Annotated in this window: 34 protein-coding genes, 1 tRNA gene and 4 rRNA genes (1 of these 39 running past the window's edge); 27 read left to right on the top strand and 12 right to left on the bottom strand. The window is 53.4% G+C overall.

Annotated elements, in window-relative coordinates; translation table 11 throughout:
* The 5 genes from B9P82_RS07385 to rrf (B9P82_RS07365) all read left to right on the top strand — a co-directional run.
* Positions 1-935: ribosomal RNA gene (locus B9P82_RS07385) — 16S ribosomal RNA — on the top strand; the annotation flags it as partial.
* Positions 936-1,228: 293 nt separating this feature from the next.
* A tRNA-Glu gene (locus B9P82_RS07380) sits at positions 1,229-1,304 on the top strand.
* Positions 1,305-1,707: 403 nt separating this feature from the next.
* Positions 1,708-7,144: ribosomal RNA gene (locus B9P82_RS28665) — 23S ribosomal RNA — on the top strand.
* Between the two features lie 321 nt (positions 7,145-7,465).
* Positions 7,466-7,581: ribosomal RNA gene (gene rrf, locus B9P82_RS07370) — 5S ribosomal RNA — on the top strand.
* A gap of 9 nt (positions 7,582-7,590) precedes the next feature.
* Positions 7,591-7,706, top strand: a 5S ribosomal RNA gene (rrf, locus tag B9P82_RS07365).
* Position 7,707: 1 nt separating this feature from the next.
* On the opposite strand, the gene B9P82_RS28440 is transcribed toward rrf (B9P82_RS07365), so the two are convergent.
* Positions 7,708-7,848: a hypothetical protein gene (locus B9P82_RS28440; RefSeq protein WP_168188435.1), complete on the bottom strand. Its 141-nt coding sequence runs from the start codon at positions 7,846-7,848 to the stop codon at positions 7,708-7,710.
* A gap of 141 nt (positions 7,849-7,989) precedes the next feature.
* Between B9P82_RS28440 and B9P82_RS07360 the strand changes: the two genes are divergently transcribed.
* Complete coding sequence (locus tag B9P82_RS07360; RefSeq protein WP_016154060.1) at positions 7,990-9,288, top strand: MFS transporter; 1,299 nt, start codon at positions 7,990-7,992, stop codon at positions 9,286-9,288.
* Here B9P82_RS07360 and B9P82_RS07355 read toward each other — a convergent pair.
* The 5 genes from B9P82_RS07355 to trxC form a co-directional block, all read right to left on the bottom strand.
* Positions 9,285-9,620, bottom strand: coding sequence for a YfiM family lipoprotein (locus B9P82_RS07355; RefSeq protein WP_019077413.1), 336 nt, complete (start codon positions 9,618-9,620; stop codon positions 9,285-9,287). The genes B9P82_RS07360 and B9P82_RS07355 overlap by 4 nt on opposite strands.
* A 32-nt stretch (positions 9,621-9,652) precedes the next feature.
* The gene (gene pssA, locus B9P82_RS07350; RefSeq protein WP_003835350.1) at positions 9,653-11,008 is read right to left on the bottom strand and encodes a CDP-diacylglycerol--serine O-phosphatidyltransferase; all 1,356 of its coding nucleotides are present in this window, start codon (positions 11,006-11,008) and stop codon (positions 9,653-9,655) included.
* A 114-nt stretch (positions 11,009-11,122) separates the two neighbouring features.
* Positions 11,123-13,783 carry a bifunctional acetate--CoA ligase family protein/GNAT family N-acetyltransferase gene (pat, locus tag B9P82_RS07345; RefSeq protein ID WP_101700140.1) on the bottom strand — a complete coding sequence of 887 codons (2,661 nt, stop codon included), beginning with the start codon at positions 13,781-13,783 and terminating at the stop codon, positions 11,123-11,125.
* 36 nt (positions 13,784-13,819) lie between these two features.
* The gene (gene tapT, locus B9P82_RS07340) at positions 13,820-14,518 is read right to left on the bottom strand and encodes a tRNA-uridine aminocarboxypropyltransferase (RefSeq protein WP_016154057.1); all 699 of its coding nucleotides are present in this window, start codon (positions 14,516-14,518) and stop codon (positions 13,820-13,822) included.
* 69 nt (positions 14,519-14,587) lie between these two features.
* Entirely contained in the window at positions 14,588-15,007 is a 420-nt protein-coding gene (trxC, locus tag B9P82_RS07335; RefSeq protein WP_003037559.1) for a thioredoxin TrxC, read from the bottom strand.
* A gap of 207 nt (positions 15,008-15,214) precedes the next feature.
* Here trxC and B9P82_RS07330 point away from each other — a divergent pair, with 207 nt between their 5' ends.
* The gene (locus tag B9P82_RS07330; protein ID WP_016157178.1) at positions 15,215-16,294 is read left to right on the top strand and encodes a tRNA/rRNA methyltransferase; all 1,080 of its coding nucleotides are present in this window, start codon (positions 15,215-15,217) and stop codon (positions 16,292-16,294) included.
* A 33-nt stretch (positions 16,295-16,327) separates the two neighbouring features.
* Here the strand turns inward: B9P82_RS07330 and ung are convergent, their stop codons facing one another.
* Positions 16,328-17,017 (bottom strand): uracil-DNA glycosylase, encoded by a 690-nt coding sequence (gene ung / locus B9P82_RS07325; protein WP_016154055.1) that lies wholly within the window; start codon positions 17,015-17,017, stop codon positions 16,328-16,330.
* 317 nt (positions 17,018-17,334) lie between these two features.
* On the opposite strand from ung, the gene grcA reads away from it, so the two are divergent.
* On the top strand, positions 17,335-17,718 hold the full coding sequence (grcA, locus tag B9P82_RS07320) for an autonomous glycyl radical cofactor GrcA (RefSeq protein ID WP_003037563.1): 384 nt from the start codon (positions 17,335-17,337) through the stop codon (positions 17,716-17,718).
* A gap of 112 nt (positions 17,719-17,830) precedes the next feature.
* Here grcA and srmB read toward each other — a convergent pair whose 3' ends face one another.
* Entirely contained in the window at positions 17,831-19,159 is a 1,329-nt protein-coding gene (gene srmB, locus B9P82_RS07315; RefSeq protein WP_016157176.1) for an ATP-dependent RNA helicase SrmB, read from the bottom strand.
* A gap of 130 nt (positions 19,160-19,289) precedes the next feature.
* Here srmB and trmN point away from each other — a divergent pair, with 130 nt between their 5' ends.
* Positions 19,290-20,027 (top strand): tRNA(1)(Val) (adenine(37)-N(6))-methyltransferase TrmN, encoded by a 738-nt coding sequence (gene trmN / locus B9P82_RS07310; protein WP_016154053.1) that lies wholly within the window; start codon positions 19,290-19,292, stop codon positions 20,025-20,027.
* On the opposite strand, the gene nadB is transcribed toward trmN, so the two are convergent.
* Positions 20,012-21,634 carry an L-aspartate oxidase gene (gene nadB / locus B9P82_RS07305; protein WP_047358259.1) on the bottom strand — a complete coding sequence of 541 codons (1,623 nt, stop codon included), beginning with the start codon at positions 21,632-21,634 and terminating at the stop codon, positions 20,012-20,014. The two genes, trmN and nadB, sit on opposite strands and share 16 nt — an antisense overlap.
* A gap of 264 nt (positions 21,635-21,898) precedes the next feature.
* Between nadB and rseD the strand changes: the two genes are divergently transcribed.
* From rseD to acpS, 12 genes are all read left to right on the top strand, one after another.
* Complete coding sequence (rseD, locus tag B9P82_RS28240) at positions 21,899-22,063, top strand: rpoE leader peptide RseD (RefSeq protein ID WP_049259737.1); 165 nt, start codon at positions 21,899-21,901, stop codon at positions 22,061-22,063.
* Positions 22,060-22,635, top strand: coding sequence for an RNA polymerase sigma factor RpoE (gene rpoE / locus B9P82_RS07295; protein WP_003037573.1), 576 nt, complete (start codon positions 22,060-22,062; stop codon positions 22,633-22,635). The genes rseD and rpoE overlap by 4 nt, the downstream gene beginning before the upstream one ends.
* A 31-nt stretch (positions 22,636-22,666) precedes the next feature.
* Entirely contained in the window at positions 22,667-23,317 is a 651-nt protein-coding gene (gene rseA / locus B9P82_RS07290; protein WP_019077408.1) for an anti-sigma-E factor RseA, read from the top strand.
* Complete coding sequence (gene rseB, locus B9P82_RS07285; protein ID WP_016154050.1) at positions 23,317-24,273, top strand: sigma-E factor regulatory protein RseB; 957 nt, start codon at positions 23,317-23,319, stop codon at positions 24,271-24,273. The genes rseA and rseB overlap by 1 nt, the downstream gene beginning before the upstream one ends.
* Positions 24,270-24,734: a SoxR-reducing system protein RseC gene (gene rseC / locus B9P82_RS07280; protein ID WP_094761041.1), complete on the top strand. Its 465-nt coding sequence runs from the start codon at positions 24,270-24,272 to the stop codon at positions 24,732-24,734. The genes rseB and rseC overlap by 4 nt, the downstream gene beginning before the upstream one ends.
* Before the next feature lie 215 nt (positions 24,735-24,949).
* Positions 24,950-26,749, top strand: coding sequence for a translation elongation factor 4 (lepA, locus tag B9P82_RS07275; protein ID WP_003037577.1), 1,800 nt, complete (start codon positions 24,950-24,952; stop codon positions 26,747-26,749).
* A 15-nt stretch (positions 26,750-26,764) separates the two neighbouring features.
* Positions 26,765-27,739: a signal peptidase I gene (gene lepB, locus B9P82_RS07270; RefSeq protein ID WP_016154048.1), complete on the top strand. Its 975-nt coding sequence runs from the start codon at positions 26,765-26,767 to the stop codon at positions 27,737-27,739.
* A 269-nt stretch (positions 27,740-28,008) separates the two neighbouring features.
* Entirely contained in the window at positions 28,009-28,689 is a 681-nt protein-coding gene (gene rnc, locus B9P82_RS07260) for a ribonuclease III (RefSeq protein WP_003037579.1), read from the top strand.
* Positions 28,686-29,591: a GTPase Era gene (gene era / locus B9P82_RS07255; protein WP_003037581.1), complete on the top strand. Its 906-nt coding sequence runs from the start codon at positions 28,686-28,688 to the stop codon at positions 29,589-29,591. The genes rnc and era overlap by 4 nt, the downstream gene beginning before the upstream one ends.
* A gap of 132 nt (positions 29,592-29,723) precedes the next feature.
* A complete protein-coding gene (recO, locus tag B9P82_RS07250) occupies positions 29,724-30,485 on the top strand; it encodes a DNA repair protein RecO (protein WP_101700147.1) in 762 nt (253 codons plus the stop codon).
* Positions 30,467-31,198: a pyridoxine 5'-phosphate synthase gene (pdxJ, locus tag B9P82_RS07245; RefSeq protein WP_016157172.1), complete on the top strand. Its 732-nt coding sequence runs from the start codon at positions 30,467-30,469 to the stop codon at positions 31,196-31,198. Before recO ends, pdxJ begins: the two co-directional genes overlap by 19 nt.
* Complete coding sequence (acpS, locus tag B9P82_RS07240) at positions 31,198-31,578, top strand: holo-ACP synthase (RefSeq protein ID WP_016157171.1); 381 nt, start codon at positions 31,198-31,200, stop codon at positions 31,576-31,578. Before pdxJ ends, acpS begins: the two co-directional genes overlap by 1 nt.
* 40 nt (positions 31,579-31,618) lie before the next feature.
* Here acpS and B9P82_RS07235 read toward each other — a convergent pair whose 3' ends face one another.
* Positions 31,619-31,879, bottom strand: a complete 261-nt coding sequence (locus B9P82_RS07235) for a YfhL family 4Fe-4S dicluster ferredoxin (protein ID WP_003037590.1) — start codon at positions 31,877-31,879, stop codon at positions 31,619-31,621.
* A 55-nt stretch (positions 31,880-31,934) separates the two neighbouring features.
* Positions 31,935-32,783, bottom strand: a complete 849-nt coding sequence (locus tag B9P82_RS07230; RefSeq protein ID WP_016154045.1) for a MurR/RpiR family transcriptional regulator — start codon at positions 32,781-32,783, stop codon at positions 31,935-31,937.
* Between the two features lie 117 nt (positions 32,784-32,900).
* Between B9P82_RS07230 and murQ the strand changes: the two genes are divergently transcribed.
* Genes murQ through tadA form a run of 4 tightly spaced genes read left to right on the top strand, consistent with a single transcriptional unit; the run spans position 32,901 to position 36,362 of the window.
* The gene (gene murQ / locus B9P82_RS07225; RefSeq protein ID WP_019077406.1) at positions 32,901-33,794 is read left to right on the top strand and encodes an N-acetylmuramic acid 6-phosphate etherase; all 894 of its coding nucleotides are present in this window, start codon (positions 32,901-32,903) and stop codon (positions 33,792-33,794) included.
* A 9-nt stretch (positions 33,795-33,803) separates the two neighbouring features.
* Positions 33,804-35,168 carry a PTS transporter subunit EIIC gene (locus B9P82_RS07220; protein WP_101700139.1) on the top strand — a complete coding sequence of 455 codons (1,365 nt, stop codon included), beginning with the start codon at positions 33,804-33,806 and terminating at the stop codon, positions 35,166-35,168.
* 3 nt (positions 35,169-35,171) lie between these two features.
* Positions 35,172-35,807: a phosphatidylglycerophosphatase C gene (yfhb, locus tag B9P82_RS07215; protein WP_016157167.1), complete on the top strand. Its 636-nt coding sequence runs from the start codon at positions 35,172-35,174 to the stop codon at positions 35,805-35,807.
* A 57-nt stretch (positions 35,808-35,864) separates the two neighbouring features.
* Positions 35,865-36,362, top strand: coding sequence for a tRNA adenosine(34) deaminase TadA (gene tadA / locus B9P82_RS07210; RefSeq protein ID WP_019077403.1), 498 nt, complete (start codon positions 35,865-35,867; stop codon positions 36,360-36,362).
* A gap of 48 nt (positions 36,363-36,410) precedes the next feature.
* Here tadA and mltF read toward each other — a convergent pair whose 3' ends face one another.
* Entirely contained in the window at positions 36,411-37,961 is a 1,551-nt protein-coding gene (mltF, locus tag B9P82_RS07205) for a membrane-bound lytic murein transglycosylase MltF (RefSeq protein ID WP_080860023.1), read from the bottom strand.
* A 257-nt stretch (positions 37,962-38,218) separates the two neighbouring features.
* Between mltF and purL the strand changes: the two genes are divergently transcribed.
* The gene (purL, locus tag B9P82_RS07200; protein ID WP_101700138.1) at positions 38,219-42,106 is read left to right on the top strand and encodes a phosphoribosylformylglycinamidine synthase; all 3,888 of its coding nucleotides are present in this window, start codon (positions 38,219-38,221) and stop codon (positions 42,104-42,106) included.
* Positions 42,107-42,667: 561 nt separating this feature from the next.
* A protein-coding gene (qseE, locus tag B9P82_RS07195; protein ID WP_049282310.1) for a two component system sensor histidine kinase QseE/GlrK crosses the window boundary here: on the top strand, positions 42,668-43,398 show its 5' portion. It continues 700 nt past the right edge of the window; only the first 731 of its 1,431 coding nucleotides appear in the window; the start codon lies at positions 42,668-42,670; its stop codon lies off the right edge, out of view.

Genomic DNA, 43,398 nt, shown 5'->3' with positions numbered 1-43,398 from the left:
CAGGTGCGAAAGCGTGGGGAGCAAACAGGATTAGATACCCTGGTAGTCCACGCCGTAAACGATGTCGACTTGGAGGTTGTGCCCTTGAGGCGTGGCTTCCGGAGCTAACGCGTTAAGTCGACCGCCTGGGGAGTACGGCCGCAAGGTTAAAACTCAAATGAATTGACGGGGGCCCGCACAAGCGGTGGAGCATGTGGTTTAATTCGATGCAACGCGAAGAACCTTACCTACTCTTGACATCCAGAGAACTTAGCAGAGATGCTTTGGTGCCTTCGGGAACTCTGAGACAGGTGCTGCATGGCTGTCGTCAGCTCGTGTTGTGAAATGTTGGGTTAAGTCCCGCAACGAGCGCAACCCTTATCCTTTGTTGCCAGCGGTCCGGCCGGGAACTCAAAGGAGACTGCCAGTGATAAACTGGAGGAAGGTGGGGATGACGTCAAGTCATCATGGCCCTTACGAGTAGGGCTACACACGTGCTACAATGGCATATACAAAGAGAAGCGACCTCGCGAGAGCAAGCGGACCTCANCGGCCGGGAACTCAAAGGAGACTGCCAGTGATAAACTGGAGGAAGGTGGGGATGACGTCAAGTCATCATGGCCCTTACGAGTAGGGCTACACACGTGCTACAATGGCATATACAAAGAGAAGCGACCTCGCGAGAGCAAGCGGACCTCATAAAGTATGTCGTAGTCCGGATTGGAGTCTGCAACTCGACTCCATGAAGTCGGAATCGCTAGTAATCGTGGATCAGAATGCCACGGTGAATACGTTCCCGGGCCTTGTACACACCGCCCGTCACACCATGGGAGTGGGTTGCAAAAGAAGTAGGTAGCTTAACCTTCGGGAGGGCGCTTACCACTTTGTGATTCATGACTGGGGTGAAGTCGTAACAAGGTAACCGTAGGGGAACCTGCGGTTGGATCACCTCCTTACCTTAAAGAANAGTAATCGTGGATCAGAATGCCACGGTGAATACGTTCCCGGGCCTTGTACACACCGCCCGTCACACCATGGGAGTGGGTTGCAAAAGAAGTAGGTAGCTTAACCTTCGGGAGGGCGCTTACCACTTTGTGATTCATGACTGGGGTGAAGTCGTAACAAGGTAACCGTAGGGGAACCTGCGGTTGGATCACCTCCTTACCTTAAAGAAACGTTCTTTGTAGTGCTCACACAGATTGTCTGATGAAAAGTAAATAGCAAGGCGTCTTGCGATTGAGACTTCAGTGTCCCCTTCGTCTAGAGGCCCAGGACACCGCCCTTTCACGGCGGTAACAGGGGTTCGAATCCCCTAGGGGACGCCACTTGCTGGTATGTGTGAGTGAAAGTCGCCGACCGAAGTATCTCAAAACAGACTTTCGAGTCTCGTTTGAGATATTTGCTCTTTAAAAATCTGGATCAAGCTGAAAATTGAAACGACACACTGTTTCATTTCTCCGTAAACAAGAAATGAAAAGCGGTGTGTCCGAGTCTCTCAAATTTTCGCAACACTGAAGTGTTTTACGAAACATCTTCGGGTTGTGAGGTTAAGCGACTAAGCGTACACGGTGGATGCCCTGGCAGTCAGAGGCGATGAAGGACGTGCTAATCTGCGATAAGCGTCGGTAAGGTGATATGAACCGTTATAACCGGCGATTTCCGAATGGGGAAACCCAGTGTGATTCGTCACACTATCATTNTGTTTTACGAAACATCTTCGGGTTGTGAGGTTAAGCGACTAAGCGTACACGGTGGATGCCCTGGCAGTCAGAGGCGATGAAGGACGTGCTAATCTGCGATAAGCGTCGGTAAGGTGATATGAACCGTTATAACCGGCGATTTCCGAATGGGGAAACCCAGTGTGATTCGTCACACTATCATTACGTGAATACATAGCGTAATGAAGCGAACCGGGGGAACTGAAACATCTAAGTACCCCGAGGAAAAGAAATCAACCGAGATTCCCCCAGTAGCGGCGAGCGAACGGGGAGCAGCCCAGAGTCTGAATCAGCATGTGTGGTAGTGGAACGGTCTGGAAAGTCCGNCGTGAATACATAGCGTAATGAAGCGAACCGGGGGAACTGAAACATCTAAGTACCCCGAGGAAAAGAAATCAACCGAGATTCCCCCAGTAGCGGCGAGCGAACGGGGAGCAGCCCAGAGTCTGAATCAGCATGTGTGGTAGTGGAACGGTCTGGAAAGTCCGACGGTACAGGGTGATAGTCCCGTACACAAAAGTGCATGTGTTGTGAACTCGAAGAGTAGGGCGGGACACGTGGTATCCTGTCTGAATATGGGGGGACCATCCTCCAAGGCTAAATACTCCTGACTGACCGATAGTGAACCAGTACCGTGAGGGAAAGGCGAAAAGAACCCCGGCGAGGGGAGNCCCGTACACAAAAGTGCATGTGTTGTGAACTCGAAGAGTAGGGCGGGACACGTGGTATCCTGTCTGAATATGGGGGGACCATCCTCCAAGGCTAAATACTCCTGACTGACCGATAGTGAACCAGTACCGTGAGGGAAAGGCGAAAAGAACCCCGGCGAGGGGAGTGAAAAAGAACCTGAAACCGTGTACGTACAAGCAGTGGGAGCCTCTTTATGGGGTGACTGCGTACCTTTTGTATAATGGGTCAGCGACTTATATTCTGTAGCAAGGTTAACCGNCCTCCAAGGCTAAATACTCCTGACTGACCGATAGTGAACCAGTACCGTGAGGGAAAGGCGAAAAGAACCCCGGCGAGGGGAGTGAAAAAGAACCTGAAACCGTGTACGTACAAGCAGTGGGAGCCTCTTTATGGGGTGACTGCGTACCTTTTGTATAATGGGTCAGCGACTTATATTCTGTAGCAAGGTTAACCGAATAGGGGAGCCGAAGGGAAACCGAGTCTTAACTGGGCGTTAAGTTGCAGGGTATAGACCCGAAACCCGGTGATCTAGCCATGGGCAGGTTGAAGGTTGGGTAACACTAACTGGAGGACCGAACCGACTAATGTTGAAAAATTAGCGGATGACTTGTGGCTGGGGGTGAAAGGCCAATCAAACCGGGAGATAGCTGGTTCTCCCCGAAAGCTATTTAGGTAGCGCCTCGTGAANATAGGGGAGCCGAAGGGAAACCGAGTCTTAACTGGGCGTTAAGTTGCAGGGTATAGACCCGAAACCCGGTGATCTAGCCATGGGCAGGTTGAAGGTTGGGTAACACTAACTGGAGGACCGAACCGACTAATGTTGAAAAATTAGCGGATGACTTGTGGCTGGGGGTGAAAGGCCAATCAAACCGGGAGATAGCTGGTTCTCCCCGAAAGCTATTTAGGTAGCGCCTCGTGAACTCATCTTCGGGGGTAGAGCACTGTTTCGGCTAGGGGGTCATCCCGACTTACCAACCCGATGCAAACTGCGAATACCGAAGAATGTTATCACGGGAGACACACGGCGGGTGCTAACGTCCGTCGTGAAGAGGGAAACAACCCAGACCGCCAGCTAAGGTCCCAAAGTCATGGNTCATCTTCGGGGGTAGAGCACTGTTTCGGCTAGGGGGTCATCCCGACTTACCAACCCGATGCAAACTGCGAATACCGAAGAATGTTATCACGGGAGACACACGGCGGGTGCTAACGTCCGTCGTGAAGAGGGAAACAACCCAGACCGCCAGCTAAGGTCCCAAAGTCATGGTTAAGTGGGAAACGATGTGGGAAGGCACAGACAGCCAGGATGTTGGCTTAGAAGCAGCCATCATTTAAAGAAAGCGTAATAGCTCACTGGTCGAGTCGGCCTGCGCGGAAGATGTAACGGGGCTAAACCATGCACCGAAGCTGCGGCAGCGACACTATGTGTTGTTGGGTAGGGGAGCGTTCTGTAAGCCGTTGAAGGTGNCCGCCAGCTAAGGTCCCAAAGTCATGGTTAAGTGGGAAACGATGTGGGAAGGCACAGACAGCCAGGATGTTGGCTTAGAAGCAGCCATCATTTAAAGAAAGCGTAATAGCTCACTGGTCGAGTCGGCCTGCGCGGAAGATGTAACGGGGCTAAACCATGCACCGAAGCTGCGGCAGCGACACTATGTGTTGTTGGGTAGGGGAGCGTTCTGTAAGCCGTTGAAGGTGTGCTGTGAGGCATGCTGGAGGTATCAGAAGTGCGAATGCTGACATAAGTAACGATAATGCGGGTGAAAAACCCGCACGCCGGAAGACCAAGGGTTCCTGTCCAACGTTAATCGGGGCAGGGTGAGTCGACCCCTAAGGCGAGGCCGAAAGGCGTAGTCGATGGGAAACAGGNTGCTGGAGGTATCAGAAGTGCGAATGCTGACATAAGTAACGATAATGCGGGTGAAAAACCCGCACGCCGGAAGACCAAGGGTTCCTGTCCAACGTTAATCGGGGCAGGGTGAGTCGACCCCTAAGGCGAGGCCGAAAGGCGTAGTCGATGGGAAACAGGTTAATATTCCTGTACTTGGTGTTACTGCGAAGGGGGGACGGAGAAGGCTATGTTAGCCGGGCGACGGTTGTCCCGGTTTAAGCATGTAGGCGGAGATTCCAGGTAAATCCGGAGTCTTGCTAACGCTGAGGTGTGATGACGAGGCACTACGGTGCTGAAGTAACAAATGCCCTGCTTCCAGGAAAAGCCTCTAAGCATCAGGTAACACAAAATCGTACCCCAAACCGACACAGGTGGTCAGGTAGAGAATACCAAGGCGCTTGAGAGAACTCGGGTGAAGGAACTAGGCAAAATGGTGCCGTAACTTCGGGAGAAGGCACGCTGATATGTAGGTGAAGTGATTTACTCATGGAGCTGAAATCAGTCNCCCCTAAGGCGAGGCCGAAAGGCGTAGTCGATGGGAAACAGGTTAATATTCCTGTACTTGGTGTTACTGCGAAGGGGGGACGGAGAAGGCTATGTTAGCCGGGCGACGGTTGTCCCGGTTTAAGCATGTAGGCGGAGATTCCAGGTAAATCCGGAGTCTTGTTAACGCTGAGGTGTGATGACGAGGCACTACGGTGCTGAAGTAACAAATGCCCTGCTTCCAGGAAAAGCCTCTAAGCATCAGGTAACACAAAATCGTACCCCAAACCGACACAGGTGGTCAGGTAGAGAATACCAAGGCGCTTGAGAGAACTCGGGTGAAGGAACTAGGCAAAATGGTGCCGTAACTTCGGGAGAAGGCACGCTGATATGTAGGTGAAGTGATTTACTCATGGAGCTGAAATCAGTCNTAACGCTGAGGTGTGATGACGAGGCACTACGGTGCTGAAGTAACAAATGCCCTGCTTCCAGGAAAAGCCTCTAAGCATCAGGTAACACAAAATCGTACCCCAAACCGACACAGGTGGTCAGGTAGAGAATACCAAGGCGCTTGAGAGAACTCGGGTGAAGGAACTAGGCAAAATGGTGCCGTAACTTCGGGAGAAGGCACGCTGATATGTAGGTGAAGTGATTTACTCATGGAGCTGAAATCAGTCGAAGATACCAGCTGGCTGCAACTGTTTATTAAAAACACAGCACTGTGCAAACACGAAAGTGGACGTATACGGTGTGACGCCTGCCCGGTGCCGGAAGGTTAATTGATGGGGTTATCCGTAAGGAGAAGCTCTTGATCGAAGCCCCGGTAAACGGCGGCCGTAACTATAACGGTCCTAAGGTAGCGAAATTCCTTGTCGGGTAAGTTCCGACCTGCACGAATGGCGTAATGATGGCCAGGCTGTCTCCACCCGAGACTCAGTGAAATTGAACTCGCTGTGAAGATGCAGTGTACCCGCGGCAAGACGGAAAGACCCCGTGAACCTTTACTATAGCTTGACACTGAACACTGGTCCTTGATGTGTAGGATAGGTGGGAGGCTTTGAAGTGTGGACGCCAGTCTGCATGGAGCCAACCTTGAAATACCACCCTTTAATGGCTGGTGTTCTAACGTAGACCCGTGATCCGGGTTGCGGACAGTGTCTGGTGGGTAGTTTGACTGGGGCGGTCTCCTCCTAAAGAGTAACGGAGGAGCACGAAGGTTAGCTAATCCTGGTCGGACATCAGGAGGTTAGTGCAAAGGCATAAGCTAGCTTGACTGCGAGAGTGACGGCTCGAGCAGGTGCGAAAGCAGGTCTTAGTGATCCGGTGGTTCTGAATGGAAGGGCCATCGCTCAACGGATAAAAGGTACTCCGGGGATAACAGGCTGATACCGCCCAAGAGTTCATATCGACGGCGGTGTTTGGCACCTCGATGTCGGCTCATCACATCCTGGGGCTGAAGTAGGTCCCAAGGGTATGGCTGTTNGGACGCCAGTCTGCATGGAGCCAACCTTGAAATACCACCCTTTAATGGCTGGTGTTCTAACGTAGACCCGTGATCCGGGTTGCGGACAGTGTCTGGTGGGTAGTTTGACTGGGGCGGTCTCCTCCTAAAGAGTAACGGAGGAGCACGAAGGTTAGCTAATCCTGGTCGGACATCAGGAGGTTAGTGCAAAGGTATAAGCTAGCTTGACTGCGAGAGTGACGGCTCGAGCAGGTGCGAAAGCAGGTCTTAGTGATCCGGTGGTTCTGAATGGAAGGGCCATCGCTCAACGGATAAAAGGTACTCCGGGGATAACAGGCTGATACCGCCCAAGAGNATAAGCTAGCTTGACTGCGAGAGTGACGGCTCGAGCAGGTGCGAAAGCAGGTCTTAGTGATCCGGTGGTTCTGAATGGAAGGGCCATCGCTCAACGGATAAAAGGTACTCCGGGGATAACAGGCTGATACCGCCCAAGAGTTCATATCGACGGCGGTGTTTGGCACCTCGATGTCGGCTCATCACATCCTGGGGCTGAAGTAGGTCCCAAGGGTATGGCTGTTCGCCATTTAAAGTGGTACGCGAGCTGGGTTTAGAACGTCGTGAGACAGTTCGGTCCCTATCTGCCGTGGGCGCTGGAGAATTGAGGGGGGCTGCTCCTAGTACGAGAGGACCGGAGTGGACGCATCACTGGTGTTCGGGTTGTCATGCCAATGGCATTGCCCGGTAGCTAAATGCGGAAGAGATAAGTGCTGAAAGCATCTAAGCACGAAACTTGCCCCGAGATGAGTTCTCCCTGACCCTTTAAGGGTCCTGAAGGAACGTTGAAGACGACGACGTTGATAGGTCGGGTGTGTAAGCGTAGCGATACGTTGAGCTAACCGATACTAATGAACCGTGAGGCTTAACCTTACAACGCCGAAGNGTTGTCATGCCAATGGCATTGCCCGGTAGCTAAATGCGGAAGAGATAAGTGCTGAAAGCATCTAAGCACGAAACTTGCCCCGAGATGAGTTCTCCCTGACCCTTTAAGGGTCCTGAAGGAACGTTGAAGACGACGACGTTGATAGGTCGGGTGTGTAAGCGTAGCGATACGTTGAGCTAACCGATACTAATGAACCGTGAGGCTTAACCTTACAACGCCGAAGGTGTTTTGGCGAAAGAGACACGAAATTCAGCTTGATTACAGATTACATCGACAGACCTGAGAGGTGTGTTGATAAACAGAATTTGCCTGGCGGCTGTAGCGCGGTGGTCCCACCTGACCCCATGCCGAACTCAGAAGTGAAACGCCGTAGCGCCGATGGTAGTGTGGGGTCTCCCCATGCGAGAGTAGGGAACTGCCAGNACAGAATTTGCCTGGCGGCTGTAGCGCGGTGGTCCCACCTGACCCCATGCCGAACTCAGAAGTGAAACGCCGTAGCGCCGATGGTAGTGTGGGGTCTCCCCATGCGAGAGTAGGGAACTGCCAGGCATCAAATAAGTGAAGAAGCCCATCCTGCCGGATGGGCTTTTTTGCGTCTGCAGAGAATGGAACTGCCGGATGCAGCGTACCATTTTATCCAGCCCATAAAAGCCCACTCTATTTCAAACCGATTTTTCTCTTTCTCGAACATATCTGAATCCTTTCTCTGCTAATGAAAACCGTGATCTTTCTCTCATAATAAATTATAACAATTATATAACATTTATTTCACCAAAAAATACACAACCACCATTGATAAATTAATGCAATCGTTGGCAGGGGTACAATTCTAATGGCTGATAGCAGTGTAACTGAGAACGGGGCGCTGGCAGACGGCGATACTCGGCGTCGTATATGGGCGATTGTCGGAGCATCATCAGGGAATCTGGTCGAATGGTTTGATTTCTATATCTATTCTTTCTGCTCTCTCTATTTTGCTCATATCTTTTTTCCATCAGGAAACACCACCACGCAACTCTTACAAACAGCCGGAGTTTTTGCTGCAGGCTTTCTGATGCGACCGATTGGCGGCTGGCTGTTTGGTCGCATCGCGGATAAGCACGGGCGTAAAAAGTCGATGCTGCTGTCAGTTTGTATGATGTGTATGGGATCGCTGGTGATCGCTTGTCTTCCGGGATATGAAACCATCGGTACCTGGGCTCCTGCTCTATTGCTGCTGGCTAGGTTATTTCAGGGGCTGTCTGTCGGTGGTGAATACGGGACCAGCGCTACCTATATGAGTGAAGTAGCAGTTGAAGGTAAGAAAGGTTTTTATGCTTCCTTCCAGTACGTGACGTTAATCGGCGGGCAGTTACTGGCACTGCTGGTTGTGGTCATATTACAGCAAACGTTAGAAGACTCAGCGCTAAGATCGTGGGGTTGGCGTATTCCATTTGCGTTGGGCGCCGTACTGGCTATTGTTGCGTTATGGCTGCGTCGACAGTTGGATGAAACCTCGAAACAGGACGTTCGCGCGCTGAAAGAAGCTGGTTCTCTGAAAGGTCTGTGGCGTAATCGCAAAGCCTTCATCATGGTGCTTGGCTTTACCGCTGCTGGCTCGCTCTGTTTTTACACGTTCACAACCTACATGCAGAAGTACCTGGTTAACACTGCCGGTATGCATGCCAACGTAGCCAGTGGGATTATGACGGCGGCACTGTGTGTGTTTATGCTAGTGCAACCGTTGTTCGGTGCCTTGTCAGATAAAATTGGCCGACGTACTTCAATGCTGTGTTTTGGCGCGTTGGCCGCGATTTTCACCGTCCCCATTCTGACAGCGTTGCAAAGCGTGACGTCCCCGTATATGGCGTTTGCTCTGGTGATGTGTGCCTTGCTGATTGTGAGTTTCTATACGTCAATCAGCGGTATTCTGAAGGCCGAGATGTTCCCGGCACAGGTGCGCGCTCTTGGGGTTGGATTATCTTATGCGGTGGCCAATGCTCTGTTTGGTGGCTCAGCCGAATATGTTGCGTTATCCCTGAAGTCTGTCGGTATGGAAACAACATTCTTCTGGTACGTTACAGCACTGGCAATAGTCGCATTTTTGGTATCGCTGATGCTGCATGGGAAGGGGAAAGGTCTGCGCCTCTAGTGATGTGCCAGTTGCCAGACCGCATAGCCGGTAGACGCGCCTGCAACATCCCAGGCGAAGTCTTTCCAGCTCCAGCCGCTCCCAGCGGGACGGCTGTCCCATAACTCTTTTGACGCGCCCAGGCTGACAGAGAACATCAGGCCGATAGCCGCGCTGCGATCGCGGCTGTTGCCCTGATGTTGAGCATATTCGTTTCCAGCTGCGGAGAGCATAGCGGAGGCGATAAAGTGTTGAGCCTTGTCTTGTCCGCTCCAGCGGTCGTTTGCCATGTGGCTGCAGCCAGAAATGGCCAGGATACTGAAAAGAATAAACAAGCGCACCGTTGCCTCCATAGGAAAAACCCCGTCACTGGACGGGGTCTTGGTTACAGAATACGGCTAATTAGTCTGTCGATACGGATACGGCGTAGTCGACGGATGAGCTTACGCACTTTGACTGGATAGTCGGCAATGCTTTGCAGGTCGCGATAGTGCTTAACGACGGTAGTATGCGTGCGAATAAGCTCCAGTTCTTTATCGCGCTGGGGAGTCAGCTCTTGCTTCGGATCGTGGATAAGGATGGCGTTTTCCAGATCCAGACGCCAGGCGCGAGGGTTAAGGTTGTTGCCGGTGAGCAGCATCCATTTATCATCAACCCACATGCCTTTCAGATGATAGGTGTTGTCATCATCTTTCCATAAGCGCACGACCAGTTGGTCGGTATTCACGTAATATTGCAGTCTGCTCAGGAAACGGCGCAGGTTAATTTCATACAGGTAGGGCAGCGCGCCGATGATTTTAAATGGCTCATCTTCTGGAATGAAAAAGTCGTTGGCGGTTTTATCACCGACAATGATCTCGACCTTTTTGCCTTCACGCAGCAGCTGAATGATATTGCGCACCAGTATAGCGGGCAGGTTGAAATAAGGGGTACAGATTGTGAGCTTGTGCTCCGCGCAGGGCATAAGGTGGAAAATGGTCTTATTTAACAGACTGGATTTTCCAAGGCCTACCAGAGGCGTTACCGAGAGCTGTTCATTATCCGCATCACCCTGAAAATGGAATGACGCATCGCGCAGTTCCTGACGGTAAAGGCGGATGTCGTTTTTAATTTCCGGGCTTTTAGGGCGATTAATATCATCAAGACGATTAACGCCGCGACCGTTCATCAGGTTCTGCGTGACCCAATCGAACATGATATCGGCCATTTGCGCGTTGCGAATCAACTGATAACGGTCATAGCGATATTTATCATGCTGATGCAGATAAACATCATTCAGGCTGGCCCCGCTGTACAGGACGCTGTCATCGATGATAAAGCCTTTAAAATGCAGGACGCCAAGCGCTTCTCGGGTGTTAATCGGAACACCGTAGACAGGAATATCAATACCTGGGTTTTCTTGTGCCATTCGGCAATACCAGTCAGCGTTGGTATTCGATGCCGCAGCACCAATACGTCCGCGCTGGGCTCGGTGCCAGTCGACAAGCACCCGGACATCCAGTTCAGGACGCTGCCGTTTTGCCGCATAGAGCGCGTCGAGTATGCCTTTGCCACCGTCATCCTGTTCCAGGTACAGCGCAATAATGCAGATCCGTCGCGTCGCGCTGGCTATTTTTTCCAGCAGAGTCTCCCTGAAATTAGCGGGAGCATAAAAGAAATCTACATCATCAACTGACTGAGAAATCTTGGGTAGTTGGGCAAGGTGTTGTTGATGTTTATTACGCTTAAATTTTGACAACATCACAGTGCATTTCTTCTCTGTTCATTGAAGGGTCCTCTGTGCTATGCAGACGACATAAGCGGGTAATGATACCACCAGTACCTATTAATGTGGTCAACATTTCCAGTACCTTACTCACGATTCCTCAAATTGGGCCAGATTAAGCGTTAGCCCAACAATTCCCTCTTCGAGTTGGACGTCAACAGCGAACCCGAGTTTCCGGGCCAGGGCGACCATCCCACGATTGTTTGGCATCGTAATACCATTCAAACGTCTAAGTCCGTGATCTCGGGTATATGCAATTAATTTTTCCATCAACCGGCGACCCAGTCCAAGCCCTTTGAGATCTGAACGAACCAGCACGGCGAACTCGGCGTCAATGTTATCAGGATCCGAGATTGCTCGCGTTACGCCGAGGATCTCTTGCTGATTGTTTTTACAGCGTACCGCAACAAAGGCCATTTCCCGATCGTAGTCGATCTGCGTCATATTGGCTAAATCTTCGTGGGTAAATTCGTTGATCTCACTGAAATAGCGATAATAAAGATCTTCTTTTGTTACCTGAGAAATGAACTGCTGCAGATGAGGTTCATCCTCGGGCAAAATAGGGCGGAACAAGCAACGCTCGCCGTTCTTCAACTCCACCCATTCTTCAAGCTGATGGGGGTAGGGACGTATAGCCAGTCTGCTTTCGTTATCGCCCGTGAAAAGGGCAATGTCCAGCGTGACATCCAGCGCGGTAAATTCACCGGCGGAGGCCAACAGCGGATGAATATCCAGACGCTGAATTTCCGGGCAATCGACGATCAGATTGGAGACCTGCACCAGAAGCTGACTTAACCCGTCGATATCCAATGGGCGTAATGCGCTGCGAGCGCGGATCTTTTTATTTTTGATCCCCTGGATCACCAGATAACGCGCCAGATTCATGTTCAATGGCGGCAACGCCACCACGGCCTGCTCTTCTGGTCGCCACTCAACTCCGCCTTCACCAAGCATAATCAACGGGCCAAATACCGGGTCATGTTCAACGACGACGCGCAGCTCCTGAGCGCCAGCGCGATTCGCCATACTTTGTACTAATAAACCGTGAATGCGCGCCTGCGGCCAGGCCATTTTTACCCGATCAAAAATCGCATTGGCTGCCTGCTGCACCTCTGTTGCTGTCCGCAGGTAGAGCATTACCCCCTGAACTTCTGATTTATGCGGGATATCAGGAGAACGCAGCTTTAGCGCCACCGGGTAACCGATTTGCTCCGCGATGTGTACGGCTTCAGCGCTGTCGCTGGCGATCCACGTCGGCAGCGTGTGTAAGCCATAGGCTTGTAAAATCGGCTGCACTTCATGGGTATCCAGCGACGTTGCTCCTTCAGCAATCGCCTGCTGTAACAGATTATGCGCCTCGGCGGTGTTGGTGGTCAGGTAGTCGGGCAGCGCAGGGGTTTCCCGCAGTTGCTTCTGGTTACGCCGGTACTCCACCATATGCATAAACGCGGTGATGGTGCCTTCTGGCGTGCGGTAGGTAGGTAATCCGGCTTCGCTAAACAGTCTACGGGCTTCCTGAGAGGAAAACTCTCCGCACCAGTTGGTCAGCAACGAGACAAACTTACCGCGGGGATGACGTTTTACCGCTTCGATTAACGCTTGTGCGCTTTCTGTTCCCGGGGCGGCTGCGCTGGGTGAGTGAATCACCATCAGTGCGTCGAAATCCTGGCTGGCGAGCAGGATATCCAGCGTCTTAACGTAGTGTTCGCTGCTGGCGTCGTCACGCAGATCCAGCGGGTTGGCGATATCAATATGTTCAGGTAACGCATCGCGTAATTTCTGGCAGGTATCTTCACTCAATGTCGCCAACTTACCATTTTTTGACCACAGCTCATCTAATGCCAGTGCGGCAGGCGCGGCCCCATTGCTGATGATCATCAGCCTGTCGCCGCGCAGTGGACGCATGTGGCTCAGGGTTTCTACCGCAGAGAACAGCTCGTGAGTGTCTTGTACGCGTAATAAACCGGCGCGCTGGATAGCCGCGTCCCACGCAGGGTCCATCCCTGCACTGGTATGCAGTAAACGCTGCGCCGCCGGACTACGACCACTCTTAATCACCAGAATGGGTTTATTGCGCGAGGCGCTACGGGCGGCGGAGACAAAGCGCCGGGCATCACTTAAATGTTCGAGATAAAGTAATATCGCGCTGGTTTTACTGTCGCGCGCCAGGTAATCCAGTAGTTCATCAACGTCGATATCCAGGCTGTCGCCCAGCGCGATAAACCAGGAAAAACCCATGTCGCGCTGCTGCGCCCAGTCCAGAATGGTGTTGGAAATCGCCGCTGACTGGGAAATAAATGCCAACTTACCGCGCTTGATGGGGACGGGGGAAAAGCTGGCGTTAAGCCCCTGCCAGGGCGCGAGAAGTCCCAGGCTGTTGGGGCCGAGGAGACGTATGTTGTAGCGTGCGGCGCAGGCCAACAATTCCAGGTGCTGCGATGCGGGAGCTGAAAGAATAATGCAGGTTTTACAGCCTTTCTCGCCAAGCGCTTCGAGTAATGCCAGGTTGCGGCTGGCATTGGTGCACAACACGGCAAGGTCTGGGCTAAAAGGCAGGCTGTTGATATTGGGCCAGGCCAGGACGCCCAACACCGCTTTCCATGCTGGCGTCACTGGTAAAACAGGTCCATTGAAACCGCCGGCAAGCAGGTTACGCATCATCAGGTAACCTGCGCGATTAGGCTTCATTGACGCCCCAATCACCGCAATGGATTTCGGTCGCAGTAGTGCTTCCAGACCACGCTGACTCATATCGGCTTCCTTAATGACACCAGTGACCGAATGATTTTAAACGCTTTCTGGCGAGTCTGCTGTGACGCTTCCCTGATGTTGAGTTTTTCCTGCCAGGTAGCGGGTTTTAAAGCGAGTGAAATGTTCGCTCAATCCCTCCGCGGCTTGCGTATCGCCCGCCAGATCCAACAACGCGATGGCCACTTCGGCAGTACAGTATTGCCCTTCGGCGTGAATGCCACGCAGGTGGTAAGCGGAAAGTCGCGATAAATCAACGGAGATCACCGGCAGGTTATCAAGGTACGGGCTTTTGCGGAACATTTTACGCGCTTCAGGCCAGGTACCATCAAGCATGATAAACAACGGCGGTTTACCGGCTGGTGGAGCGAAAATCACTTCACGCTCTTCGCCCGCATAGGATGCCGGGAATACAACCATCGGCTGGTAATCCGGATTTTTCACCAGTTCGAGCAACGCCTGCGGCGGTTCGGTGCGTGACCACTGAAAAGCTGTGGTATCGGGCAAAATATCGGCAATCAAACGTCCCGTGTTGCTGGGCTTCATCGGCTCGGTATCAAACATCACCAGACAAAAGCGGCTTTTGGCCTCAGACGGCACCAGCGTTGCACACAAGCAGAGCTTCAGCGGCAGCAGGCAGCGCTGACAGCGGCGAATGCGATTACCTCGGGCAAGGAAAGGGCGCGTGGCGCGCGCGAGGCGCTCAGCGCGTAACTGAAGAACAGCGTTATCGGTCATGGGAGAACACGTTGAAAAACGCTATTGTCGCAGAGGTGAAAACGGGGCACAAGATGCGCCCCGTAGAGATTATAATGATTCGTTAAGCCAGCTATCAAACGGGGCTTTAGGTACGGCGCCATTAAGCATGTCGACGATTTCACCTTTTCTGAAGATCATAATGGTCGGGATGCTGCGGATACCGAAACGGGCGCTGAGTTCACGCTCGGCTTCTGTATTCACTTTAACAAAACGCACTTTACCGCTACGCTCTTCCGCGACATCTTCAAAAATCGGGGCGAAGTTACGGCATGGACCACACCAGGGGGCCCAAAAATCAACCACCACCGGGAGATCGTCTTTTAACAGTTTATCCAGTGTTTCACCGGTCGCATTGATCACCTCCCCATCAAACAGGTCGTGACCACAGCGTCCGCATTTAGCCGCTTCCTGGACACGATCGTCGGGGATGCGGTTGATAGCCTGGCAGCTGGTACAAACGGTATTCATAACTAACCTCTGGATGAGTGGAGTGGACTTCACGGCAGTAACGCCAGTATGTTTCTATTATGTTACATATTATCGGGGAGTCTGTTCTAAACAACAATGCGTTTTATTCAATGAGTACAATAGTCCTTAGCTTTTAAATGAAATAATGGCTAACGACGTGCACATCGGGTAATCTTCGCGCTTCGCGCAGAGCAGGTGGAGAAAAACATGAGCGACGAACTGAAGAATAAAAACGGCAAGGTCAAAGTGATGTACGTCCGCAGTGACGATGACTCGGACAAACGCACCCAAAATCCACGTACTGGTAAAGGCGGCGGTCGCCCCGGTACTTCCCGAGCCGAAGGCGGTCGTCGCCCTGCCCGTGATGACAGAAAGGGTCCGAACAGCGAACGTGGTCGTGAACGTGGTCGTGGCCGCGATGTAGAACGCGACCGTGGACGTGAAGATTCACCATGGCGTACCGTGTCCCGCGCACCGAATGATGATGCAGCAGACAAAGCCGATCACGGTGGTATCAGCGGCAAAAGCTTTATCGATCCTGAAGTATTACGTCGTCAGCGCGCGGAAGAAACCCGCGTTTACGGTGAGAATGCCTGTCAGGCTCTGTTCCAGAGTCGTCCGGACGCTATTGTTCGCGCCTGGTTTGTTCAGAGCGTAACCCCGCGCTTTAAAGAAGCATTACGCTGGATGGCGGCGAACCGCAAAGCCTACCACGTGGTTGACGAAGCCGAGCTGGCGAAAGCCTCCGGCACTGAACACCATGGCGGCGTCTGTTTCCTGATCAAAAAACGTAACGGTACCACTGTTAAGCAGTGGGTTGGTCAGGCCGGGGCGCAGGATTGCGTGCTGGCCCTGGAAGACATTGCTAACCCGCACAATCTGGGCGGCATGATGCGTAGCTGCGCGCACTTCGGTGTGAAAGGCGTAGTGGTACAGGATGCGGCGCTGTTGGAATCAGGTGCGGCTATCCGCACTGCTGAAGGCGGAGCTGAGCACGTTCAGCCGATCACCGGTGACAGTATTGTCGATGTGCTGGACGACTTCCGTAAAGCGGGTTACACGGTAGTGATGACCTCAAGCGTGAAAGGCAAGCCGCTGTTTACTACCACGTTGCCGGAAAAAATGGTGCTGGTATTAGGGCGTGAGCGTGAGGCTCTGCCAGAAGCAGCATGCTCAGCCGACGACCTGTGCGTGGCGATAGACGGTACGGGCAACGTAGAAACGCTCAACGTTTCTGTCGCGACCGGCGTGCTGCTCGCGGAGTGGTGGCGTCAGAACAAAGCCTGATAATAAAAATGCCAGCGATTCGCTGGCATTTTTTTACTCGCTTTCTGCTGGTAATACCGGCGTCCAGTCAATCGGCTTTTCACCTCGCTGTTCCAGCCACTCATTAGCCAGTACAAAATGATTGCAGCCAAAGAAACCGCGATGCGCAGAGAGCGGTGATGGGTGCGGCGCTTTCAATACATGGTGACGCTGCGCATCAATAATCGCACCTTTCTTTTGTGCGTGTGAACCCCAGAGCAGGAATACCACGCCTTCCCGATGTTGGTTAATCAGGCTGATGACTTTATCGGTAAATGTTTCCCATCCCAGACTGGCGTGCGAATGTGCCTGCCCGGCACGGACGGTAAGCACGGTGTTGAGTAACAGCACACCCTGGCGTGCCCAGCTTTCCAGATATCCGTGCGTTGGGCGTGTGAAGCCAGGAATCGTTGCTTCCAGCTCTTTGTACATGTTCAGCAACGAGGGCGGGGTGGCAATACCGGGGCGGACAGAAAACGCGAGACCGTGTGCCTGGCCCGGACCGTGGTATGGATCCTGCCCCAGGATGACGACTTTCACGTCGCCAAGTTCGGTAAAGCGAAAAGCGTTGAATACATCTTTTTGTGGCGGATAAATTGTCATACCTGACTGACGCTCGCCCGCCACAGTATGCAGCGTGTTAACAAAATAAGGCTGCTGTTTCTCTTCTGCCAGCACATCGTGCCAGGTTAATTCGGTGGCCATCTCGCTCTCCTGCGAATTTTCAATCCCCCTAGCTTAACTGCTTCTTTCGACGTCGCAAAATTCTGTACGTTTCTCAAGGGTCTACCCCTTAAAGATAGTTGAAAATTTATGTAAAAAGTTTAGCTGCGCATGTGGCGTAAGTTGATGTAAAACAATAAAATCCACCTATCACCACTTTTCATGTGTGGTTTTTATTGATTTAAATCAAAGATTCAAGGGGGTGTGAGGGGTATATATACACTCAAGCAACAATGGTTTTACCAATTGGCCGGATGACGGCCAACCGAGATCAAATAATTTTGCCGGGGAGGCATCAAATGATTACAGGTATCCAGATTACTAAAGCTGCAAATGACGACCTGCTGAACTCTTTCTGGCTGCTGGACAGCGAAAAAGGCGAAGCACGCTGCATCGTTGCGAAAGCAGGTTTCAATGCTGATGAAGTCGTTGCTGTCAGCAAACTGGGTGAGATCGAATACCGTGAAGTACCGGTAGACGTACAGCCGGAAGTCCGTGTGGAAGGTGGTCAGCACCTGAACGTGAACGTTCTGCGTCGTGAAACGCTGGAAGATGCGGTTAAGCATCCGGAAAAATATCCGCAGCTGACCATCCGTGTTTCTGGTTATGCCGTGCGTTTCAACTCTCTGACGCCAGAACAGCAGCGCGACGTTATTGCTCGTACCTTTACTGAGAGCCTGTAAGGTTCACGGGGAATAACCCCGTCTGGCAGAGAATCTGAAAGCGGAAGATGCCAACGTATCTTCCGCTTTTTTGTGCACAAAAAATGCCGGGCTAAATGGCCCGGCATTCGGTTTACTCTTTGTCGGACTGCTGGGTAGCAGCTCCGCTCGGCTTACGGCGTTTGCCGACATTTTTGGCGTCGCGGTGACGTTTTTTCACCCGCGGTTTCTCTTTCTCTTTCGCTTTTTGCTCGGCGCGCTTCGCCAGCACTTTCTTGGATGGCTTACCGTTAGATTTCTCACTTGGCGCGCGCGTGGTTGGACGCAGTTCGTCGATGACGCGTGCTTTCAGTGGCTCGTCAATGTAGCGGCTCGCTTTGCCGAGCAGCAGATGGTCGTGGGCTTCAACCAAAGAGATCGCAGTACCTTTACGGCCTGCACGACCGGTACGGCCAATGCGGTGCAGATAGGCATCGCCACTGCGCGGCATGTCGAAGTTAAACACGTGGCTGACGTCAGGAATATCGATCCCACGAGCGGCAACGTCGGTTGCTACCAGCACGTTCACACGACCATCGGTCAGGCGTTTGATCGCTTCATTACGTTTGTTCTGCACCATCTCGCCTTCGAGATAGCAGTTATTAATGCCCGCCTGGCGCAACCAGCCTGCCAGCTCGTGCACACGCTCGCGTTTACGTACAAAAACAATCGAGCGGGTCGCTTCCGGCTGTTTTAACAAATGGATCAGCAGGGCCGTTTTGTGCTCGATGTCATCGGCACGGTAGTAAAACTGATGAATCTTCTTGCGTTCGCGGGTAGACGGATCCGCCGAAACTTCAACCGGATCCTCCAGCAGACGCTCAGCAAAATCTTTAATCGCATCGCCTTCCAGCGTGGCGGAGAACAGCATAGTTTGCTTACGCCAGCGGGTTTCTCCAGCGATATGCTCGATGTCCTGGGCAAAGCCCATGTCCAACATGCGGTCTGCTTCATCGAGGATTAGTGTCTCAACCGCATGGCAGTCAAAGTTTTCTTCTTTAATGTACTGCAGCAGACGACCGGTAGTGGCGACCACGATGTCCTGGTTTTCGCTAAAGACTTCCATGTGGTTCATGTAAGCCACGCCGCCGGTAATCGTGGCGATATCCAGATGCGTATTCTTCGCCAGTTCACGGGCGTGTTCGGCAACCTGCATCGCCAGTTCGCGCGTCGGTGTCAAAATCAAAATGCGCGGCGGGCCAGATTTCTTGCGCGGGAAGTCGAGCAGGTGCTGCAACGCTGGCAGCAAATATGCCGCCGTTTTACCGGTGCCTGTCGGCGCAGAACCGAGTACATCACGGCCATCGAGCGCAGGCGGAATGGCGGCAGCCTGAATGGCGGTCGGGCGAGTGAAACCTTTTTCCTGGAGGGCATCCAGAAGGCTTTCATCGAGTTCAAGTTCGGAAAAAGTCGTTACAGTCATGTTCTACCTCTGAGTGGGGCGCTGATTATAGACGTTACGGCTGCAATCTTCATCTGTTTGTATGGATATACCTTCTCAGGTATTGTTTTTATCCTATGTTATCGTTTTTTTTCCAGGAAGGTTGTTCTTCATGCCCCAGTCTACATCCGTACTTAGACGTAATGGATTTACTTTTAAGCAGTTTTTTGTGGCACACGATCGTTGTGCAATGAAAGTCGGAACGGACGGCATTTTATTGGGGGCCTGGGCCCCTGTTGCTGGCGTAAAGCGGATCCTGGATATTGGTACCGGGAGCGGCCTGTTGGCGCTGATGCTGGCCCAGCGCACAGATGAAAACGTCATCATTGACGCTGTGGAGCTTGATGTTGATGCCGCGCAGCAGGCGCAGGAGAACATCGCGCAATCCCCGTGGATGCATCGCGTGAACGTTCATACGGAAGATGTGCAGCAGTGGGTACCGCGCCAGACCGTGCGCTTTGATTTGATCATCAGCAACCCTCCCTATTATGAACAGGGAGTGGAATGTGCCACGCCGCAGCGCGAGCAGGCTCGCTACACCACCACGCTCGATCATCAAGTATTGCTGACGCTGGCGGCAGACAGCATTACGGAAGAAGGTTTTTTCTGTGTGGTGCTGCCCGAACAGATTGGTAACGCCTTTTCCCAGCAGGCACTGGGCATGGGCTGGCATCTGCGATTGCGCACGGATGTAGCAGAAACTGAGGCCCGACTACCGAATCGGGTACTGCTGGCATTCTCCCCGCAGGCCGGGGAGTGCTTTAGTGACAGGCTGGTGATCCGTGGGCCAGACCAACGTTACTCTGAAGGTTACACGGCGCTGACCCAGGCGTTTTATCTGTTCATGTGATGACTTAGCGGTGAGAGAATGGACGGGCCCGCCTCTGGAAGCTGTTCTGGATAATCCAGCGTATAGTGCAGGCCCCGACTCTCTTTACGCATCATCGCGCAGCGGACAATCAGCTCAGCAACCTGCACCAGATTGCGCAGTTCCAGCAAGTTGTTCGACACGCGGAAATGAGCGTAATACTCGTCGATTTCCTGTTGCAACATGGTGATACGGCGTAGGGCGCGCTCCAGACGTTTAGTTGTGCGCACGATACCGACGTAATCCCACATAAATAGCCGCAGCTCATGCCAGTTATGCTGAATCACAACCAGTTCATCCGGGTTTTCTACCCGGCTTTCATCCCAATCCGGGAGGGTGCTGACGCTGCGAGCATAAGGCATTCGCCTGTCGATATCTTCAGCCGCGGACCAGCCGTAAACCAGGCACTCCAGTAATGAGTTTGACGCCATCCGGTTGGCTCCATGCAGGCCGGTGTAACTCACTTCGCCGATCGCATACAGCCCGTCGACATCCGTACGGCCAAAGTCATCCACCATCACGCCGCCGCAGGTATAGTGCGCGGCAGGAACGATGGGAACCGGCTCTTTGGTCAAATCGATGCCCAGTCCCAGCAATTTTTCATAAATCATCGGGAAATGCTGACGAACAAATTCTTCCGGTTTATGGCTGATGTCGAGAAACATGCAGTCAGCGCCCAGGCGCTTCATTTCGTGGTCAATGGCGCGGGCAACAATATCGCGGGGAGCCAGTTCGCCACGCTCGTCAAAATCGGGCATAAAGCGCGAACCGTCCGGGCGCTTCAGATGTGCGCCTTCGCCACGCAGCGCCTCGGTTAGCAGAAAGTTGCGCGCCTGCGGATGATACAGCGCCGTCGGGTGAAACTGGTTAAATTCCAGGTTGGCGACACGGCATCCCGCGCGCCAGGCCATCGCAATCCCATCACCCGAGGAAATATCTGGATTGGTGGTGTATTGGTACACCTTTGACGCGCCGCCGGTGGCCAACACTACTGACTTGGCATGGCAGGTTTCTACGGCTTCTTTATTACGGTTCCAGATCCAGGCTCCGACAACCCGACGCGTTCCCGGCAGACCGATTTTATCGGAGACAATCAGATCGACGGCATTACTGCGCTCAAGAACCCGTATGTTGGGGTGATTTTGTGCCTGGCTGACGAGGGTGGTTTCGACTTCTTTACCGGTGGCATCCGCAGAGTGCAGAATGCGTCGATGGCTATGACCACCTTCACGGGTCAGGTGATAGCTCTCTTCACCGTTGGGCTGAACCTGCGTATCAAATAAGACGCCCTGATCGATAAGCCACTGAACGCAGGTGCGGGCATTGCTGGCGACAAATTCAACCGCATGGCGATCGCACAGGCCGGCCCCGGCAATCAGGGTATCTTCAACGTGGGAATCGATGCTGTCGGTTTCATCAAACACCGCGGCAATACCGCCCTGGGCATAAAATGTCGAGCCTTCGCTGACCGGACCTTTGCTCAGGACAATAACCTGATGTTTTTCGGCCAGGCGCAGCGCCAGTGAGAGTCCGGCAGCCCCGCTGCCAATGATCAGCACGTCACAGGATAATTCAGGAGTCGTATTCATGATTTTTGTTTAATTTACTAAACAGTGTTTGGTCACCATAGCACCACATTGCGCGATACTGCACGTTTTATTTTTAAATGTGTTGCAGTGACTAAACATGAAAAAAAAAGCATGACGAGGACGAAATGAGCAAAAATATTTTGTGAAGCAGGCCGTTAGCACCAGATTATGTGATGAAATAAAGTGGCCGTTGGGTTACTCTGCAAGCGGTGAAATGGGCATTTCTAAACAGATAGTGCGTCGATCGGATTATGTAGACTTATAATGAGAGATAAGACCTGTCTACAACATGACAAACAAAAAACAATGCGTAACGGAACTTTACGAAACTTGAGCACTCTAAGCATTTGCTTGCTCATAGTGAAGCTGATGGAGTGGCGTTTCGAAGGCGCGTGGAAATTTGGTTTGGGGAGACTTTACCTCGGATGAGCGAGCAGTTAACGGACCAGGTCCTGGTAGAACGGGTCCAGAAGGGAGATCAGAAAGCCTTTAACCTACTGGTAGTGCGCTATCAGCATAAGGTGGCGAGTCTGGTTTCTCGCTATGTACCGTCGGGCGATGTACCCGATGTAGTACAAGAAGCATTTATCAAGGCCTATCGTGCGCTGGACTCGTTCCGGGGAGATAGTGCTTTTTATACCTGGCTGTATCGTATTGCAGTCAATACAGCGAAGAATTACCTGGTCGCTCAGGGGCGTCGTCCACCTTCCAGTGATATTGATGCGATTGAAGCAGAAAATTACGAAAGTGGCGGTGCGCTGAAAGAAATTTCGAACCCTGAGAACTTAATGTTGTCAGAAGAACTGAGACAGATAGTTTTCCGGACTATTGAGTCCCTCCCGGAAGATTTACGCATGGCAATAACCTTGCGGGAGCTGGATGGCCTGAGCTATGAAGAGATAGCCGCTATCATGGATTGTCCGGTAGGTACGGTGCGTTCACGTATCTTCCGAGCGAGGGAAGCTATTGATAATAAAGTTCAACCGCTTATCAGGCGTTGACGATAGCGGGATACTGGAAAAGGTATTAGGCATGCAGAAAGAAAAACTTTCCGCTTTAATGGATGGCGAAACGCTGGATACTGAGTTACTCAAAGAGCTGACTCAGGACCCGGAAATGCAAAAAACCTGGGAGAGTTATCACCTGATTCGCGATTCCATGCGAGGTGATACCGCCGACGTTCTCCATTTCGATATTTCCGCCCGCGTAATGGCTGCCATCCAGGATGAGCCAGTACGTCAGACGGTGCCATTGATTCCTGAGGCCCAGCCAGCACCGCACCAGTGGCAGAAAATGCCATTCTGGAAAAAAATGCGTCCATGGGCCGCGCAGCTTACCCAAATGGGTGTGGCCGCGTGTGTATCACTTGCAGTTATTGTTGGCGTCCAGCACTATAATGGGCAATCTGAAACGTCCCAGCAGCCCGAAACGCCGGTATTTAATACATTACCGATGATGGGTAAAGCCAGTCCGGTAAGCCTGGGTGTACCCTCTGACGCGACGGCCAGCGGCGGTCAGCAACAGCAGGTACAGGAGCAGCGTCGTCGTATTAATGCCATGTTGCAGGACTACGAACTGCAACGTCGACTGCACTCTGAACAGCTTCAGTTTGAGCAGGCCCAAACACAGCAAGCCGCTGTGCAGGTGCCAGGAATTCAAACTTTAGGAACGCAATCGCAGTAATGAAGCAACTTTGGTTTGCCATGTCACTTGTGGCTGGTAGCCTGTTTTTCTCTGTAAACGCCTCGGCCAATCCTGCGTCCGGGGCGTTGTTGCAGCAGATGAATCTGGCCAGCCAGTCGCTAACCTATGAGCTGTCATTTGTCAGCATCAATAAGCAGGGTGTTGAATCCCTACGTTATCGCCATGCCCGCTTGGATAACCGTCCGCTAGCGCAACTGTTGCAAATGGATGGACCGCGCCGGGAAGTGGTGCAGCGTGGCAATGAAATTAGCTATTTTGAGCCTGGTCTCGAACCGTTCACGCTGAACGGCGACTATATCGTTGACTCTCTGCCCTCTCTGATTTACACCGACTTCAAACGTCTTGCTCCCTACTATGACTTTATCTCAGTAGGTCGCACCCGCATTGCCGATCGGCTCTGTGAAGTGATCCGCGTAGTCGCCCGTGACGGTACGCGTTACAGCTATATCGTCTGGATGGACACGGAGACTAAGCTGCCGATGCGCGTCGATCTTCTCGACCGTGATGGTGAGACGCTGGAACAGTTCCGTGTTATCGCGTTTACCGTAAACAACGGCGTTAGCGATAGCATGCAGGCGCTGGCGAAAGCCAATCTACCGCCGTTGCTGTCAGTTCCTGCGGGTGAGAAAACCAACTTCAACTGGAGTCCGTCGTGGTTGCCGCAAGGCTTCAGCGAAGTTTCCAGCAGTCGACGTCCGCTGCCGACGATGGATAACATGCCGATCGAATCGCGCCTATATTCTGATGGCCTGTTCAGTTTCTCCGTGAACGTAAACCGTGCGATGCAAAACAGCGCCGATCAGCTGTTGCGAACCGGGCGTAGAACGGTTAGTACCAGCGTGCGTGATAACGCAGAAATTACGATTGTGGGCGAGCTTCCACCGCAAACGGCGAAGCGTATCGCGGACAATATTAAGTTCAGGGCTGCACAATGATTAAAGAGTGGGCGACAGTCGTCTCCTGGCAAAATGGTCTGGCGACGGTCAGCTGTGATGTTAAAGCATCATGTAGCAGCTGTGCTTCGCGGGCCGGATGCGGGAGCCGCGTGCTGAACAAACTTGGGCCGCAGACCACGCATACCATCGTGGTGCCCAGCGACGAACCCTTAGCGCCCGGTCAAAAAGTTGAACTGGGTATCGCCGAGGGTAGCCTGCTGGGTTCAGCGATGTTGGTCTACATGTCTCCGTTGGCGGGGCTCTTTCTCTTCGCGGCGCTATTCCAGGTGCTGTTTGGTTCCGACCTTGCGGCATTAAGCGGTGCCGTGCTGGGGGGCGTGGGCGGATTCCTGATTGCCCGTGGATACTCTCGTAAGCTTGCTGAGCGCGAAGCCTGGCAGCCGGTCATTCTGAACGTTGCTCTTCCACCCGATCTCATTCGAGTCGAAACCCATCAGTGATAGCTTTGCCTGATGGCGCTTGTGTCGCCATCCGGCAAAAGTTTCACCGACTTTGCAAAGTTGTTTCCAGTTCCCGCTATCCTTGCTCTATGAACATTTCCTCGCCTCAGCGTTGTAGTGTAGAATGCGGCGTTTCACTTAAACAGACGTTAAGCTCAGATCAGCGACTTCTCAGAGCCTGCTCAGGCGGGCGTAAGGCACAATAATTACACTATATGAAGAACATACGTAACTTTTCAATCATAGCTCACATCGACCACGGTAAATCGACGCTGTCTGACCGTATTATCCAGATCTGCGGTGGCCTGTCTGACCGTGAAATGGAAGCGCAGGTTCTCGACTCGATGGATCTTGAGCGTGAGCGCGGTATTACTATCAAAGCGCAGAGCGTGACGCTCGATTTCAAAGCATCTGATGGTGAAACCTATCAGCTTAACTTTATCGACACCCCGGGCCACGTTGACTTCTCGTATGAAGTTTCCCGCTCGCTTGCCGCCTGTGAAGGCGCACTGCTGGTGGTTGATGCCGGACAGGGCGTCGAAGCACAGACCCTGGCTAACTGCTATACCGCCATGGAAATGGATCTGGAAGTGGTGCCGGTACTGAACAAAATTGACCTGCCAGCCGCCGATCCTGAGCGTGTGGCGGAAGAGATCGAAGATATCGTCGGTATCGATGCGACGGATGCCGTTCGCTGTTCGGCGAAAACCGGCGTTGGCGTCACTGACGTTCTTGAACGTCTGGTGCGCGACATCCCGCCGCCGGAAGGCGACCCGGAAGGTCCGTTACAGGCGCTAATCATCGACTCCTGGTTCGATAACTACCTGGGCGTCGTGTCACTGGTGCGTATTAAAAACGGCACCATGCGTAAAGGCGACAAAATTAAAGTGATGAGCACCGGTCAGGTCTATAACGCTGACCGTCTGGGCATCTTCACGCCAAAACAGGTTGACCGTACCGAGCTGAAATGCGGCGAGGTGGGTTGGTTGGTTTGTGCGATTAAAGACATCCTGGGCGCACCGGTTGGCGATACCCTGACGCAGGCGCGTAACCCGGCGGACAAGCCGCTGCCAGGCTTTAAAAAAGTGAAGCCGCAGGTTTACGCCGGTCTGTTCCCGGTGAGCTCTGACGACTACGAAAACTTCCGTGACGCGCTCGGCAAGCTGAGCCTCAACGACGCCTCCCTGTTCTATGAACCGGAAAGCTCAACCGCGCTGGGCTTCGGCTTCCGCTGTGGCTTCCTCGGTCTGCTGCACATGGAGATCATTCAGGAACGTCTGGAACGTGAATACGATCTGGATCTGATCACTACCGCGCCGACCGTAGTCTACGAAGTCGAAACCACGGCGAAAGAGACGATCTACGTCGATAGCCCGTCCAAGCTGCCGCCGTTGAACAACATTTACGAACTGCGTGAGCCGATTGCTGAGTGTCATATGCTGCTGCCGCAGGCTTACCTCGGTAACGTCATCACGCTGTGTATCGAGAAGCGCGGCGTACAGACCAACATGGTTTACCACGGTAACCAGGTGGCGCTGACCTATGAAATTCCGATGGCGGAAGTGGTACTCGACTTCTTCGACCGTCTGAAGTCAACTTCTCGCGGCTATGCGTCGCTGGACTATAACTTCAAACGTTTCCAGGCGTCTGACATGGTGCGCGTTGATGTTCTCATCAACAACGAACGTGTCGATGCGCTGGCGCTGATTACCCACCGCGACAACTCCCAGAGCCGTGGTCGTGAACTGGTCGAGAAGATGAAAGATCTGATCCCTCGCCAGCAGTTTGATATCGCGATCCAGGCGGCCATTGGTACGCACATCATCGCGCGTTCAACGGTTAAGCAGCTGCGTAAAAACGTTCTGGCGAAATGCTACGGTGGCGATATCAGCCGTAAGAAAAAGCTGCTGCAAAAACAGAAAGAGGGTAAAAAGCGCATGAAGCAGATCGGTAACGTCGAACTGCCACAGGAAGCCTTCCTCGCCATTCTGCATGTCGGTAAAGACAGCAAATAATCTTAAGGAGTTGGCATGGCGAACATGTTTGCCCTGATTCTGGTGATTGCCACATTGGTGACGGGCATTTTATGGTGCGTAGATAAATTCATCTTCGCGCCTAAACGCCGGGAGCGTCAGGCAGCAGCGCAAGCTGCTGCAGGTGATTCACTGGATAAAGCAACGCTGAAAAAAGTGGCCCCTAAGCCAGGCTGGCTGGAAACCGGGGCATCCGTTTTCCCGGTTTTAGCTATTGTGCTGGTGGTGCGTTCATTTATTTATGAGCCGTTCCAGATCCCGTCTGGTTCGATGATGCCGACACTGCTTATCGGTGACTTTATCCTGGTGGAGAAATTCGCCTACGGGATTAAAGATCCGATTTACCAGAAAACGCTGATCGAAACCGGCCATCCGAAACGTGGTGATATCGTGGTGTTTAAATACCCGGAAGATCCGCGTCTGGACTACATCAAACGTGCTGTCGGTTTACCGGGAGACAAAGTGACGTACGATCCGGTGGCGAAAGAGGTAACTATTCAGCCAGGATGCAGTTCTGGTCAGGCGTGTGAAAACGCGCTGCCGGTAACGTACTCTGATGTTCAGCCAAGTGATTTTGTGCAGACTTTTGCGCGTCGTAACGGCGGTGAAGCGACCAGCGGCTTCTTTGAGGTTCCGCTGAATGAAACGAAAGATAACGGTATTCGCCTCTCCGAGCGTAAAGAAACGCTGGGTGAGGTAACGCACCGCATTCTGACCGTGCCAATCGCGCAGGATCAGGTGGGGATGTATTACCGCCAGCCAGGCCAGCAGTTGGCAACCTGGATCGTCCCGCCGGGACACTACTTCATGATGGGTGATAACCGTGACAACAGCGCGGACAGCCGTTACTGGGGATTTGTGCCGGAAGCGAATCTGGTTGGTAAAGCAACCGCTATCTGGATGAGTTTCGATAAGCAAGAAGGCGAATGGCCGACCGGTGTGCGCTTAAGCCGTATTGGTGGCATTCACTAATCGCTGATAATCGTTCACGTTGTCGTCATTATGGCGACAGCGTGAATTATTTCTCGGATAAATTCCCGCAGACTAACGACATCCCTTGTCGTTGTGTATAGAATATTCCCCCGAAGTTTGAGGTTGGCACCGACAGGTTGCCACGGCACACGAAACAGCGTTGGTTTGTGTATAAATGCATTCAGCCGAAGCGGGATGGCTAAGCGAAATGCGTATATCAGGTCTGTTTCGTGTGCTGAATTGTTGACGCATTCATTTATTGGTATCGCATGAACCCCATCGTAATTAATCGGCTTCAACGGAAGCTGGGCTACACTTTTAATCATCAGGAGCTGTTGCAGCAGGCATTAACTCACCGTAGCGCCAGCAGCAAACATAACGAGCGTTTAGAATTTTTAGGCGACTCTATTCTGAGCTTTGTTATCGCTAATGCGCTGTATCACCGTTTTCCGCGTGTGGATGAAGGTGATATGAGTCGCATGCGCGCGACGCTGGTTCGCGGCAATACGCTGGCTGAATTAGCCCGTGAGTTTGACCTCGGTGAATGTTTACGTTTGGGGCCAGGCGAGCTGAAAAGCGGCGGTTTCCGTCGTGAATCGATCCTGGCAGATACCGTTGAAGCTTTGATCGGCGGCGTCTTCCTCGACAGCGATATTCAAACCGTTGAACAACTGATCCTGAACTGGTATCAGACTCGTCTGGATGAAATTAGCCCAGGCGATAAACAAAAAGATCCGAAAACGCGCCTGCAGGAATATTTGCAGGGTCGCCACCTGCCGCTACCGTCCTATCTGGTGGTGCAGGTTCGTGGTGAAGCACACGATCAAGAATTTACTATCCACTGCCAGGTCAGCGGCCTGAGTGAACCGGTGGTTGGCACAGGTTCGAGCCGTCGTAAGGCTGAGCAGGCTGCCGCCGAACAGGCGTTGAAAAAACTGGAGCTGGAATGAGCGAAGAGAAAACTTACTGCGGATTTATTGCCATCGTCGGTCGCCCGAACGTCGGCAAATCCACCCTGTTGAATAATCTGCTTGGGCAGAAGATTTCCATAACCTCACGTAAGGCTCAGACAACACGTCACCGTATTGTTGGCATCCATACCGAAGGTGCGTATCAGGCAATTTATGTTGATACCCCGGGCCTTCATATGGAAGAAAAACGGGCGATTAACCGCCTGATGAACAAAGCGGCAAGCAGCTCGATTGGTGATGTTGAACTGGTTATTTTCGTTGTGGAAGGCACCCGCTGGACGCCGGACGACGAAATGGTGCTCAACAAGCTGCGCGACGGTAAAGCCCCGGTTATTCTGGCTGTGAACAAAGTTGACAACGTTCAGGAAAAAGCCGATTTACTGCCGCACCTGCAGTTTCTGGCAAGCCAGATGAACTTCCTTGATATTGTCCCGATTTCTGCCGAAACCGGCCTGAATGTTGATACCGTTGCGGGCATCGTGCGTAAGCACCTGCCGGAAGCCATTCATCACTTCCCGGAAGATTACATCACCGACCGTTCTCAGCGCTTTATGGCGTCTGAAATCATCCGTGAAAAGCTGATGCGTTTTCTGGGGGCTGAACTGCCGTACTCCGTTACCGTGGAGATTGAGCGCTTTATATCTAACGAGCGCGGTGGTTACGATATTAACGGTCTGATCCTCGTTGAACGTGAAGGGCAGAAGAAGATGGTTATTGGCAACAAAGGGGCCAAAATTAAAACCATCGGCATCGAAGCGCGTAAAGACATGCAGGAGATGTTCGAAGCGCCCGTTCACCTTGAGCTGTGGGTGAAAGTGAAATCCGGCTGGGCCGATGACGAGCGCGCGCTGCGTAGCCTCGGTTACGGCGACGACGTCTAATTTTTCATAGGTTATGGCTTTCGAGGTGCAGGAAGGCGGCAAGACCGCAGATCCTCGGGAGTTTACTCAAGTGAGTGACTGGGGTGAGTGGGCGCAGCCAACACACCTGCAGCTTGAAAGACGGCGGGTATGATGGAAGGATGGCAACGCGCTTTTGTCCTGCATAGCCGCCCGTGGAGCGAAACCAGTCTCGTGCTGGACGTCTTCACGGAAGAATCGGGTCGTGTGCGCCTGGTGGCTAAAGGCGCGCGCTCCAAACGTTCTAATCTCAAAGGCGCGCTCCAGCCTTTTACTCCGTTGTTGCTTCGCTTTGGTGGACGTGGTGAGGTCAAAACCTTACGCAGTGCCGAAGCCGTTTCTCTGGCTCTCCCCCTTAGCGGTATCACACTGTACAGTGGCTTGTATATCAACGAGCTTATCTCTCGCGTACTTGAGTATGAGACCCGCTTTTCTGAACTCTTTTTCGACTACCTGAACTGTATTCAGGCGCTGGCTGGCGCGACGGGTTCGCCAGAGCCTGCGCTGCGTCGCTTTGAGCTGGCCTTACTTGGACATCTGGGGTACGGCGTCGATTTTACCCACTGTGCGGGTAGTGGCGAGCCGGTGGACGACACCATGACCTATCGTTACCGGGAAGAAAAAGGGTTTATCGCAAGCGTAGTGATTGATAACGCCACCTTTACCGGACGCCATCTGAAAGCACTCGAATCGCGGGAATTTCCGGATGCTGATACGCTTCGCGCCGCGAAACGCTTTACCCGCATGGCGTTAAAGCCGTATCTTGGTGGTAAGCCGTTAAAAAGCCGGGAACTGTTCCGGCAATTTATGCCAAAACGCGCAGTAAAAACAAAAAATGATTACGAGGATGGATTGCCATGGCCGAATTACTGTTAGGCGTCAACATTGACCACATTGCCACTTTACGTAATGCACGCGGCACCGCATACCCTGACCCGGTTCAGGCGGCGTTTATCGTTGAGCAGGCGGGCGCAGACGGCATTACCGTGCACTTGCGTGAAGACCGTCGCCATATTACCGATCGCGACGTGCGCATTTTGCGCCAGACGCTGGATACGCGTATGAATCTGGAAATGGCGGTAACCGAAGAGATGCTGGCGATTGCCGTTGAGACTAAGCCGCATTTTTGCTGCCTGGTGCCGGAAAAACGTCAGGAAGTGACGACTGAAGGTGGCCTGGATGTCGCGGGTCAGCGTGACAAGATGCGTGATGCCTGCAAACGCCTGGCGGACGCAGGCATTCTGGTTTCGCTGTTTATCGATGCTGATGACGAACAGATTAAGGCCGCTGCTGAAGTCGGCGCGCCGTACATCGAAATTCACACCGGCTGTTACGCCGATGCGAAAACCGACGCTGAACAGGCCAGCGAATTGGCGCGTATCGCCAAAGCGGCGACCTTTGCCGCCAGCCTTGGTCTGAAGGTGAATGCGGGGCACGGCCTGACGTACCACAACGTTAAAGCCATCGCCCGGATCCCGGAAATGCACGAGTTGAACATTGGCCATGCCATTATCGGCCGCGCGGTGATGAGCGGTCTGAAAGATGCAGTAGTCGAAATGAAGCGCCTGATGCTGGAAGCGCGTGGCTAATGGCTATTCTGGGATTAGGTACGGATATCGTGGAGATTGCCCGCATCGAAGCGGTGATCTCCCGTTCCGGCGACCGTCTGGCAAGACGCGTGCTCAGCGACAACGAATGGGCAATCTGGGAGACGCATCAGCAACCGGTGCGCTTTCTGGCGAAGCGTTTTGCGGTCAAAGAGGCGGCAGCAAAAGCCTTGGGTACCGGTATTCGCAACGGTCTGGCGTTTAATCAGTTTGAAGTCTTTAACGACGAACTCGGTAAGCCGCGTCTGCGGTTATGGGGGGAGGCGTTAAAACTGGCGGAAAAACTCGGCGTCGCACATATGCATGTGACGCTGGCCGATGAGCGTCACTACGCCTGCGCCACGGTGATTATCGAGAGCTAACGTTTTGTCGGCCTGATAAGCATAGCGTCATCAGGCAACGTTACAGCTTATCGGCGTGGTGCATCAGTACAAACTTATCCCACAGCTGCTCTTCCGTTTCGACATGTGCCGGATCTTTCAAAATAGTATTGGGGATCGGGCACACCTTCTGGCAGGTTGGCGTGTCGTAATGGCCTACGCATTCCGTACACTTGTCGCTGTTAATCTCGTAAATGCTGTCACCCATCGAAATCGCCTCATTCGGGCATTCGGGCTCGCACATATCGCAATTGATACACTTTTTAGTGATTAACAGGGCCATCAGGAAACTCTCAAAACATCACAAATCGGGCGGGCATTATACGCGCATTCTTTGCTCAGACCAGTTTTTTTACCAGTGCTTCGCTGTGGCGAATGCGTTCCGGGGCATGCTCCAGATCTTGCTGCACCAGCGCCATAAACAGTAAATCAGTGAGCATCATTTGCGCATGGGTAGAGGAAATCGCTGCGCTGCGCGTGGCCTGTTCTTCAGCAATCGTGTACAGACAATGAGTTGCGCGCTGTTGCAGGGCGTTAGGTGTAAATCCGGTGATGGCGAGAATTTTGGCTCCGGCGCGCAACGTTTCATCCGCAGCCAGGTTGAGTTCGCGGCGTTCTCCGGTATACGAAATGGCCAGCAGCAGATCGTTGGGTGAAAGCGCCTGCACCGCCGCCAGCAGGGCGTGCATATCGCGTTCAACCACCGCGTTAAACCCAATCTTTAGCAGTTTCCAGGCAAAATTCTGCGCTACCAGACCCGATGCGCCAATCCCGGTCAGGATAATGCGCCGGGCTGAGCGCAGCATCGTGACGCTCTCTATCAGTTTCTCTTCGCTGTTGACGTCCAGCGTCGCATGCATCGCCGCCACGTTCTCTTTAATCAGTTTTTCGCCCACCATACGCATGGGGTCGTCACCGCGAATCTGATTATGCACCGGAATGGAATGAGGGTTGGGATTGCTGGCCAACGCTTCGCTAATCGCCAGTTTCAGCGCCGGAAACCCTTTAAAGCCCATCTTTTGCGCGAACTTCACCACGCTGGACTGGCTGACGCCTGCTTCAAAGGCCAGCTGCTGTGAGCTGAGATGACGCGCGGTATCCGGCTGAGCAAGAAGATAATCCGCAAGTTTTTTATCGCTTTGCGCGAGGTCCGGGTAACGCTGACGAATGCGAATTAAACAGTTCATGCTGTCTCCTGGCGAAAACGTGATGGCGATTGCAAAACAAAATTTCACTCGCCTGGATGAATATAATATTCCATTATGACAGATTATTATGAATTAAAAATTCCTAAGGAACAAAAAATGAATCTCGGTGCATTAGTTTCAGAAACCCGCAATCCACAGACCATGGATCTGGATGCGCTCTCAACGTTGGAGTTGGTTCATCGATTTAATCAACAGGATACGCTGGTAGCGGAAGCAGTAAAAGCAACTCTGCCTCAAGTTGCGTGTGCGGTCGATGCGGCAGCCAACGCGTTAAAAGCCGGTGGACGCATTATTTACATGGGCGCAGGGACCAGCGGACGTCTTGGAGTGCTGGACGCGTCTGAGTGCCCACCGACCTTCGGTGTACCGCATGGTCTGGTGGTTGGGCTGATTGCCGGGGGGCCGGGCGCGCTGCTCAAGGCGGTAGAAGGCGCGGAAGATAACCCGCAGTTAGGCGAGGATGATCTGCGCGCACTCAACCTTACCGCACAGGATCTGGTGGTTGGTCTGGCGGCTTCAGGTCGCACGCCGTATGTGATTGGCGGGCTGAAATATGCGCGTTCGGTGGGTTGTACGACGGCGGCTATTTCCTGCAATCCGGATTCTCCTGTCGCGCATGAAGCGGATATTGCAATCTCCCCGGTGGTGGGACCGGAGGCGTTGACCGGGTCAACACGACTGAAATCCGGCACCGCGCAAAAATTGGTGCTCAATATGATCTCCACCGGTGCGATGGTGAAATTTGGCAAGGTGTACCAGAACCTGATGGTGGATATGCAGGCAACCAACGTCAAACTGGTCGATCGGGCGTGCCGTATGGTGGTTGAAGCCACCGGCATTGCGCGTGAACAGGCGCAAGCGCTGCTAAAGCAGACTGATTTTGATGTTAAGCCAGCGATTTTAATGGCGCTCACCGGCCTGGATGCCGCTACCGCCCGCGAAAAGCTTGCCGCTCACCAGGGTTTTTTACGCGCGGCGTTAGAACACTAAGAGGTGTATATGGATAAGACGGCGGTGCTGGCCAGCGACATTCTGCTGGGCGTAGGCGGAGAGCAAAATATTCTGCGCCTGGAAAATTGTATGACCCGCGTCAGGGTGGAAGTTCAGGATGACGGTCAGATTGATATTCCCCGTCTCAGGCAACTGCCCGGTGTTAGCGGTTACGTGAAGCAGGGCGCGCAGCATCAGATAATCGTCGGCCCCGGTAAAGCTGCCAAGGTGGTGGATGCCATGCGCTCCCTGATTGCCGGTGGCGGCGAGCGTGCAGATGTGAATAATATCGAGCGCACCAAATCAGAGGCCAAAGCGAAGTACAAAGCGCCAATGAGCGATGCGCTGCGCAAGCTGGCGAACGTCTTTATCCCTCTTATTCCTGCGTTTATCGCCTCCGGTTTGATCACCGGCATTATAAACATCCTTAAGCGACCGGATATCGTGGGGGATTTTGCGACCCATTATCCGAATATGCTGGGGCTGATGGGCATATTTGGCAGCGCCGTGTTTGCCATCATGAATATTCTGGTTGGGGTGAATACCGCCAAAGTCTTCGGCGGCTCTCTGGCGATGGGCGGGGTGATGGCGGGGATCCTCTCCAGTCCGCAGCTGGCGCAGATTACCCTGTTTGGCGAAGCGTTGCAGCCGGGGCGCGGCGGGGTGATCGCAGTGCTGCTGGTGGTTGCGCTGATGTGTTGGATCGAGCGCAAATTCCGCGAGCTGTTGCCGGAATCGCTGGAGCTTATACTTAACCCGCTGCTGACCACCATCATTACCGGGGCTATCGCGATTGTGGCGCTACAACCGCTTGGAGGCTGGATTTCTGAATCTATCGCTCACGGCGCATCCTGGGCTATCGACCGCGGCGGTTTCCTGGTTGGTGCCATACTGGCGGGAACTTTCCTGCCATTGGTGCTCACCGGACTTCATCAAGGGTTGGTGCCCATCCACGTTGAGCTGGTACAGGCGCACGGTTATAACGCGCTCTTTCCTATCCTGGCGATGGCAGGCGTTGGACAAGTAGGGGCTGCGATAGCGGTGTTGATGAAAACCCGCAATGCGCGGCTAAAGAAAGTGATCAAAGGAGCGCTGCCGGTCGGGCTGCTGGGCATTGGCGAGCCGCTTATTTTTGGCGTCACGCTGCCGTTGGGTAAACCGTTTATCGGTGCCTGCCTTGGCGGAGCGGTAGGCGGGGCGCTGATTAGCTACTGGAAGGTGGCGACGGTTATCACCTTTGGCATCTCCGGTTTGCCGCTGGCACTGACGATTGTTGCCGGAAAAGTGATGTTCTATCTGTTAGGCTATCTGGTAGCAGTTATCGCCGGGTTCCTGTTTACCTGGCTATTGGGGTTCAACGATCCAGAGGAATAAGGTTTGACCAATCACCAGCGCCGCGTTGTTTTTTTTGATTTGGATGGCACGTTACATCAGCAGGATATGTTCGGTAGCTTTATACGTTATCTGCTGCGTCGCCAGCCGCTGAACGCGTTGCTTGTGCTGCCTCTGCTACCGGTGATTGCGCTGGCGCTGCTGATACAAGGGCGCGCCGCCCGCTGGCCAATGAGCCTGCTGTTGTGGGGATGCACTTTTGGTCGTAGCGAGGCGCGTCTGAAAGGGCATCAGGCTGACTTTGTGCGCTGGTTTCGCAGTAACGTGACGGCCTTTCCGCTCGTGCAGCAGCGGCTGACAACCTACCTGTTAAGCTCTGACGCCGAAATCTGGCTTATTACTGGCTCCCCGCAGTCGCTGGTCGAGCAGGTGTACTTCGACACGCCGTGGCTACCGCGTGTCAATCTGATCGCCAGTAAAATGGCGCGGGGATTCGGCGGGTGGGTGCTGCCTCTGCGCTGTCTGGGCCATGAGAAAGTGACGCAACTGGAACGCCACATTGGTGCGCCGCTTCAGCTTTACAGTGGCTACAGCGACAGTAATCAGGACAATCCTCTGCTCTCTTTTTGCCAGCATCGCTGGCGCGTCACGCCGCGCGGAGAGCTGCAACAACTCGAATAGAGTAAACGATAGCGTCTGTGTATAATGCGCCCGCTTTGATTACTGGAGTTACCCCCTTTGTCTGAAGTTGAATTTAGCCACGAATACTGGATGCGTCATGCTTTAACGCTGGCTAAGCGCGCCTGGGATGAGCGTGAAGTCCCGGTGGGCGCGGTATTGGTACATAACAACCGCGTGATTGGCGAAGGCTGGAACCGTCCGATTGGTCACCATGATCCGACTGCCCACGCTGAAATTATGGCGCTGCGTCAGGGCGGCCTGGTGCTGCAAAACTACCGTCTGTTGGATACCACGCTGTATGTCACTCTGGAGCCGTGTGTGATGTGCGCAGGCGCGATGGTGCACAGCCGTATCGGCCAGGTCGTTTTTGGCGCGCGCGATGCGAAAACGGGGGCAGCCGGGTCATTAATGGATGTACTGCATCACCCTGGAATGAATCATCGGGTGGAGGTGACCGAAGGGGTGCTACGAGATGAATGCGCCACGTTGCTCAGTGATTTCTTTCGCATGCGTCGTCAGGAAATCAAAGCGCTGAAAAAAAACGCCAATTTGTAAATGCCGGTCTGATTGCCTGATGACGCTGCGCTTATCAGGCTTCCGAGGCTACTTGCCCTCTTTTTTCTGCGGTGAAAACAGCAGGGAAGGGGAGTGCGACAGGTAATTTGACGACGTCTGAGACAAAAACGCCGAAAGCGGCAATTCATTTTTACCTATTAGCTCTGCCGGCGTCACCGCCGGGTAATCCTGCGCCAGTTGCTGCGTTTCAAGCGCCCGTTTTTCTTTCTCCTGCAGATACCCCACCAGGCTAATCTGGTACTTACGGATATTTTCTACATAAGCGTAGGCTTCGTGGCCTCGCGCATAACCATAGGTCAGCTTGTTGTAATACGGCTTTTGGCTGAGCAGTGGCAGACGCTGTTTTACGTCGGACCAGCTGTTCGGATTGCCTTTGGTTTTCACTGTCAGCGCCCGTGCATCCAGCATGTGCGCATAACCCATGTTGTAGGCTGCGAGCGCAAACCAGATGCGTTCCCCTTCGGGGACGGTATCGGGCACTTTACTCATCATATCCTGCAAATACCGTGCGCCGCCGCTGATGCTTTGTTCGGCATCGGTGCGGTCAGTCAGTCCGAGACTTTGAGCGGTATTTTTGGTCAGCATCATCAACCCGCGTACGCCGGTCGGGGAAGTGGCCTGCGCGTCCCAGTGTGACTCCTGATAAGAGATTGCGGCGAGCAGTCGCCAGTCTATCTCCTGCGCATATTTCTCAAACAGCGGCTTAAGGTCCGGCAATACGCTGTCTACGGCGCGTAAAAAGGTGCGGGTATCAACATAGTCAAAATCATCGCCATGTCCGAGATACTTTTCTTCTAGTCGCGCCAGAGAGCCGTCTTCATTCATGGTGTTAAAAAAATCCAACAGGGCGGCAGACAGCGTGTTGTCATCGTCCAGGCGACTAAACCAGGTCACCGGCTGTTCGTCAGATACGTCCAGCGCTACGGCCAGTTCAGGATGTACGCGCTGGTATAAGCTGATGGCGACGGAATCGGCAATGGTGTAATCCAGCTTCCCGGCGATAACATCATCAAGCAGTTCAGTAGTGCCCTTTTTGTCATCCACCTTCCAGCTCAGATCGGGAAATTTATTCTCTTTAAGTAACTGGAGATCGTTAACCACCACGTGTCCCGGGGCGATGGTCAGCTGATTTTCGTTCACAGTGGCAAGAGTGCGCGGGCGGTATTGCCCAACCCGATACACCAACTGTTGTGAAACCGAATAGTAGGTTGGGCCGGGCTGGTAATTTTTCACCCGCTCGCTGTTATATACCAGGCCTGCGGCTAACAGATCGGCATGGCCGTTATCCAGGTCGTCAAAAAGCTGGCTGATGTTCTGGCGCACGGTGACTTTTAACTTCACGCCCAGGTAGTTGGCGAACGCCTGAGTCAGTTCATAATCCAGGCCGAATTTCTTGCCGTTGAGGGTCGCGTAAGTTAACGGCGAGTCGAGGGTACTGACGCGCAGTTCTCCCCGCGACTGAATGGCGGCGATACGATTTTCGGCTTTACCGAACCAGGGAATAGATGGCCAGAGGGCCGCTGCCAACAACAGCGTTAATATGCCGATGAACAGATAATTAATCTTTAATTTTTTCAATTAGTTAATTCTCTGAACCGTACGTTGTCTCTGCCTGCTGTGGTGATGATTAAGAAGTGAAGTCGTCATTAATGAGCGGCATTTTGCTTAAACTTGCGTCAGTTGGCAACTTATTCAGAAACCAGACCGCATTTGATGATAAGAGACGGTCGTGATTTTATTTCGACGCAAACGGTTTCGTCGGCGCGGTAGATTCTTTATAATGACGCCCGTTTCCCCCACTTGGGCACACCGAAAGCTTAGAAGACGAGAGACTTATGATGGAAATTCTGCGTGGTTCACCTGCACTGTCTGCATTCCGTATTAACAAACTGCTGGCACGTTTTCAGGCTGCCAACCTCCAGGTCCACAATATTTACGCCGAGTACGTCCATTTTGCCGATCTGAATGCACCGTTGAATGAGGATGAGCACGCCCAGCTTGTACGCCTGCTGAAATATGGTCCTGCTCTTCACAGCCATGCCCCTGAAGGCAAACTGCTGCTGGTTACGCCTCGCCCTGGCACCATCTCCCCGTGGTCTTCTAAAGCGACTGATATTGCCCACAACTGCGGCCTGCAACAGATTAGCCGTCTGGAACGTGGCATTGCCTGGTATGTAGAAGCCTCTACGCTGACCGCTGAGCAGTGGCAGATGGTTGCCGACGAACTGCACGACCGCATGATGGAAACGGTTTTCTCTGCGCTGAACGATGCCGAAAAACTGTTTGTCCATCACCAGCCTGCGCCGGTCTCCAGTGTTGATCTGCTGGGTGAGGGACGCCAGGCGCTGATCGACGCTAACCTGCGTCTCGGTCTGGCGCTGGCGGAAGACGAAATCGACTATCTGCAGGATGCGTTTACCAAACTGGGACGCAACCCGAACGACATTGAACTGTACATGTTTGCGCAGGCTAACTCCGAGCACTGCCGCCACAAAATTTTTAACGCCGACTGGGTTATCGACGGTAAACAGCAGCCCAAGTCGCTGTTCAAGATGATTAAAAACACTTTCGAAACCACGCCGGACCACGTGCTGTCTGCTTATAAAGACAACGCCGCGGTAATGGAAGGTTCTGAAGTGGGCCGCTACTTTGCCGACCACAAAACCGGCCGCTACGATTTCCATCAGGAGCCAGCCCACATCCTGATGAAGGTTGAAACCCACAACCACCCGACGGCTATCTCTCCGTGGCCGGGCGCGGCTACCGGCTCCGGCGGCGAAATCCGCGACGAGGGTGCAACCGGTCGTGGTGCAAAACCGAAAGCCGGGCTGGTGGGCTTCTCCGTTTCCAACCTGCGTATTCCTGGCTTTGAACAGCCGTGGGAAGAAGACTTTGGTAAGCCGGACCGTATTGTTACCGCGCTCGATATCATGACCGAAGGTCCGTTGGGCGGCGCGGCATTTAACAACGAATTCGGTCGTCCGGCGCTGACCGGCTACTTCCGAACCTACGAAGAAAAGGTCAACAGCCACAACGGCGAAGAGCTACGCGGTTACCATAAACCGATCATGCTGGCGGGGGGGATCGGTAACATCCGTGCCGATCATGTGCAAAAAGGTGAGATCGTCGTTGGCGCCAAGCTGATCGTCCTCGGCGGCCCGGCGATGAACATCGGGCTTGGCGGCGGGGCGGCCTCCTCTATGGCTTCCGGCCAGTCTGATGCCGATCTTGATTTCGCTTCGGTACAACGCGACAACCCGGAAATGGAACGTCGTTGCCAGGAAGTTATCGACCGCTGCTGGCAGATGGGCGATGCGAACCCGATCCTGTTTATCCATGACGTTGGCGCAGGCGGTCTGTCTAACGCCATGCCGGAGTTGGTAAGCGATGGCGGTCGCGGCGGTAAGTTCCAGCTGCGCGATATCCTTAGCGACGAGCCGGGTATGAGCCCGCTGGAAATCTGGTGTAACGAATCCCAGGAGCGTTATGTGCTGGCGGTTGCCGCTGACCAGCTACCGCTGTTTGACGAACTGTGTAAGCGCGAGCGCGCGCCGTATGCGGTGATCGGTGAGGCCACTGAAGAACAGCATCTCACACTGAGCGACAGCCACTTCGATAACCAGCCGATCGACATGCCGCTTGATGTGCTGCTGGGTAAAACCCCGAAAATGACCCGCGATGTGCAGACGCTGAAAGCCAAAGGCGACGCCCTGAATCGTGGCGAAATCTCGATTGCAGATGCGGTTAACCGCGTGCTGCATCTGCCGACTGTCGCTGAGAAAACGTTCCTCGTGACGATCGGCGACCGTACCGTTACCGGCATGGTGGCGCGTGACCAGATGGTTGGTCCGTGGCAGATCCCGGTAGCCAACTGCGCGGTCACCACCGCAAGCCTGGATAGCTACTACGGTGAAGCGATGTCTATCGGTGAGCGTGCGCCAGTTGCGCTACTGGATTTCTCGGCTTCTGCGCGTCTGGCGGTAGGTGAAGCGCTGACTAACATTGCGGCAACGCAGATTGGCGATATCAAACGCATTAAACTGTCGGCCAACTGGATGGCGGCTGCGGGTCACCCCGGTGAAGATGCCGGGCTGTACGAAGCGGTAAAAGCCGTTGGGGAAGAATTATGTCCGGCGCTTGGCCTGACTATTCCGGTGGGCAAAGACTCTATGTCGATGAAAACCCGCTGGCAGGAAGGTAATGAGCAGCGTGAAATGACTTCGCCGCTGTCGCTGGTGATCACCGCCTTTGCCCGCGTGGAAGACGTGCGCCACACGATAACCCCACTGCTCTCTACTGAAGACAACGCCCTGCTGCTGATTGACCTCGGTCTTGGTCACAACGCGCTGGGCGCGACGGCGCTGGCACAGGTTTATCGTCAACTGGGCGACAAGCCTGCCGACGTGCGTAACGTTGAGCAACTGAAAGGCTTCTACGACGCCATTCAGGCGCTGGTCGCGCAGCGTAAGCTGCTGGCCTACCATGACCGTTCCGACGGCGGACTGCTGGTTACGCTGGCGGAAATGGCCTTCACCGGTCACTGCGGTATTGACGCTGATATCCACTCGTTGGGTGACGATCGTCTGGCGGCGCTGTTTAATGAAGAGCTGGGCGCAGTGATCCAGGTTCGCGCTGCTGACCGTGAAGCGGTTGAGGTGTTGCTGGCACAACATGGCCTGGCAGATTGCGTGCACTATCTCGGCCAGGCGGTAACGGGTGACCGTTTCACCCTGAGCGCCAACGGTCAGCCGGTGTTCAGCGAAAGCCGCACCACGCTGCGCATGTGGTGGGCGGAAACCACCTGGCAGATGCAGCGTCTGCGCGACAACCCGGAGTGTGCCGATCAGGAACACGACGCGAAAACTAACGATGCCGATCCTGGCCTCAACGTTAAACTGTCGTTTGATATCAACGAAGATGTTGCCGCCCCGTACATCGCTACCGGCGCGCGTCCAAAAGTGGCCGTGCTGCGCGAGCAGGGTGTGAACTCCCACGTCGAAATGGCGGCTGCCTTCCACCGTGCGGGCTTTGACTCCATCGATGTGCATATGAGCGACCTGCTGGGCGGACGCATCGGTCTGGGTAACTTCCAGGCGCTGGTAGCCTGTGGCGGTTTCTCTTACGGCGATGTGCTCGGCGCAGGGGAAGGCTGGGCGAAGTCGATTCTGTTCAACAACCGCGTCCGTGATGAGTTCGAAACCTTCTTCCATCGCCCGCAAACGCTGGCACTCGGGGTGTGTAACGGTTGCCAGATGATGTCTAACCTGCGTGAACTGATCCCGGGAAGCGAGCTGTGGCCGCGCTTTGTGCGTAACCACTCCGATCGTTTTGAAGCCCGCTTCAGCCTGGTCGAAGTGACACAAAGCCCGTCTTTACTGCTTGCCGATATGGTTGGTTCGATGATGCCGATTGCCGTTTCTCACGGTGAAGGCCGTGTGGAAGTGCGTGACGGCGCGCATTTGGCCGCGCTGGAGAGTAAGGGACTGGTGGCGCTGCGCTACGTTGATAACTTCGGTAAGGTGACCGAGACCTACCCGGCTAACCCGAACGGTTCGCCGAACGGAATTACTGCCGTTACTACTGAAAATGGTCGCGTCACCATTATGATGCCGCACCCGGAACGCGTATTCCGTACCGTGAGCAACTCTTGGCACCCGGAAAACTGGGGCGAGGACAGCCCGTGGATGCGTATCTTCCGCAACGCGCGTAAACAGCTCGGGTAATCAGCTCGATAACCTTTAAGCCCCTCTGCGTGAGGGGCTTTTTTTTGTCTGTCATTTTGTATGCCGCTATCCGACAATGCGTTTAAGTGTCGGGAAATCCCGACATAGGTGGGGTGACGTTGTCGTCAAAAAGAGACACTTAATCATATGATTTGCAATGACTTTATTTTTAAGTGCTGCAAGTGTTGCTGATTGGAGACGGTAAGGGTGAAAAATAGCCAAAATCATTTTTCATATGAATAAGAACATTTTCTATATTTATCATTGTGTTAATAAAGTGTTTTGAATATTGGCACAGATGCTGCATAATATAACCCAGTGGCTCATTCACCTTCTTATGTCAGCCCCTTCGGGACGTGCTACATAAACTTCGAATGACGCACAACAAGGTGCCTGCCGTCCAACATCTGATATTAGCATCGCTCATATCAACCTTCGGGCGAAACGTCGAGTTAGGCACCGCCTTATTCCACAACAAAGCCGGGTTAATCCCGGCTTTGTTGTATCTGACGTTCCCCTCAGTTAGCATCAACCTAATTCCTGTCCATTGAGAGTAACGCCTTGAAGCGCTGGTCTGTTTTCCCCCGATCTTTACGTCAATTGGTTACGTTGGCATTTTTGCTTATCCTGCTGCCGTTGTTAGTTTTGGCCTGGCAGGCGTGGCAAAGTCTGAATGCCCTGAGCGCGCAGGCGGCGCTGACGAACCAAACCACGCTGATTGACGCCAGACGCAGCGAAGCGATGACCAATGCCGCGCTGGAGATGGAGCGTAGCTACCGGCAATACTGTGTGCTTGATGACCCGACGCTGGCTAAGGTTTACCAGAGCCAACGTAAACGCTACAGCGACATGCTGGATGCGCATGCGGGCGTGTTGCCGGATACCAAGCTTTATCAGGCACTGCGTCAGGACCTCAACGATCTCGCGCAGTTACAGTGCACCAACAGTGGTCCTGATAGCGTGGCGGCGGCGCGGCTGGACGCTTTCGCCAGTGCCAATACTGAAATGGTACAAGCGACGCGCACGGTCGTCTTTTCTCGCGGGCAGCAGCTACAGCAGGAAATAGCCGAACGTGGGCAGTTCTTTGGCTGGCAGGCGCTGGTGCTGTTTCTTGTCAGCCTGGCGATGGTGTTGCTGTTTACCCGCATGATAATCGGTCCGGTGAAGGGCATAGAAAAAATGATCAATCGTCTGGGGGAAGGGCGCTCGCTGGGCGATAGCGTATTATTTACGGGACCCCGGGAGCTGCGGTCCGTGGGCCAGCGCATTATCTGGCTGAGCGAACGTCTCTC

Source organism: Citrobacter sp. L55 (assembly GCF_002850715.1).
GTDB classification, from domain to species: Bacteria; Pseudomonadota; Gammaproteobacteria; order Enterobacterales; family Enterobacteriaceae; genus Citrobacter; species Citrobacter braakii.
The sequence above is the reverse complement of the archived record's forward strand: the minus strand, read 5'-3'. Positions and strand labels throughout refer to the sequence as shown.

Bases quoted from the DNA above. Each gene is read 5' to 3' on its own strand.
- B9P82_RS28440 (WP_168188435.1), bottom strand. From the start codon at position 7,848: ATGTTCGAGAAAGAGAAAAATCGGTTTGAAATAGAGTGGGCTTTTATG.
- B9P82_RS07360 (WP_016154060.1), top strand. From the start codon at position 7,990: ATGGCTGATAGCAGTGTAACTGAGAACGGGGCGCTGGCAGACGGCGAT.
- B9P82_RS07355 (WP_019077413.1), bottom strand. From the start codon at position 9,620: ATGGAGGCAACGGTGCGCTTGTTTATTCTTTTCAGTATCCTGGCCATT.
- pssA (WP_003835350.1), bottom strand. From the start codon at position 11,008: ATGTTGTCAAAATTTAAGCGTAATAAACATCAACAACACCTTGCCCAA.
- pat (WP_101700140.1), bottom strand. From the start codon at position 13,783: ATGAGTCAGCGTGGTCTGGAAGCACTACTGCGACCGAAATCCATTGCG.
- tapT (WP_016154057.1), bottom strand. From the start codon at position 14,518: ATGACCGATAACGCTGTTCTTCAGTTACGCGCTGAGCGCCTCGCGCGC.
- trxC (WP_003037559.1), bottom strand. From the start codon at position 15,007: ATGAATACCGTTTGTACCAGCTGCCAGGCTATCAACCGCATCCCCGAC.
- B9P82_RS07330 (WP_016157178.1), top strand. From the start codon at position 15,215: ATGAGCGACGAACTGAAGAATAAAAACGGCAAGGTCAAAGTGATGTAC.
- ung (WP_016154055.1), bottom strand. From the start codon at position 17,017: ATGGCCACCGAATTAACCTGGCACGATGTGCTGGCAGAAGAGAAACAG.
- grcA (WP_003037563.1), top strand. From the start codon at position 17,335: ATGATTACAGGTATCCAGATTACTAAAGCTGCAAATGACGACCTGCTG.
- srmB (WP_016157176.1), bottom strand. From the start codon at position 19,159: ATGACTGTAACGACTTTTTCCGAACTTGAACTCGATGAAAGCCTTCTG.
- trmN (WP_016154053.1), top strand. From the start codon at position 19,290: ATGCCCCAGTCTACATCCGTACTTAGACGTAATGGATTTACTTTTAAG.
- nadB (WP_047358259.1), bottom strand. From the start codon at position 21,634: ATGAATACGACTCCTGAATTATCCTGTGACGTGCTGATCATTGGCAGC.
- rseD (WP_049259737.1), top strand. From the start codon at position 21,899: ATGAGAGATAAGACCTGTCTACAACATGACAAACAAAAAACAATGCGT.
- rpoE (WP_003037573.1), top strand. From the start codon at position 22,060: ATGAGCGAGCAGTTAACGGACCAGGTCCTGGTAGAACGGGTCCAGAAG.
- rseA (WP_019077408.1), top strand. From the start codon at position 22,667: ATGCAGAAAGAAAAACTTTCCGCTTTAATGGATGGCGAAACGCTGGAT.
- rseB (WP_016154050.1), top strand. From the start codon at position 23,317: ATGAAGCAACTTTGGTTTGCCATGTCACTTGTGGCTGGTAGCCTGTTT.
- rseC (WP_094761041.1), top strand. From the start codon at position 24,270: ATGATTAAAGAGTGGGCGACAGTCGTCTCCTGGCAAAATGGTCTGGCG.
- lepA (WP_003037577.1), top strand. From the start codon at position 24,950: ATGAAGAACATACGTAACTTTTCAATCATAGCTCACATCGACCACGGT.
- lepB (WP_016154048.1), top strand. From the start codon at position 26,765: ATGGCGAACATGTTTGCCCTGATTCTGGTGATTGCCACATTGGTGACG.
- rnc (WP_003037579.1), top strand. From the start codon at position 28,009: ATGAACCCCATCGTAATTAATCGGCTTCAACGGAAGCTGGGCTACACT.
- era (WP_003037581.1), top strand. From the start codon at position 28,686: ATGAGCGAAGAGAAAACTTACTGCGGATTTATTGCCATCGTCGGTCGC.
- recO (WP_101700147.1), top strand. From the start codon at position 29,724: ATGGAAGGATGGCAACGCGCTTTTGTCCTGCATAGCCGCCCGTGGAGC.
- pdxJ (WP_016157172.1), top strand. From the start codon at position 30,467: ATGGCCGAATTACTGTTAGGCGTCAACATTGACCACATTGCCACTTTA.
- acpS (WP_016157171.1), top strand. From the start codon at position 31,198: ATGGCTATTCTGGGATTAGGTACGGATATCGTGGAGATTGCCCGCATC.
- B9P82_RS07235 (WP_003037590.1), bottom strand. From the start codon at position 31,879: ATGGCCCTGTTAATCACTAAAAAGTGTATCAATTGCGATATGTGCGAG.
- B9P82_RS07230 (WP_016154045.1), bottom strand. From the start codon at position 32,783: ATGAACTGTTTAATTCGCATTCGTCAGCGTTACCCGGACCTCGCGCAA.
- murQ (WP_019077406.1), top strand. From the start codon at position 32,901: ATGAATCTCGGTGCATTAGTTTCAGAAACCCGCAATCCACAGACCATG.
- B9P82_RS07220 (WP_101700139.1), top strand. From the start codon at position 33,804: ATGGATAAGACGGCGGTGCTGGCCAGCGACATTCTGCTGGGCGTAGGC.
- purL (WP_101700138.1), top strand. From the start codon at position 38,219: ATGATGGAAATTCTGCGTGGTTCACCTGCACTGTCTGCATTCCGTATT.